At 59.0% G+C, this 57247-nt stretch carries 47 protein-coding genes and 5 pseudogenes (1 of these 52 cut by a window edge); 27 read left to right on the top strand and 25 right to left on the bottom strand.

What is annotated here, in order from left to right; translation table 11 throughout:
* The first annotated feature begins 92 nt into the window (after positions 1 to 92).
* Genes AC6CIA_RS18240 through AC6CIA_RS18250 form a run of 3 tightly spaced genes read left to right on the top strand, consistent with a single transcriptional unit; the run spans position 93 to position 3658 of the window.
* Positions 93 to 752, top strand: coding sequence for a paraquat-inducible protein A (locus AC6CIA_RS18240; RefSeq protein WP_498313954.1), 660 nt, complete (start codon positions 93 to 95; stop codon positions 750 to 752).
* Positions 739 to 1362 (top strand): paraquat-inducible protein A, encoded by a 624-nt coding sequence (locus tag AC6CIA_RS18245; protein WP_498313957.1) that lies wholly within the window; start codon positions 739 to 741, stop codon positions 1360 to 1362. Before AC6CIA_RS18240 ends, AC6CIA_RS18245 begins: the two co-directional genes overlap by 14 nt.
* Positions 1355 to 3658: a PqiB family protein gene (locus tag AC6CIA_RS18250; RefSeq protein ID WP_498313959.1), complete on the top strand. Its 2304-nt coding sequence runs from the start codon at positions 1355 to 1357 to the stop codon at positions 3656 to 3658. The genes AC6CIA_RS18245 and AC6CIA_RS18250 overlap by 8 nt, the downstream gene beginning before the upstream one ends.
* A gap of 66 nt (positions 3659 to 3724) precedes the next feature.
* Here the strand turns inward: AC6CIA_RS18250 and mksF are convergent, their stop codons facing one another.
* Genes mksF through mksB form a run of 3 tightly spaced genes read right to left on the bottom strand, consistent with a single transcriptional unit; the run spans position 3725 to position 8551 of the window.
* Entirely contained in the window at positions 3725 to 6565 is a 2841-nt protein-coding gene (gene mksF, locus AC6CIA_RS18255) for an Mks condensin complex protein MksF (protein ID WP_498313961.1), read from the bottom strand.
* Complete coding sequence (gene mksE / locus AC6CIA_RS18260) at positions 6562 to 7269, bottom strand: Mks condensin complex protein MksE (RefSeq protein WP_339533174.1); 708 nt, start codon at positions 7267 to 7269, stop codon at positions 6562 to 6564. Before mksE ends, mksF begins: the two co-directional genes overlap by 4 nt.
* Positions 7259 to 8551: an Mks condensin complex protein MksB gene (mksB, locus tag AC6CIA_RS18265; protein WP_339533173.1), complete on the bottom strand. Its 1293-nt coding sequence runs from the start codon at positions 8549 to 8551 to the stop codon at positions 7259 to 7261. Before mksB ends, mksE begins: the two co-directional genes overlap by 11 nt.
* 198 nt (positions 8552 to 8749) lie before the next feature.
* Here mksB and AC6CIA_RS18270 point away from each other — a divergent pair, with 198 nt between their 5' ends.
* Positions 8750 to 9502 carry an energy transducer TonB gene (locus AC6CIA_RS18270; RefSeq protein WP_498314268.1) on the top strand — a complete coding sequence of 251 codons (753 nt, stop codon included), beginning with the start codon at positions 8750 to 8752 and terminating at the stop codon, positions 9500 to 9502.
* Entirely contained in the window at positions 9495 to 9947 is a 453-nt protein-coding gene (gene rimI, locus AC6CIA_RS18275; RefSeq protein WP_084379245.1) for a ribosomal protein S18-alanine N-acetyltransferase, read from the top strand. Before AC6CIA_RS18270 ends, rimI begins: the two co-directional genes overlap by 8 nt.
* 79 nt (positions 9948 to 10026) lie before the next feature.
* On the opposite strand, the gene AC6CIA_RS18280 is transcribed toward rimI, so the two are convergent.
* Positions 10027 to 10431, bottom strand: coding sequence for a serine kinase/phosphatase (locus AC6CIA_RS18280; protein WP_498313964.1), 405 nt, complete (start codon positions 10429 to 10431; stop codon positions 10027 to 10029).
* A 150-nt stretch (positions 10432 to 10581) separates the two neighbouring features.
* On the opposite strand from AC6CIA_RS18280, the gene can reads away from it, so the two are divergent.
* Positions 10582 to 11226, top strand: coding sequence for a carbonate dehydratase (gene can / locus AC6CIA_RS18285; protein WP_339533171.1), 645 nt, complete (start codon positions 10582 to 10584; stop codon positions 11224 to 11226).
* On the opposite strand, the gene AC6CIA_RS18290 is transcribed toward can, so the two are convergent.
* The 4 genes from AC6CIA_RS18290 to AC6CIA_RS18305 all read right to left on the bottom strand — a co-directional run bounded on the left by AC6CIA_RS18290 (position 11223) and on the right by AC6CIA_RS18305 (position 16408).
* Positions 11223 to 11744: an SET domain-containing protein gene (locus AC6CIA_RS18290; protein ID WP_498313966.1), complete on the bottom strand. Its 522-nt coding sequence runs from the start codon at positions 11742 to 11744 to the stop codon at positions 11223 to 11225. The two genes, can and AC6CIA_RS18290, sit on opposite strands and share 4 nt — an antisense overlap.
* Positions 11745 to 11901: 157 nt before the next feature.
* The gene (locus AC6CIA_RS18295) at positions 11902 to 13071 is read right to left on the bottom strand and encodes a hypothetical protein (protein WP_498313968.1); all 1170 of its coding nucleotides are present in this window, start codon (positions 13069 to 13071) and stop codon (positions 11902 to 11904) included.
* A gap of 125 nt (positions 13072 to 13196) precedes the next feature.
* On the bottom strand, positions 13197 to 14897 hold the full coding sequence (locus AC6CIA_RS18300) for an acid phosphatase (RefSeq protein WP_498313970.1): 1701 nt from the start codon (positions 14895 to 14897) through the stop codon (positions 13197 to 13199).
* Between the two features lie 92 nt (positions 14898 to 14989).
* On the bottom strand, positions 14990 to 16408 hold the full coding sequence (locus AC6CIA_RS18305) for a short-chain fatty acid transporter (protein WP_498313971.1): 1419 nt from the start codon (positions 16406 to 16408) through the stop codon (positions 14990 to 14992).
* A 259-nt stretch (positions 16409 to 16667) separates the two neighbouring features.
* Here AC6CIA_RS18305 and AC6CIA_RS18310 point away from each other — a divergent pair, with 259 nt between their 5' ends.
* The 3 genes and pseudogenes from AC6CIA_RS18310 to AC6CIA_RS18320 form a co-directional block, all read left to right on the top strand.
* Positions 16668 to 17957, top strand: coding sequence for an MFS transporter (locus tag AC6CIA_RS18310; protein ID WP_498313973.1), 1290 nt, complete (start codon positions 16668 to 16670; stop codon positions 17955 to 17957).
* Between the two features lie 204 nt (positions 17958 to 18161).
* Positions 18162 to 18848 (top strand): annotated as a pseudogene (locus AC6CIA_RS18315) (PAS domain-containing protein); the annotation flags it as partial.
* Positions 18849 to 18959: 111 nt separating this feature from the next.
* Positions 18960 to 19388: pseudogene (locus AC6CIA_RS18320) on the top strand (methyl-accepting chemotaxis protein); the annotation flags it as partial.
* A 3-nt stretch (positions 19389 to 19391) separates the two neighbouring features.
* Here the strand turns inward: AC6CIA_RS18320 and AC6CIA_RS18325 are convergent.
* Positions 19392 to 19907 (bottom strand): GNAT family N-acetyltransferase, encoded by a 516-nt coding sequence (locus tag AC6CIA_RS18325; RefSeq protein ID WP_498313975.1) that lies wholly within the window; start codon positions 19905 to 19907, stop codon positions 19392 to 19394.
* Positions 19908 to 19980: 73 nt separating this feature from the next.
* Positions 19981 to 20865, bottom strand: coding sequence for a LysR family transcriptional regulator (locus tag AC6CIA_RS18330; protein ID WP_498313977.1), 885 nt, complete (start codon positions 20863 to 20865; stop codon positions 19981 to 19983).
* Positions 20866 to 20960: 95 nt separating this feature from the next.
* Between AC6CIA_RS18330 and AC6CIA_RS18335 the strand changes: the two genes are divergently transcribed.
* Positions 20961 to 22367, top strand: a complete 1407-nt coding sequence (locus tag AC6CIA_RS18335) for an MFS transporter (protein WP_498313978.1) — start codon at positions 20961 to 20963, stop codon at positions 22365 to 22367.
* Between the two features lie 227 nt (positions 22368 to 22594).
* Here the strand turns inward: AC6CIA_RS18335 and AC6CIA_RS18340 are convergent, their stop codons facing one another.
* On the bottom strand, positions 22595 to 23407 hold the full coding sequence (locus tag AC6CIA_RS18340) for an AraC family transcriptional regulator (RefSeq protein ID WP_498313980.1): 813 nt from the start codon (positions 23405 to 23407) through the stop codon (positions 22595 to 22597).
* Between the two features lie 141 nt (positions 23408 to 23548).
* Here AC6CIA_RS18340 and AC6CIA_RS18345 point away from each other — a divergent pair, with 141 nt between their 5' ends.
* Together AC6CIA_RS18345 and ddlA are read left to right on the top strand one after the other, a co-directional pair.
* Entirely contained in the window at positions 23549 to 24187 is a 639-nt protein-coding gene (locus tag AC6CIA_RS18345) for a LysE family translocator (RefSeq protein WP_498313982.1), read from the top strand.
* Between the two features lie 44 nt (positions 24188 to 24231).
* The gene (gene ddlA, locus AC6CIA_RS18350; protein ID WP_498313984.1) at positions 24232 to 25326 is read left to right on the top strand and encodes a D-alanine--D-alanine ligase; all 1095 of its coding nucleotides are present in this window, start codon (positions 24232 to 24234) and stop codon (positions 25324 to 25326) included.
* A 60-nt stretch (positions 25327 to 25386) separates the two neighbouring features.
* Here ddlA and ggt read toward each other — a convergent pair whose 3' ends face one another.
* The gene (gene ggt, locus AC6CIA_RS18355) at positions 25387 to 27231 is read right to left on the bottom strand and encodes a gamma-glutamyltransferase (RefSeq protein WP_498313986.1); all 1845 of its coding nucleotides are present in this window, start codon (positions 27229 to 27231) and stop codon (positions 25387 to 25389) included.
* A 34-nt stretch (positions 27232 to 27265) separates the two neighbouring features.
* Positions 27266 to 28045: a PhzF family phenazine biosynthesis protein gene (locus AC6CIA_RS18360; RefSeq protein WP_498313988.1), complete on the bottom strand. Its 780-nt coding sequence runs from the start codon at positions 28043 to 28045 to the stop codon at positions 27266 to 27268.
* Between the two features lie 309 nt (positions 28046 to 28354).
* On the opposite strand from AC6CIA_RS18360, the gene AC6CIA_RS18365 reads away from it, so the two are divergent.
* Positions 28355 to 32596: an AvrE-family type 3 secretion system effector gene (locus AC6CIA_RS18365; protein ID WP_498313990.1), complete on the top strand. Its 4242-nt coding sequence runs from the start codon at positions 28355 to 28357 to the stop codon at positions 32594 to 32596.
* 72 nt (positions 32597 to 32668) lie between these two features.
* Here AC6CIA_RS18365 and AC6CIA_RS18370 read toward each other — a convergent pair whose 3' ends face one another.
* The 3 genes from AC6CIA_RS18370 to AC6CIA_RS18380 all read right to left on the bottom strand — a co-directional run bounded on the left by AC6CIA_RS18370 (position 32669) and on the right by AC6CIA_RS18380 (position 35706).
* Positions 32669 to 33952 (bottom strand): OprD family outer membrane porin, encoded by a 1284-nt coding sequence (locus AC6CIA_RS18370; RefSeq protein WP_498313992.1) that lies wholly within the window; start codon positions 33950 to 33952, stop codon positions 32669 to 32671.
* Complete coding sequence (locus AC6CIA_RS18375) at positions 33949 to 34380, bottom strand: DoxX family protein (RefSeq protein WP_498313994.1); 432 nt, start codon at positions 34378 to 34380, stop codon at positions 33949 to 33951. The genes AC6CIA_RS18370 and AC6CIA_RS18375 overlap by 4 nt, the downstream gene beginning before the upstream one ends.
* Before the next feature lie 96 nt (positions 34381 to 34476).
* Positions 34477 to 35706, bottom strand: a complete 1230-nt coding sequence (locus tag AC6CIA_RS18380) for an MFS transporter (RefSeq protein WP_498313996.1) — start codon at positions 35704 to 35706, stop codon at positions 34477 to 34479.
* A gap of 102 nt (positions 35707 to 35808) precedes the next feature.
* Between AC6CIA_RS18380 and AC6CIA_RS18385 the strand changes: the two genes are divergently transcribed.
* Positions 35809 to 36777, top strand: coding sequence for an AraC family transcriptional regulator (locus AC6CIA_RS18385; RefSeq protein ID WP_498314270.1), 969 nt, complete (start codon positions 35809 to 35811; stop codon positions 36775 to 36777).
* Between the two features lie 79 nt (positions 36778 to 36856).
* On the opposite strand, the gene AC6CIA_RS18390 is transcribed toward AC6CIA_RS18385, so the two are convergent.
* The gene (locus tag AC6CIA_RS18390; RefSeq protein ID WP_498313998.1) at positions 36857 to 37750 is read right to left on the bottom strand and encodes a LysR family transcriptional regulator; all 894 of its coding nucleotides are present in this window, start codon (positions 37748 to 37750) and stop codon (positions 36857 to 36859) included.
* A gap of 94 nt (positions 37751 to 37844) precedes the next feature.
* On the opposite strand from AC6CIA_RS18390, the gene AC6CIA_RS18395 reads away from it, so the two are divergent.
* On the top strand, positions 37845 to 39011 hold the full coding sequence (locus AC6CIA_RS18395) for an MFS transporter (RefSeq protein WP_498314000.1): 1167 nt from the start codon (positions 37845 to 37847) through the stop codon (positions 39009 to 39011).
* Between the two features lie 117 nt (positions 39012 to 39128).
* On the opposite strand, the gene AC6CIA_RS18400 is transcribed toward AC6CIA_RS18395, so the two are convergent.
* A complete protein-coding gene (locus AC6CIA_RS18400) occupies positions 39129 to 39944 on the bottom strand; it encodes a hypothetical protein (RefSeq protein WP_498314001.1) in 816 nt (271 codons plus the stop codon).
* Positions 39945 to 41671: 1727 nt separating this feature from the next.
* On the opposite strand from AC6CIA_RS18400, the pseudogene AC6CIA_RS18405 reads away from it, so the two are divergent.
* Positions 41672 to 41983, top strand: a pseudogene (locus tag AC6CIA_RS18405) (aldehyde dehydrogenase family protein); the annotation flags it as partial.
* Here the strand turns inward: AC6CIA_RS18405 and AC6CIA_RS18410 are convergent.
* On the bottom strand, positions 41951 to 42574 hold the full coding sequence (locus AC6CIA_RS18410) for a helix-turn-helix transcriptional regulator (RefSeq protein ID WP_498314003.1): 624 nt from the start codon (positions 42572 to 42574) through the stop codon (positions 41951 to 41953). The pseudogene AC6CIA_RS18405 and the gene AC6CIA_RS18410 sit on opposite strands and share 33 nt — an antisense overlap.
* Positions 42575 to 42760: 186 nt before the next feature.
* Between AC6CIA_RS18410 and AC6CIA_RS18415 the strand changes: the two genes are divergently transcribed.
* Both AC6CIA_RS18415 and AC6CIA_RS18420 read left to right on the top strand, forming a co-directional pair.
* Entirely contained in the window at positions 42761 to 43708 is a 948-nt protein-coding gene (locus AC6CIA_RS18415; RefSeq protein ID WP_498314005.1) for an ornithine cyclodeaminase family protein, read from the top strand.
* A 30-nt stretch (positions 43709 to 43738) separates the two neighbouring features.
* Positions 43739 to 44749 (top strand): membrane dipeptidase, encoded by a 1011-nt coding sequence (locus AC6CIA_RS18420; protein ID WP_498314007.1) that lies wholly within the window; start codon positions 43739 to 43741, stop codon positions 44747 to 44749.
* A 481-nt stretch (positions 44750 to 45230) separates the two neighbouring features.
* Here the strand turns inward: AC6CIA_RS18420 and AC6CIA_RS18425 are convergent, their stop codons facing one another.
* Positions 45231 to 46238 (bottom strand): LysR substrate-binding domain-containing protein, encoded by a 1008-nt coding sequence (locus tag AC6CIA_RS18425; protein WP_498314008.1) that lies wholly within the window; start codon positions 46236 to 46238, stop codon positions 45231 to 45233.
* Here AC6CIA_RS18425 and AC6CIA_RS18430 point away from each other — a divergent pair.
* The 4 genes and pseudogenes from AC6CIA_RS18430 to gudD all read left to right on the top strand — a co-directional run.
* Positions 46238 to 46432, top strand: coding sequence for a tautomerase family protein (locus tag AC6CIA_RS18430; RefSeq protein ID WP_498314010.1), 195 nt, complete (start codon positions 46238 to 46240; stop codon positions 46430 to 46432). The genes AC6CIA_RS18425 and AC6CIA_RS18430 overlap by 1 nt on opposite strands.
* A gap of 30 nt (positions 46433 to 46462) precedes the next feature.
* Positions 46463 to 47425, top strand: a complete 963-nt coding sequence (locus AC6CIA_RS18435; protein WP_498314012.1) for a DMT family transporter — start codon at positions 46463 to 46465, stop codon at positions 47423 to 47425.
* Entirely contained in the window at positions 47422 to 48225 is an 804-nt protein-coding gene (locus AC6CIA_RS18440) for an NAD(P)H-dependent oxidoreductase (RefSeq protein WP_498314013.1), read from the top strand. The genes AC6CIA_RS18435 and AC6CIA_RS18440 overlap by 4 nt, the downstream gene beginning before the upstream one ends.
* 112 nt (positions 48226 to 48337) lie before the next feature.
* Positions 48338 to 48505: pseudogene (gene gudD / locus AC6CIA_RS18445) on the top strand (glucarate dehydratase); the annotation flags it as partial.
* Between the two features lie 374 nt (positions 48506 to 48879).
* Here gudD and AC6CIA_RS18450 read toward each other — a convergent pair.
* Positions 48880 to 49551: an FCD domain-containing protein gene (locus AC6CIA_RS18450; RefSeq protein WP_498314015.1), complete on the bottom strand. Its 672-nt coding sequence runs from the start codon at positions 49549 to 49551 to the stop codon at positions 48880 to 48882.
* 130 nt (positions 49552 to 49681) lie between these two features.
* Between AC6CIA_RS18450 and AC6CIA_RS18455 the strand changes: the two genes are divergently transcribed.
* Genes AC6CIA_RS18455 through phnA form a run of 4 tightly spaced genes read left to right on the top strand, consistent with a single transcriptional unit; the run spans position 49682 to position 53424 of the window.
* Positions 49682 to 50563 (top strand): PhnD/SsuA/transferrin family substrate-binding protein, encoded by an 882-nt coding sequence (locus AC6CIA_RS18455; protein WP_498314017.1) that lies wholly within the window; start codon positions 49682 to 49684, stop codon positions 50561 to 50563.
* A 1-nt stretch (position 50564) separates the two neighbouring features.
* Positions 50565 to 51338: a phosphonate ABC transporter ATP-binding protein gene (locus AC6CIA_RS18460; protein WP_498314019.1), complete on the top strand. Its 774-nt coding sequence runs from the start codon at positions 50565 to 50567 to the stop codon at positions 51336 to 51338.
* A complete protein-coding gene (phnE, locus tag AC6CIA_RS18465) occupies positions 51331 to 52140 on the top strand; it encodes a phosphonate ABC transporter, permease protein PhnE (protein WP_498314021.1) in 810 nt (269 codons plus the stop codon). Before AC6CIA_RS18460 ends, phnE begins: the two co-directional genes overlap by 8 nt.
* Before the next feature lie 33 nt (positions 52141 to 52173).
* On the top strand, positions 52174 to 53424 hold the full coding sequence (gene phnA / locus AC6CIA_RS18470; protein ID WP_498314023.1) for a phosphonoacetate hydrolase: 1251 nt from the start codon (positions 52174 to 52176) through the stop codon (positions 53422 to 53424).
* A 182-nt stretch (positions 53425 to 53606) separates the two neighbouring features.
* Here phnA and AC6CIA_RS18475 read toward each other — a convergent pair.
* The 4 genes and pseudogenes from AC6CIA_RS18475 to AC6CIA_RS18490 form a co-directional block, all read right to left on the bottom strand.
* Positions 53607 to 53702 (bottom strand): annotated as a pseudogene (locus tag AC6CIA_RS18475) (transposase domain-containing protein); the annotation flags it as partial.
* Entirely contained in the window at positions 53703 to 54713 is a 1011-nt protein-coding gene (locus AC6CIA_RS18480; protein WP_498314024.1) for a zinc-dependent alcohol dehydrogenase family protein, read from the bottom strand.
* Positions 54714 to 54768: 55 nt separating this feature from the next.
* Entirely contained in the window at positions 54769 to 55065 is a 297-nt protein-coding gene (locus tag AC6CIA_RS18485; RefSeq protein ID WP_498314026.1) for an ArsR/SmtB family transcription factor, read from the bottom strand.
* Positions 55066 to 55301: 236 nt separating this feature from the next.
* Entirely contained in the window at positions 55302 to 56507 is a 1206-nt protein-coding gene (locus tag AC6CIA_RS18490; protein WP_498314028.1) for an NAD(P)/FAD-dependent oxidoreductase, read from the bottom strand.
* 265 nt (positions 56508 to 56772) lie between these two features.
* Here AC6CIA_RS18490 and AC6CIA_RS18495 point away from each other — a divergent pair, with 265 nt between their 5' ends.
* Positions 56773 to 57247 carry the 5' portion of an RrF2 family transcriptional regulator gene (locus AC6CIA_RS18495; protein WP_498314030.1) on the top strand. Its footprint extends 65 nt past the window's final position, so the window shows 475 of its 540 coding nt (coding positions 1-475); the start codon lies at positions 56773 to 56775; its stop codon lies beyond the right edge, outside the window.

Genomic DNA, 57247 nt, shown 5'->3' on the forward strand with positions numbered 1-57247 from the left:
ACAACCCTGTGTCTGCCGACAAATTTGCACAGTTATTTCCGAGCCAGGACACTAGAATAGGCACCTGATCATTTTTAGAGTTCGAGCCCTATATGCCCGATCCGGTTGATACCCTAAAGGTGTCGGATTTGCCGCTGGACGATTTGCTGGCATGTCACGAATGCGACTTGCTGATGCGCAAGCCAGCGCTGGCCCATGGTGAAAAAGCCCAATGCCCACGCTGTGGCTATGAGCTGTACGCCCATCGCTACAACGTCATCGAGCGAAGCCTCGCCTTGGTGCTCGCCGCGTTGTTGTTGTACGTCCCTGCGAACTTTTTACCCATCATGCAGCTCAATCTACTCGGGCAGACCTCCGAGGACACGGTATGGAGTGGCGTCGCCGCCTTGTTCAATACCGGCATGCAAGGTGTGGCCGTGGTGGTGTTCCTTTGCAGCATGGGCATTCCGCTGGTCAAGCTGCTCTGCCAGCTCGCGGTACTGCTCAGTATTCGCTGGAATGTCGGACGTAGCTACGGCCTGTTGCTCTACCGTATTTATCATCACCTGCGGGATTGGGGAATGCTTGAGGTCTACCTGATGGGAGTGCTGGTCGCGATCGTCAAGCTGGTCGATATGGCTTCTCTCACCCTGGGCCTGGGACTGGCGTGTTTTGTCAGCCTGTTGATGGTTCAGATTCTGCTGGAGGTAGTGATGTCGCCTCACCAGATCTGGCAAGCTTTGTCTGGAGAGGATGTTCATGCGGGCGATTGATGCAGGCATTCTGATCTGTACGGAATGTCACGAACTGAACAAGCAAGATCTCAATACCGACGAACAAACGTGCACCCGGTGCGGCGCGCTGGTCCACGCTCGGCGTCCGAACAGTTTGATACGCACCTGGGCATTGCTGATCACCGCTGCGATTCTCTATATCCCGGCGAATCTGCTGCCGATCATGACGGTCAACTCTTTGGGGCAAGGCGCTCCTAGCACCATCATGGCCGGTGTGATCGAACTGGTTCAGCATGGCATGTTCCCTATTGCCGCCGTGGTGTTTATCGCCAGTATCCTGGTCCCGACCTTCAAACTGGTGGGTATCGCGTTGTTGCTTTTTTCGGTGCAGCGCCATCAGCCCCTGTCTGCCCGCCAGCGCATTATCATGTACCGCTTTATCGAGTTCATCGGTCGCTGGTCCATGCTGGATATCTTTGTGATCGCCATCCTCGTGGCGGTTGTCAACTTTGGTCGACTTGCCAGCGTCGAGGCCAATCTCGGCGCCGTGGCTTTCGCCAGCGTAGTCATTTTGACGATGTTTGCCGCAGTAACCTTTGATCCCCGACTGATTTGGGATAACACGGAGTCGGACGACGACCATGACTGATTTGCCAAAGGCTAAAACCCGCCCCGCTTCGAACTGGTCGGCCATTTGGGTGCTGCCCCTGATCGCCCTGGTGATTGGCGGCTGGCTCGGATGGCGTTCCTACAGCCAGACAGGCATCGAGATCCAGGTGCGCTTTGAAAGTGGCGAAGGCATCCAGGCCAACAAAACCGAGGTGGTCTACAAAGGCATGCCCGTGGGCAAGGTCAAAACCCTGGCCCTGGATGATGAGGGCAGTAATCGCGGGGTGATTGCGACCATCGAGATGAACAAGGACGTTGATCAGTACCTCAAGTCCAACACGCGCTTCTGGCTGGTCAAGCCCAGTGTCACCCTGGCCGGGATCACCGGGCTCGAAACCCTGGTCTCGGGTAACTACATCGCCGCCAGTCCCGGTGATGGCGAACCCACACGCAAGTTCAAGGCGCTCTCCGAAGAGCCGCCATTGTCCGACGCCAAGCCTGGTCTGCACCTGACCCTCAAGGCCGATCGACTCGGTTCGCTCGACCGTGGCAGCCCGGTATTCTACAAACAGATCCAGGTGGGCCAGGTTAAAAGCTACCTGTTATCCGCCGATCAGAACACCGTCGAGATCAAGGTCTATATCGAGCCGACCTACGCCAATCTGGTGCGCAAACACACACGTTTCTGGAACGCCAGCGGCATCAGCATCGACGCGAACCTGTCCGGCGTCAAAGTGCGCAGTGAATCCCTGGCCAGCATCGTGTCCGGTGGTATCTCCTTCGCCACGCCGGAGAATCGCAAGGATAGTCCGCCCACGGATCCAAGCCTGCCGTTCCGTCTGTATGAAGACTTCGATGCCGCCGCCGCCGGTATCCGGATCAAGGTCAAATTCAGCGACTTCGAAGGGCTGCAAGCCGGTCGTACGCCGGTGATGTACAAAGGCATCCAGGTCGGTAGCCTGAAGGCCCTGAAGGTCGATTCTGACCTGTCCAGCGCCAGTGCCGAATTGACCCTGGACCCATTGGCCGAAGATTACCTGGTCGAAGGCACGCAATTCTGGGTGGTCAAACCTTCCATCTCCCTGGCGGGTATCACCGGCCTGGAAGCCCTGGTCAAAGGCAACTACATTGCTATTCGCCCCGGCGACAAGGGCGCCACCCCCCAGCGAGAGTTCGTGGCGCGAGCCAAAGCTCCGCCGTTGGACTTGCGCTCGCCTGGCTTGCACCTTGTCTTGCTGACCGACAACCTCGGTTCCCTGGAGGTCGGAAGCCCGATCCTCTACAAGCAGGTCAAGGTCGGTTCGGTCCAGAGTTATCAGTTCTCGCGCAAGCGCAAACAACTGGTGATTGGCGTTCACATCGAGAAGGAATACGAAGGCCTGGTCAACGGTTCGACGCGTTTCTGGAATGCCAGCGGCGTGACGTTGACGGGCGGGCTCACCGGCGGCATCCAGGTGAAAAGTGAATCCCTGCAAAGCCTGATGGCCGGTGGTATTGCCTTTGAAACCCCGGAGCAGAACGTCCCGCTGAAAAGACGTATTCCACGTTTCCGCCTGTTTGCCGATCATGAAACCGCCAGTCAGAGCGGAACACTGGTGACGATCAAGCTTGATCGGGCCGATGGCCTGCGCGCCGGCTCACCGATTCGCTTCAAGGGGCTGGATGTGGGCAAGATCGAAAGCATCGATCTGAGCGCCGACATGCAATCGGTAATACTCAGCGCGCGCATCACGCAAGTGCCTGAGAAAATTGCCCGTGCCGGCAGTCAATTCTGGGTGGTCAAGCCAGAGCTGGGCCTGATGAAAACCGAGAACCTGGAAACGCTGGTGACGGGTCAATACATCGAAGTCTTGCCGCCGGTGAAAAGTACCGGTCCACAAAAGAACTTCGTGGCCCTGGCTCAACCGCCTGAGGTCGATGTGCCGGAAGCCGGCTTGAGCCTGGTGCTCAGTGCCGCTCGCCGGGGTTCGCTGAAAGTTGGCGTGCCGGTAACGTACCGAGAAGTCACCGTGGGCAAAGTCACCGGTTACGAACTGGGCAAGACAGCCGACCGTGTGCTGATCCATGTGCTGATCGAACCCAAGTACGCGCCATTGGTGCGCGGCGGCAGTCGCTTCTGGAACTCCAGCGGTTTTGGCCTCGACTTCGGCCTGTTCAAGGGGGCGACTGTGCGTACCGAATCGTTGGAAACCCTGATCCAGGGTGGTATCGCCTTTGCCACTCCGGAAGGCGAACGCATGGGTAACAGGGCCTTGCCCGAGCAGACGTTCCCGTTGTTCGACAAGTTTGAAGATGAATGGCTGATCTGGGCGCCCAAGATTCCGCTGGGTAAATAAAGACAGCGCCCAAAAAAAGGCCGCGATCCATGGGATCGCGGCCTTTTTGCGTTTCAGTGCGGTAGATCAGACCTCATCCAACTCCGGCTCATCCGCCTGCACATTGACCGTCGCTTTCACCTCATCATGGCGACGGATGTACTTCCAGTCCGCCTCATCGATGTAGATTCCGTTCGGCCCGCTGCCACCTTCCAGGTCAATCGCGACCTGGGCGGAAACCTGTGGCTTCACACTGGCCAGAATCGGCACAAAGCCCAGTTGCAGGCTGGTTTCCAGCAACGCCGCCTGGTTCTTCTCGTCGATGTCTGCCGCTTCGTCGAGATAGTAGGGCAAGCGCACACGACCCGCCTGTTCACGATCCATCAAGTGCAGCAACAAGTACATGTTGGTCAGCGCCTTGATGGTCATGGTGGTGCCGTTGGACGCGGCGCCGTCGATGTCGGTATGGATCACCGGCTGGCCGTTGACCTTGGTGATCTCGAAAGCCAGCTCGAACAGGTCCTTGAGACCCAATTGGTTATGGTTCGCCGCTACCAGGCGTGCCAGGTACTCTTTGGCCTCTTCGTTCTTGTTGTCCTGGTCGGCACTCTGGCTGAGGTCGAACACCGACAGGGTTTCGCCTTCCTCATACTGTCCGGCGCTGTGGATGATCTGATCGATGTGCTTGAGGGCTTCCTTGTTCGGCGCCAGTACAATGCGGAAACTCTGCAGGTTGGATACCTGGCGCTTGTTGATCTCACGGTTGAACAACGCCAATTGATGCTCAAGGCTGTCGTAGTCGCTGCGAATGTTGCGCAGGGTCCGTGCGATATCGGTGACCGCCGCGCGTCGCGCCTTGCCCAGGGTCAGGGCTTCGTCGGTGCGGTGGGCGTAGGCGTTTATCAACAGTTGCAGGCGGCGTTCCATATCGTCTTCGCTGTCGAACTTGGCCACACCCTTGAGGCGGACCTGAGCGTACAGCGCTTCGATCTGTCCATCAGCGCGCAACAGACCTTGCCAGCTGTCCTGATAGTCATTGAGCAGCGGCAACAGATTGTCCATGGAGTCATCGACGGGATCCATGAACGGCGTGCCGAACGGCAAGTCTGCCGGCAGCAACTGGCGACGGCGCAAGGCGTCATCCAGGGTGCGCTGCTTGGCTTCCATGTCGGCGATCTGGCGACCCACCAGTTGCAGCTTGGCCGACAGTTGCTGGACGCGCTCGGTAAAGGCATCGCTGGAACGCTTCAATTCGTCCTGCGCCGCTTCCATCTGCGCCAGTTGCTCGAGTTTTTCGCCCTCTTCGGCACTCAGGGTTTGTGTGCGACGGAAATCTTCCAGGGCCTTCTGCGCGTCCAGCACCTGTTGGTACAGGGCTTCGGTCTGGGTCTTGCTCGCCGCGCGGTCAGATACCACCGCCGCCTGGGTCTTCAGTTGCTTGAGTTCTTTTTCCAGGCGTTCTTTCTGGTCGCGCAACGCTGCGCGGTCGGCGAGCGCCTGCAATGCGGGTGGTTCGATGTGCGAGATATCGATGGACAACCCCGGCACTTCGAAACGCTCGCCCTTGAAGCCATCGAGGATCAGTTCCAGCGACTTTACCCACTGGCCGTCTTCATCCAGGGTGATGCCATGCTCACCCAGCGGCAGGCTGAACAGCGAACTGTTGAACAGACGCATCAGTCGTTCGACATCTTGCTGTGAGAACTCTTCCCGCAGCTTGGCGTAGCTGTTGTTGTCCGCATGATCGAGCTGCTGCTTGACCGACTTCAGGCGTTTTTCCAGGTCGCGCAGGCGTTCGTCCAGATCCTCCGCGCTGAACTGTCGGGACTGCGCCAGGGCGCCCGCCAATTCATCGTGGGCATCCTTGGCCGCCAGCAGTTGCTGCTCCAGGACCTTGACGTTATCCACCAGGGCAAAGCGATGCTTGAGCACCGACAGCTCGCCCAGCCAGCGCTGAACCCCGCTGATTTCCCGCTCCAGGCGCATCAGCTCTTGAGTACCGCCGCGCTGATCATTCTGCAGGGCGTCTTGCTCGTTGCGGTAATGCTCGGCCTGGATTGTCAGTTCTTCCTTGCGCGCGCCGGCGTAATCCGACCAGGTGCCCAGCAGCGAGTCCAGCAGTGGCGACAGGCGATGCAATTTGCCGCGCAGGATGTCGCGGTGTTTCACGCCATTGGCCAGCGCTTCGACCAGCGGTCCCGCCGCCACCAGCGAATTGTAGTCCTGCTCCATGCGTCGTACGTCGCGGAAGGCTTCTTCACACGCGGCGATGTAATCGACACTGCCGGAGCGCAAGCTGTGTTCGAAGGCGTCGAGGAACAGTTGCTTGAGCTTGGCCGCGGTGATTTCGCGCATGTGCAGCAAGTTGATGAACAGCGCGCGGAAAGTCTTCAGGCTCTGCTCGCTGGTAGAGCGCAGCGGAATCAGGGTCAGGTCCAGCGGAATCGAGGTGTGACCGCCGACCAGTAAGCGCCGCAGTTCATCGGGCTTGAGTTCATAGGCTTTCAGGCCTTCGCGCTCAAGGTTGGTGAACAGTTCTTTCTGACGCAGACAGGTGTCGTTCTTCTGGTAATGCGCCAGGTCCAGTTTGCCCGCGTAGGCAAAGAACTGGTGACCGAAACCGCCGCCCGGGCCACGGCCGACCACGCCAATCACATGCGGGCCGTGGGGCAGGGACACTTCCACGAGGATGTAGCTGGTGTCGGTGGCAAAGTAGAAGCGCCGGGATTGCTCCAGGGTGTACTTGCCGAAACTCATGTCCGACATGCGCGCCAGAATCGGGAACTGCAGGGCGTTGATCGAGGCCGACTTACCCAGGTTGTTCGCGCCGTATACCGACAGCGGTTCCTCCAGCGGGAACAGCCCCAGGCTGTAACCCGCGGTGTTCAATAAGGCGAAGCGGCGAATGCCGTAGCGTTCCTTGCTCATGCATCGGTCTCCTGTTCTTCGGCAATGGCGCGGGCCAGGGCGTCTTCTTCGCTTTCTTCAGCGAAGTCACTGAGGTCCAGCGGGTCATCGGTCTGCAGCAGTTTTTCATCGCTGTCTTCGTCGATGATCACCGGCGCCGGCAAGGGCAATACACTGTGGACGCTGGCGGCGAGGTCGCGGTCTTGCTGCACCGACAGGCACACGTCAAGGAAACGGTGCATTGGCGGCAGGAAGCGGTAGGTACCGTTGTCCTCGCTGGCAAACCCGAGTTGGGTCATGCGGCGCATGATTTTCTCTTCCAGTTCCTCCTGGGTCTGCACTTCGGCCTGGATGAACAGGTCGCGGTACTTGTCCAGCAACGACGGCAGTTCATCGCGGCCCAGGCTGCCCCCGTCCAGCACGGCAATCGGATCGCGACCCTGGTCGGCGAGGTGTTCGACCAGGATGAAGGTGAACAACGCCAGGCGCTGAGCGGTCTTGTTGACCTGCGCGGCGGCGACGGCGGTGTCCGGGACGAAGTAGTAGAAACCACGGGTATCGCATACCAACTCAAAGCCCAGGGCCTTGAACAGGGTGCGGTACTGGTCCTGGAAATTCGACAATTGCGCGTACAGCTCCGGGTCGCGGCGGCTGACGTGGTAGCCCTTGAACAGCTCGCGAAAGATCGGCGCCAGCTGGGACAGTTCGGATAGATCAAGTTGCATGCGAAGTACTTCCATAAGGGGTGCTCGCAGATTGCTCGGCCGCATCAGTGCTGGCCGGGAGCAGGGCGAATGAGCGCAGGCTGACCTGGTGCTCGTGAGTGTGGTAATCCCGGCGTTCCAGGCGTTCGCGCTTGAAACGCTTTTCCCGCGACAGGCGCGAGAACCAGTACAGCAACTCGTCGGTGGCGCCGTCCGGTTCCTGTTCCAGCAGCCAGGTCATCAGGTCCGGCATCGGCAGCGCGTCTTCGCAGCGTTCGAGCATTTCCTTGACCGTGCGCGGTGCGCGAGGCGCCTGGCCCTTGTGAGACTTGTGGGCCTTGGGGAAACGCGCCGGCTTGGGTTCGAAATTCGCCAGTGCATACACATAGGCTTCGACCTGGCTGGCGCTGCCGAGAAAGGTGCTTTGCGGCCGGGTGAACATCGGCATTGCCGCTTGCGGCACCGCGTCCAGGCCCTTGCGACGGATGGCCGACAAGGCCAGGGCCGCGCCACGGGTCACGGCATTGTGCCTGCGTGCTTCTTCACGCAACGGCAACAGCAGTTCGCGGGCATGGCGCAGGGTCAACTGGGCGCTGGTCTGCATTTCGAGGATGCGCGCGTGAGTGCGCAACAGCATGTCGTCGTCCACCAGGTGGCCGAGGCGCTGCTGCTCGGTGAGCATGCGCAGCAGCACGTTCTCGACCTTGCGCACACCTTGCTCGAACGCGCCGTCGGCGTTCACCAGTTGAATCATCGGTTCGACGTATTCGTCCCAGGTGGCCAGCACTTCGGCATAGCGCTGGCGCAACGGGATTTGCCGGTCGCTGGTCTTGGCCCGGTCGGCCACGGCGGCGAGGGCCTGTTCGTCGTTGGCGAGTTTTTTCAGCACGTCGCGCACACGCATGTCCAACAGCCGCAGTTGGCGGGCCAGATCATGCCCGTCGCGGATGTCGAAGGCATCCTGGATATAGCCGGCCAGGCGCTCGAGGTGGCGCAGGTAGGCTTCGATTTCCAGGCACAGGCCTAGCCGGTGCTCCTTGCGAAGATAGGCCAGGAAGTCGTGGATCTGGGCGTTGAGCTCGAAACGGTTCGGGCTCTTGGCGACAGGCACCAGGATATCCAGGCGAATCCACACGTCCAGCAGGTTGGTGATGTCCTGCGGCGTGCTGTCCAGTTGTTGGGCGGCCAGTTGCGCGCGCAATTCACCGAGGCTCAGGGTGCCTTGGTCGAAGTGTTCGCACAGTGGCTCAAGCAGGGCCCAGTGTTCGGCGAGGGCGCGCAAGACGCGCTTGGGTTCGATCATTGGAATGGCCGGCTGGTTGGCGATTAAAAGCAGCGATTGTACTGCATCGGCGCCGGGATTTATCCACAGCCGGTCAGGGTGCTGACTGTTAACGGTGGGCGATCAACCCCGAAGGGCGGTAGAATCCCCGCTCTTTAGTTATCCACAAGTGGCCGAGCTGTGCTTATCGAGTCCCGACGTCGTGCTTATTTGACCGCCATGCAAGTGGTCAACTGGCTGCCGCGCACCGAGTTGCCTTTTGCCGCGCCATCGCGGCCCGAACTGCTGCAGGCGCTGGAGCCGTTCGAGCCTTTTGAGGTGTCGGGCGAGGAAGCTGCCGCGCCTGTGGCGGTGGTCAAGCCAGCCGCTCAAGCCTTGGAGCGACCGACGGAGCGGGCCAAGGTCGAAGTACCGCGCCCTTCAACGGCTGCCAGACCCGCCCCCGTGGTCGAGGACGCTCCGGCTCCGGTGGTCAAGGCACCCGTGGTGCCGCCGCCGCGCTTTGCCTTGCAATTGCTGCGGGCCGGGCGTTGCTTGCTGTTGGTGGAGTTGCCCACCGGCGAGCGCTTCCAGACCCGTGATCCAGCCTATCTGCTGCTCAAAGACATGTTGCGCGCCGCCGGCCTGCCCGACAGCCCGCAAATCGTTGGCGAACCGGTGCGCTGGCCGCTGCTGGTGCGTGGCACCATGGATCAGGGCCCGGAGGCTGCGCGTGATTTTGTGCAAGGTTTTGTGTCGGCCCGCCTGGAGGACGAACCTTGTGCCTGCCTGTGGCTGATCGGCCTGCCCGCCGTGCGTTTCGCCGGTGAAGCCAACGCCGAAGCCTGGTACCGCCAGTTGCAGGTCGAGGGCCTCGGTGTTGTCTGGGCATTGCCGGGTCTCGAATTATTAATGGAAGAGCCACAGCGTAAGGCTGAAGTCTGGCAAGCCATGCGCCGGCTGATGGCGCTTTGGAAAAGTACCCATGAGTGACGCTGTATCCTTCCGCCCGATGACCGAGGCGGACCTCGACGCCGTACTGAAAATCGAATACGCGGCGTTCAGCCATCCCTGGACCCGGGGGATTTTTCTCGACGGACTGGGCAAGTACCAGATCTGGCTGATGTTTGAAGGCGAGCAGCAAGTGGGGCACGGCGTGGTGCAGATTATCCTCGACGAGGCGCACCTGCTGAACATTACCGTCAAGCCGGAAAGCCAGGGGCGTGGCCTGGGATTGGCGCTGTTGGAGCATTTGATGTCTCGCGCCTACGCGGCCAATGCCCGGGAGTGTTTTCTTGAAGTGCGTGACAGCAATGCCGGTGCATTTCGGCTGTATGAGCGCTACGGCTTCAATGAAATCGGCCGCCGACGGGATTACTACCCCGCCGTCGGTGGTCGCGAAGATGCGGTCGTCATGGCCTGCACCCTGGTCGACTAACCACACTTCCGCTTGTGGGCATAGCTCGCTGCACAACTTTTAGAAACTGTTGAATTCCCCCTGTGGGAGCGGCGGTGCTTCAGCGATTACCGTCTACCGGGTCGCGCTCCGCCATCTCCGCTTCATCCAACCCATTGCCACCACCAATCTCATCCTCATCGACAACGCTCAGGTCGTAGTCCGCCGGGCCGTCCTCGCCTTCCTCCCGCGCATCGCGCGCGCCATCTTCGTGGATCAGCGTTTCCGGACTCATGTCATCATCGGTCGATGCATGATCCTCGGTGGCGGCCCCGGTCAGCCCGGCTTCACGTACCCGTTCGTCGGGCATCAGGTGCTCGCGCTCACCCGCCGGAATCTCCTCGCCAATCTCGGCGGTGGGCTCCTGCTCGTCAAAGTCCAGCTCTCGCATCGAGCCCATGCGATCTTCATTGTCATCAATCGGTTCCGGCTGTGTAGCGCCGTAGGGACGTCGTGATTCAGTCATGGCCAATCCTCATACTGTGGGGCTTATAGTGTGTGGACTGGTATGACGCCCTAAGATTCAAGCTAATTCGTCTTGGCTTTCTGCCGGCAGGGCGTGACCCGGACGAACGCACCTGTGTCATACGTGAGCATCATTCCCGAGGCTTCCCTGATGAACGAACTACAAGACCTGCTAGATAACAACGAACGCTGGGCGGATGCGATCAAACAGGAAGATCCCGAATTCTTCGCCAAGCTCGCCCGCCAGCAGACTCCGGAATACCTGTGGATCGGTTGTTCCGACGCGCGGGTTCCGGCCAATGAGATCGTCGGCATGCTGCCCGGCGACCTGTTTGTACACCGCAACGTGGCCAACGTCGTGTTGCACACCGACCTCAATTGCCTGTCGGTGATCCAGTACGCGGTGGATGTACTCAAGGTCAAACATATCCTGGTGACCGGCCACTATGGCTGCGGCGGTGTACGCGCCTCGATGCAGGACCGTCAGTTCGGCCTGATCGACGGCTGGTTGCGCACGATCCGCGATCTTTACTACGAGAACCGCGAAATCCTCGCGCAACTGCCCACGGAAGAAGAACGCGTCGACCGCATGTGTGAATTGAATGTCATCCAGCAAGTGGCTAATGTCGGTCACACCAGCATTGTGCAAAATGCCTGGCATCGCGGCCAGAGCCTGTCGATTCACGGCTGCATCTACGGGATCAAGGATGGTCGCTGGAAAAGCCTGAACACCACCATCAGTGGGTTCGAGCAGTTGCCGCCGCAATACCGCCTGCGTCCACTGGGCGAAAGTTAAACGCGCTTACGCTGGCGCCGCTGCTCCATGAACCGTTGTCCTTCTTCGTTCAACGGTTCTTTATTGCCAGTGATCCAGCCTCGGCAGTTATCGGCGCCACAATGGCACTCGAACTGCTGATACAACACGCTCTCGGTGCTGGCGTAGTCCATCGTCAACAATGTGCCTGGGGGGATGGCCTGAGTCGTCCATAGCTCCAGCTCGGTGATGTCGAGAAAAACGTTCGGATCGCACGAGTGCCTCAGCAGGCCGCTGAACCAGGGATCGTAAAGATAGATGTGCGAAGACATTTGCAGCGTATGCAGGCGTCGCTCGCCCACGACCTGCCCCGACACCTTGGCAATGCTCATCCGTTTGTCGAAGGCCACCTTGGCCTTGATGCCGGTGCTCCGACCATTGCGGGTACGCACGACCTGGAAATGTCGCTCTGAAGGGTAGCCCTGCGCTGTCTGCAGCGTCTCGAAAGGATACAGACAGTCACTGGCAGTGGAGGGCGGTTCCGTGCGTTGCGTTTTCATAAGACTCCTTGTCGGGCTGCATTGACCTCCTGGTATTGATATGACTGCCAGTCTTGCAGCGAATGGGACGTCCCCAGCCTCGCGCAAGTTGGAGCCGATATCTACTGTCAAATCTGACAGTAGATATCGGCTATTGCTGGCGTAGGCTAAGGCTGACTTAGAGCACCGGTGCCGCGATGGAGAGTGCCGGGGTGGGTGTTTTCAAGTGTTTCAATTGGTCCTTGATTGACGGGGTGGCGCATTTTTCCTTTGCCTGCTCAGGGGACAACTCGCGAATCGAGGTGTAGAACAACTCGCATGTCTGCTCCTTGCGAGTCACTTGCCACGTGTTTATGCAGCCTTTGAGTTGCACATTGGGGTCGCTGCCAGGCGCCTGGCCCATTCCGGCTTGCCAGCACGCAGCACTCAAATCCTGGCCCATGATCTTCAAGCCGGCCTCGTCGGCTTTTTTCTGGTCGCCGTCGTAGGTGTCGGGGTTGGCGCCGAACCAGATATAACTGGGGTGATTGGCACCCAGTACCGCGACCGTCGCGCCTTCGGCCGGGTTGATCTGTGCCAGGCCCAGCACCGGCAGGGTTGGCCCGTACTGTTGTTTGATCCAGTTGCGCACGGGGGCCCCGAAGGCCACCATCGGCAACGCACCGTCGGGGCGCACGCTCAATTCCCGGACCATCCGCGTCTGGTACGCGGTGAAGTAGCTGTAGACACCTTCCAGGTCCTTGCCGGCCGAAGACGGCGCGGCGATCGGCGCAATATCGATGATGGTCTGGTACTCCGGCGTCTGGGTCGCCGGTATGCCGTTGGCCGTCAACAGGGTTGCCCAACGATCGGTGGTGGCTGACTCCAGGTAGTCCTGATAATGCGTGAGGGAGTAATCCGGCGGAAAATGCAGTAACTCAATGCTTTTACGGTTTTCCAGGGCCATGCCCAGCGGCAGGAACAGATACCAGTCGAACTGCCACTTGCCATCGCGATTGAGTTGACTGGCGCCCTGATAGGCCAGGTCCGCGGTGTTCAACAGTGAGGTCAAGGGTTGGCCGTATCCTTCAGGGACACCACTGAACTGGGCGCGCACCTGATTGCCAGCGGTTTTCACGCTGACTCGGGCGCGGCTGTAGCCGTCCCGCTGCAGGCTTTGGGTGAGGTAGTGCTCGACCGTCTGTTCCAGTGTCCAGGGTCGAAAACAGATCACGTTGCAATTGTTGGGATAGGCGAACACTTGGGTAACCCGTTGCGGGGTTCCCAGGTCAAGTTCGACATCGGCGTGTACGACTGCGCTCAAGGTGAGTGAGGCGAGGGTGAAGGACAGCCTGGTCAGTTTAAACATGCGTGGTTCCTTGTCAGCGAAAGCCCGTCTGCGCGGGGTGGGTGCCCACCTTCACACAGTAGCGCTTGACCAGGAAAAAGCGCGTCGGTTAATACTTTTTTTTGCCGGGCACCTGGCAAAACTGCCTAATTCGCGAAGCGCAAGGCGTTGCTCAGATCACCCATGGGGACCTGACCACGGGCGAGCATGGCGGCATCCCGTTGCTTGAGGCCGTCCAGGGGTTCCAGTTGGAACACGCGGGTAATCAGGCGCAGGATCGAGGCGGTGTCGTAGACCGTATGATCGACTGTGCCTTTACGTGCAAAAGGCGAGACCACCAACGCCGGAACACGTGTACCCGGACCCCAGCGATCACCTTTGGGCGGCGCGACGTGGTCCCACCAGCCGCCGTTTTCATCGACCGTGACGATGACCACCATGTTTTCCCACTGCGGGCTCTCCTGCAGCACTTTCAGGACGCGTGTGATATGCCGATCACCGGAGGCCACGTCGGCGTAACCGGCGTGCATATTCAGGTTGCCCTGGGGTTTGTAGAAGGTCACGGCGGGCAACTTGCCCGCTTCTGCATCGGCCAGGAAACGGTTGCTGCTCGACTCATCCCCCAGGCCGCCATCGCGCAGGCGTTTGTTGCGCTCCAGCGGATTTTGCGGGCCTTGCTGCTTGAAGTAATTGAACGGCTGGTGGTGGTACTGGAAATTCGGAATTTTCGGAATGCCGCCGGAATCCCTGAATTGCTCCAGAGTGGCTTGCCATGCACCGGCGTACCAGGCCCAGTCGATGTTGTTTTTCGACAGCTTGTCGCCGATGTGTTCGTGGGTTTGTGGCACCAGCACGTTAGGCAAGTCGGGCTTGGCGTAGTCCGGGTTGTCGGGGTCGCGAATCCAGGTCGGCCAATACGGCGGGGCCAGGGTGTTGACGGCAAAACCGTCGGGCGTCAGTGCGCTCGGCCCGAACTGCGGCGGGCCCGTCATGGCGCTGGCCGGAGAAAGCTCCAGCGGTTTGAGGCGCGGGTCGGTGGGATCGTCGCTTTGCAACACGGCGATTTGCGCCTTGGCCGCTGATTCGGCGGCGTTCGGGTAAAACGGCGCGGTGGCGCTGATCAGGTATTGATGGTTGAGGAACGAGCCGCCGAATGCGCCCTGGAAAAAGTTATCGCAGAGCACAAACTCTTTCGCCACGTCCCACAAGCGCAGCGCATAACGGCTCTGGGCATAATGGCCCATCACCAGGCCGCCGGCGTCGGCCCAGGCCACGAAACGGTCGTTCTTGCCACCGTTGATCTGCATCTGGTTCTGATAAAACACATGCCACAAGTCGCGGGTGACCAGGCTTAAAGGCAAATCCTCGCCGTTCGGCCCCTTGAGCGGGTAGGGCGCATTGGGCAGGTTTTCCTGGAATTGCACCGCGCTGGGATAGGTCACCCCATCCACGCTTTGCGGGCCGACTTGCAGGACACCGCCCCAGGTCGGCGGCAGGTGGCTCAACAGGTTGGCGTCCCGGTCGCGTTGTTGATAGTCGGCAGCCGACAGCGCCGACAAGGGCTTTTCAACGCCGGGAAAGTTCGCAAACAGATTGTTGAAACTGCGGTTCTCGGCGTAGATCACCACCACGGTTTTCACCTGATCACGCAGAGCCTTGTCCAACTCCTGAGGTGTCAGCGGCTGCTCAAGCGGTTTGCCTGGGGTTTCTCCGGTATGGCCGCAGGCACTCAAGGTCGCCCCGACACCCAGCACGGCGGCGCCTCCCAGGAAACGCCGCCGACTGGTATCGACCGGCGGTTTTTCCACGGTCGTGGAGGAAGGGCGGTCGTCGTGCTCATCACTCATCGCGGGCAGTCCTGGCTAGTTGTTACAAGATGTTTCGCCGGAACGGTAGCAATGAAATATGACGGAATGAAGATGGTTGCCGCTAACTCCCTCTAAGGCATTACCGGCGGCATATACGTCAATGTCGTCCCCAGCGCCCACAACAGGAACAGCACCAGCGGGGTGTGCACCAGCAACTGCACAAACGAAAACCCGATCAAGTCTCGCGCCTTCAGTCCCAAGACCCCCAGCAACGGCAGCATATAGAACGGATTGATCAGGTTCGGCAGCGCCTCGGCGGCGTTGTAGATCTGTACCGCCCAGCCCAGGTGGTATTGCAGGTCATTGGCCACTTGCATCACGTAGGGCGCTTCGATGATCCACTTGCCGCCGCCCGAGGGGATAAAAAAGCCCAATACGGCCGAGTACACACCCATCAGCAGTGCGTAAGTGTCATGGGAGGCGATAGAGGTGAAGAATGTCGAGATGTGGTGAGCCAAGGTCTGGCCGTCGCCGCCTTTCACGACAGTGATCAATGCCGCGATCGAGCCGTACAACGGGAATTGGATCAACACCCCGGTGGTGGTCGGTACCGCACGGGCCACCGCGTCGAGGAAGCTGCGCGGGCGCCAGTGCAGCAAGGCGCCGACCATCAGGAACAGAAAGTTATAGGTATTGAGCCCCGAGATCGCACTGATTGCAGGTTTGCTGGAAAACTCATGGAACAGCCACCCGGCCGCCAGCAACGCCAGCAGAATCGTCAGCAACGGGCTGTGTTCCAGCCATTCTCCCGGGCGGCTCGGCGGTTGTGGCTTGGGCAGGTTGAACGCCGGATCAACCCCGCAGGCCTTGGCGTCACGCGCGGAATTGGGGCCGGGCGCGGTGACATAGGCAATGATCAGTGACACCACAATCAGCGCCAGCAACAGCACGCCTGATTGCCAGAGAAAGAGGGTGTCGGTGAAGGGAATCATCCCGGTGATCGCCAGAATCGACGGTGGCAAACTGGCAGGGTTGGCCTGCAGTTGCGCGGCCGACGACGACAAGCCCAGCGCCCACACCGCGCCAAGCCCCAGATAAGCCGCCGCTCCGGCTGCTCGATAGTCCATGCGCAAATCCGTGCGGCGCGCCAGGGCACGTACCAGTAAGCCGCCAAACACCAGGGACAGGCCCCAGTTGAGTAATGACGCGACCATCGAGATCAACGCGACCCAGGCCACGGCGGAGCGACCGTTCCTGGGGATGCGTGCCAGGCGATCAATCAACTTCACGGCGGGTGGCGAGCTGGCGACCACATAGCCGCCAATTACCACGAAGGCCATTTGCATGGTGAACGGGATCAGGCTCCAGAAACCATCGCCGAAGGCCTTCGCGGCCTCGGTCGGGGCCGCGCCCATGCCGAGTGCCGCCACCGCGACGATGATCACGGCGAGGGCGGCAAACACCCAGGAGTCAGGAAACCAGCGTTCGGCGAAGTTGGAGCAACGCAGGGCAAATCGGGCATAGCGGCTTTCTTCGATAGGATCGGCCACGTTTGATTACCTCTTGTATTTATTATGGGGGCGGGATGACGGCAGCGAACACGCAAACCGGCGTCGCCAATCCCGTTGCCGGGTGAGCGCCAGTGACGTGTCTTTACAAGGTTTCGAGCATCATCGCTCAGGGTTTGCGCGTTGGGAATGTTGTTATTTTCATCGATCAATGAGTAAAACCAATATATCGCCCGTGATTGCCATGACCGTGCGCAGCTCATAACCTGCACGCCATTTTGTTTGTCTGCCGAGCCTCTTCATGACTGCCACCGCTTATCCACAGGCGCAGCGTTTTTCCCGCTCCGACTACAGAACCCTGGGCCTGGCCGCCTTGGGCGGCGCCCTGGAAATCTACGACTTTATTATTTTCGTGTTTTTTGCGCTGACGCTCAGCCAACTGTTTTTCCCGCCGGAAATGCCCGAATGGCTGCGCCTGCTGCAAAGCTTCGGGATCTTTGTCACTGGCTATCTCGCGCGTCCCTTGGGCGGAATTCTGATGGCGCACTTCGCCGATCACTTGGGACGCAAACGGGTGTTCAGCCTGAGCATTCTGATGATGGCGTTGCCGTGCCTGCTGATTGGCATCATGCCGACCTATGCGCAAATCGGCTATTTCGCACCGCTGATCCTATTGCTGTTGCGCGTCCTGCAGGGCGCCGCGGTCGGTGGTGAAGTGCCCAGTGCCTGGGTATTTGTCGCCGAACACGCGCCGGATAATCATCGGGGTTATGCCCTGGGTTTCCTGCAGGCCGGGCTGACCTTCGGCTATCTGCTCGGGGCGCTGACGGCGACGTTGCTGGCGCAGGTCTATACCCCGGAGCAGATCCTCGATTACGCCTGGCGTTTCCCGTTCCTGCTGGGCGGTGTGTTTGGCGTGATCGGTGTGTGGCTGCGGCGTTGGCTCAGTGAAACCCCGGTGTTCCTTGAAATGCAGGCCCGCCGCCAGGCGGCTGCCGAACTGCCGCTGCGCACGGTCTTGCGCGATCACCGCCACGCGTTGTTGCCGGCGATGGTCCTCACCTGTGTCCTTACCTCGGCGGTGGTGGTGCTGGTCGTCATCACCCCGACCATGATGCAAAAAGTCTTCGGCATGAGTCCCGGCGATACCTTTGCCTTGAGCGCGTTGGGCATTGTCTTCCTGAATATCGGCTGCGTGCTGGCGGGCTTGCTGGTGGACCGCATCGGTGCCTGGCGCGCGGTGCTGGTCTACAGCCTGTTGCTGCCGGTGGGGATTGCCGTCTTGTATGCCAGCCTGATCGGTGGCGGAGTGTGGCTGGGCGCTGCCTACGCAGTGGCGGGCTTGAGTTGCGGGGTGGTGGGCGCGGTGCCCTCGGTGATGGTCAGGCTGTTTCCGGCGCAGATCCGTGTCTCGGGGATTTCCTTCACCTACAACATCGCCTATGCCGTGTGGGCGAGCACCACGCCATTGATGTTGATTGCGTTGATGCCCACCAGTCCGTGGATTTGCGTGGTCTATTGCGTGGTGATGGGCGCGGTGGGCGTGGTGTGTGTAGCGCTGTTCAGCCAGCGCCATGCTGCAACCCGCTGACGCCAGTTACATGTGCTAAATATATAGTTGAGTCAGGCGATCAACCGCTCTTCAGAAAGTGGCCTTCGCGCCGATGGCTAAGATATCTATGTCCCATTGCCCTTCGGTGCTCTCATGTTCAATACCCGCTTAAAACAGGAGCTGACCGCTCTTCGCGAAGAACTGTCCAGTTTGCACCAGATCAAGGAGAGCCTGGATCGTGAGATGCTTGCCCTGAAACTTGACTCCCAAGGGCGTGTCGAGTCGGTCAACCAGAACTTCCTCGATGAAATGGTCTACAAGGCCAGCGACTTGCTCGGCCGTGTGATTCATGAGGTTGTACCGCCACATGTGAAAAACGATGAGTTTCAGCAGCGTTTTAACCGCGCATTAAGCCGTGGCGAGCATTTCTCGGGCACTGTGCGCCTGCTGCGGGGCAACGGTAAGGAAGCCTGGCTGCGCTCGATCGTGCAACCGGTGCTCGGTGCGGACGGACGCATCAAGTGTTTTTCGATGTACTCCAGCGACCTGACCCGTACCATCGAGACCTCCCGCGACCACCAGAACCTGCTCACCGCTCTGCTGCGTTCCACGGCGGTTATCGAGTTCGACCTCAGCGGCAACGTGCTGACCGCCAATGAACGTTTCCTCAATGGCATGGGTTACAGCCTGGCGCAGATTCAGGGCAAGCATCACCGCGTGTTTTGCGACCCGCAGGAATACAACAGTACCGAATACCAGGATTTCTGGAAGCGCTTGAACACGGGTGAGTTTGTCGCCGGGCGCTTCAAGCGTATTGACGCCCATGGCCAAGAGGTCTGGTTGGAAGCCTCCTATAACCCGGTGTTGGATGCCGACAACCGACTGTATAAAGTGGTCAAGTTCGCCACGCTGATCACCGATCAAGTCAACCGCGAGCGAGCCGTCGCCGAAGCCGCGAATATTGCCTACAGCACCTCTTTGCACACCGACAGCAGCGCCCAGCGCGGCACGGCAGTCGTCACTCAGGCGGTGACTGTGATGCGTGACCTGGCCAAGCACATGCAGCAGGCCGGCGAGGGCATCGAAGCGCTCAATGCCCAGTCCCAGGTCATTGGCAGCATCGTCAAGACCATCAGCGGGATTGCCGAGCAGACCAACTTGCTGGCGCTCAACGCGGCCATCGAAGCCGCCCGCGCGGGTGAGCAGGGACGCGGCTTCGCGGTGGTGGCCGATGAAGTGCGGCAATTGGCGTCCCGCACCAGCAAAGCGACCGAGGAAATTGTCGGCGTGGTGCGTCAGAACCAGGACATGGCTCGTGACGCCGTAGCGTTGATGACCGACGGCCGCTCCCAGGCCGAGCAAGGTTTGTCCCTGGCGGCAGAGGCGGGCACGGTGATCGTCGAAATTCAGGATGGTGCGCAAAAAGTGGTCAGTGCCGTCGGACAGTTTGCCAACCAGCTGTCCACGTAAGCCTCACGGGGCGTGGATCTCGAAGTGCAACAGGTCGAACCATTGGTCGTGAAACAGAAAGCTCTTGTGTGAGTGGCCATACTGGGTAAAACCACTGCGCTGCAGCACGCGCAATGAGCCCGGGTTCTCCGGACGTACGGTGGCTTCGACCCGCTTCAGGGCGTGCTCGCCGAAGGCTTTCTGCAAACCCAGCGCGACGGCGTGTCGAGCCACGCCACGGCCAGTGTATTCGGCGCCCATGCGATAACCCAGGGACGCCGAATGATAGTAGCGGCGGCGCACCTGGCTGAAGTTGATCCGTCCCACCAGCACACCGTTTTCGCGTATCAGGTACTGATAGGCACGGTCGTCATTGGCTTCCTGTATTGCGCTCTCGATGGCTCGGGTCACCCCGTCGACGCTGTAGTAAGTATCCAGCCGGGCATTGATCCAGCGCTCGAAAAACGCCCGGTTGGTCAGCTCGAACGCCAGTAATTCGTTTATGTCATCCCACTGTGGGGGCGTCAGTGTCAGGTTCATCCTTGGCTAGCCTCGCGGTTGGTGTGGCCCACGGTGTTTATTCTCACACCCGGCGGGTGGATTCAAGCGGGGGCTACCATCGCGCACGGCCCAACGCTTGTGCAAACGCCATCAACTTTGGGGAGTATTGTCGCGACGGTGGGTAGACGAGGGAAAGCGCCCGGCTGCGTCCGGCACAGTCCTCCAGCAGCGGCACCAGGCGGCCGGTGGTCAACTCATCGCGCACCGCAAATTCCATCACTTGGGCGATGCCGAAGCCGCCGATCGCGCCGTCCACCAGCGCGTCGCCAATATCAAAGATCAACTGACCCTCGACACTGACGTCACGCACCTTTGCGTCGAGCATGAACTGCCAGTCGACCAGCCTTGCGCTGTGCAGGTTACGCACGGTCAGGCAGCTGTGAGCCTTCAGGTCTTCGACGGTCCGCGGCGTACCAAACCGGGCCAGATATGCCGGTGACGCCACCGTGACCCAGCGCAACGGTGGCAAGGCCCTGGCAATCAGGCGCTGGTCCTGAATCTCGCCAGTGCGCAGCACGGCGTCGAAGCCTTCGTCGACGATATCCACCAGGCGGTCGGTCATCACCGCTTCGATGCACAGATCGGGGTAGCGCAGGGTCAATTCACCGATTACCGGCATCACCACTTTGCGTCCGAACAACGAGGGGGTGCTGATTTTCAGCACCCCGGAGGGCGTGCACCGGCGGTCAAGCATCAGCTTTTCGGTTTCGGCCAATTCGGCCAGTAACGGCGCACTGCGTTCATACAACATCTGGCCGTCCGGCGTCAGGCTGACGCTGCGGGTGTTGCGTTGCAGCAGGCGTACGCCCAATTGCTGCTCCAGCCGTGAGATGGCGCGGGACAACCCCGATTGCGTCAAGCCAAGGTCGCCGGCCGCACGGGTGAAGCTGCGCGTTTGCGCGACACGAACCAACAAACGAACGGCGTTCAGATCCATGATTAAAGTCATTACTGAAAGAGTGTTATGGCTATTTATCATCTGTCGAGCATGAAAGACACTGGCGGCTCATGATTTTCGGACAGGATGCTGTGATGCCCACCACTCCTTTGAATCGCCCCGCCAGTCGGATGCTTGTGCTGCTGGCCTGCGCACAACTGATCATCGCCCTGGACGCGACCATCGTGTTTGTCGCCTTGCCGCAGATTGGCAGTCATCTTGGATTTAATGCCCAGCAGTTGCAGTGGGTGGTCAGCGCCTACACGGTGGCCTTTGGTGGTTTCCTGCTGCTGGGCGGCAGGGCGACGGACTTGTTGGGCAAGCGACGACTGTACCGACTTGGCCAGTCGTTATATGCGCTGTCGTCACTGGCGGCGGTGCTGGGGGGCAGTGCGTTGCTGTTGGTGCTGGCCCGTGCGGTGCAGGGCGTGGGCGGGGCGTTGTTGTTCCCGGCCACATTGGCCTTGATCAACACCCACTACGCCGAAGGACCGGAGCGCAACCGGGCATTTGCAGTGTGGAGCGCGGCATCGGCGGCCGGGTTGGCGCTGGGGGCTTTGTTGGGCGGAGTATTGACGCAATGGTGGGGCTGGGAAGCGGTGTTTTTGGTGAATGTGCCCTTGGCAGGCGGCTGTGCGTGGGCGGCGCGCTACTGGATCCCCGCCGACGGCGAGCGCCCAGGTGGCCGCAGTTTTGATCTGAGCGGTGCATTGACCGTTACTGTAGGCGGCACATTGCTGGTGTTCTCGCTGGTGCAAGGGCCCGAGTGGGGCTGGACGGCGCCGTTGACCCTGGGCTGCATGATGGTGGCGCTGGTCTTGCTGGGCGTATTCGCCTGGATCGAACACCGCGGCCGCGATCCACTGATGCCGCTGCGCTTGCTGGCGTATCGCGAGCTGCGCATGGCCATGCTACTGACGGCCGTATTCATGAGCAGCTTTGGTGTGCAGTACTATTTCCTGGCGTTGTACTACCAGCATGTCTATGGCTACAGCGTGTTGCAGGCGGGGTTGGCGTTTTTACCGGCGACGCTGGTGTGCACGCTGGGGATCTGGCTGGCGGAGCGTGCGCTGGTCAACATCGGCTTGCGCAACACCTTGGTCTGCGGCCAATTAGCGGGCGCGCTGGGGATTGCCTTGGTGTGTCTGGCGTTGCCGAACGGAACAGGATTCTGGTGGTTGCTGCCGGGGATCTTCATTTTGAGTATCGGGCAGGGCATGACCTGGACGGCGATGTGGGTCGCCGCTGGTCTGGGCGTCAAGCCGGGAGAGCAGGGCGTGGCGGCGGGCATGGCATCCACCACCCAGCAGATTGGTGGCGCGCTGGGGTTGGCGTTGTTGGTGTCGTTGTCCAACACCATGGAGGGTGCGGGGGCTGCTCAGGCGCAGGGGATTGAGTGGGCGTTGTGGGGGAGTGCGGTGATTGCGCTGATGGGCGCGGTGCTGGCGTTGCGGCTTAGATCATCGGCGGTGAGGTCGGATGGGATGTTGGAGAGCACCTAGCCCCCGAATCAATGCCGGACTCCGGCCAGCGTGGTGAACGGGGCGCTTAAGTCAAAATCAAAAGCAGCGCGAGGCGGCCTGGAAACCGACCTGTTATGCGCGCGCATTCCCTTCCCTGTAGGAGCGAGCTTGCTCGCGAAGGTCGTGAACGATGACGCGGAAAGCCTGATACCCCGAGGTGTCCTCGGGGTTTTCGCGAGCAAGCTCGCTCCTACACGGGGCTAAGCTCAGGTGCGTCCCAGCATCCTCACCCAGCGCGAAGGCGGCAACCCATAGGTACTGCGAAATTGCCGAGTCATATGACTCTGGTCGGTAAACCCTGCCGTCAACGCCGCATCCACCAGCGAATGCCCCTGACCGAGCAAGGTGCGCACCAGATCGAGGCGGCGCATGGTCAGATAACGGTAAGGGCTGGTGCCGAACAACAAGCGAAAATCCCGCGACAAGGCCCAGCGATCACGCCCGCAGTGCTCGGCCATTTCGTCCAGGGTGATGGTGCGGGTCAAGGCGCCGTGGATAAACTCCCGGGCGCGCTCGGCCGCCTGGTAATCAAAGGTCTTGCGGCTGGTGCTCACGCCCGAGGCATTATTCAGTGCGTGGGCCAGGTCGAACAGCGCATCCTGCTCCAGCAATGGATCAAGCCGGCAGTCGAGACGCTGCACCAGCACTTGGCAGGCGCGGTACAGCCATGGGTCGTTGGACAGTCCGTTGTGGATAAAGGGCAGCGGCTTGCCGCCGAGAATCTGTTGGATCAGCGCCGGTTCCACATAAATCATCCGGTACTTGAAGCCTTCCTCACTGCCGGCCCAGCCGTCGTGGACTTCATCGGGGTGCAACACCATGGTCGTGCCCGGCAGGCTGTGGGTTTTGCTGCCGCGATAGTGAAAACTCTGCACGCCAAGCAGCGTGTGGCCGATGGCGTAGGTGTCATGGCGATGCGGGTCGTAACCGAACCCGGAAAAATACGCTTCGATGCGCTCCAGGCCACTGGCAGGTGGCGCGCGATGCAGCCAGTCGATACTCGCGGTGGGTTTGCCCATGGGATATTTTTCGAGAAGTGTCAGATGGAGTGACGTTAACCGAGTATGCGCCGGCTGTCTGCCGGTAGCTTGTACGATTGTGCAGCGCCTGAGCGCTGGCCTATGCTTGCTTTTCCAACACTGCCTGGGCGGACGTACAACATGGACTTTTTCAATCCGGCCTATGCCACGCCGCTGGTGTCGCTGGCTTTGCTGTGGACCGTCGCCGTGGTGACCCCGGGGCCGAATTTTTTCAACACGGCGCGGCTGGCCGCCAGTTGCTCGCGCCGCCATGGCGTGATGACCTCCGCAGGCGTGTCCACCGGGACCATGATATGGGGCCTGGCGGGCGGGTTGGGGATCAAGTCGTTGTTCACGGCCGCGCCCATGCTGTACCTGGCGTTCAAGATCATCGGTGGCTGCTACCTGATTTACCTGGGGCTGAAGCTGTTCAAGCGCGCGGCACCGGACATGGGCCAGAACCTGCTGCCCGACGAGCCTCGGCGTTCGTTGTTCTCCGCGTGGCGCCTGGGGTTGCTGGGCAATCTGTCGAATCCAAAGGCGGCGCTGTTTGTCGCCACCATCTTCGCGTCCACCATGCCACCGTCGCCTTCGCCGATGTTGTTGACGCTGGCTGTGATCACCATGGCGAGCCTGTCATTCAGTTGGTACAGCAGCGTGGCACTGGTGTTTTCCAGCGCGCGCATGACCACTCTCTACAGCCGTTCGCGCAAGTGGCTGGACCGCTTTGCCGGCGGTTGTTACGTGCTTTTTGGTGCACATCTGGTGGCTAACCGCTGACGGCTCGTGGTAATAAACCTTACTTTTAAATGTGAGGCCGATGCATGAGCAAGTTGCGGGTAGGTATTATTTTTGGTGGGCGCTCGGCAGAGCACGAAGTGTCCTTGCAGTCGGCCCGCAACATCGTTGATGCCCTGGACCGTACGCGTTTCGAGCCGATCCTGATCGGCATCGACAAGGCTGGCCACTGGCATCTCAATGACACCTCGAACTTCCTGATCAACCAGGAAGACCCGGCCTTGATCGCCCTCAACCAATCCAACCGCGAACTGGCGGTGGTGCCGGGCAAGTCCAGCCAGCAACTGGTCGAAACCTCCGGCCAGGGCTTGCTGGAACACGTCGATGTGATCTTCCCCATCGTCCACGGTACGCTCGGCGAAGACGGTTGCCTGCAAGGTTTGCTGCGCATGGCGGACTTGCCGTTTGTAGGCTCCGACGTGCTGGGTTCGGCGGTCTGCATGGACAAGGACATCAGCAAGCGCCTGCTGCGTGATGCCGGCATTGCGGTGACGCCTTTTATTACCCTCAACCGTGGCAACGCGGCGCGCACCTCGTTTGCGCAAGCGCAGCAGAAGCTCGGCCTGCCGATGTTCGTCAAACCGGCGAACCAGGGTTCCTCGGTGGGGGTGAGCAAGGTCGGTAACGAAGCCGAATACCACGCCGCCGTCGAACTGGCCCTGGGTTTTGATGAAAAGGTGCTGGTGGAATCTGCCGTCAAAGGTCGGGAAATCGAATGTGCGGTACTCGGCAACGAGCGCCCCATCGCCAGCGGTTGTGGCGAGATTGTGGTGCGTGACGGTTTCTATTCCTACGACAGCAAGTACATCGACGAACAGGCCGCGCGCGTGGTGGTCCCCGCCGATATCAGCGTGCAATCCAGCGAGCGCATTCGCGCGCTGGCCGTCGAGGCGTTCGAGACCCTGGGCTGCTCGGGTTTGGCCCGGGTCGACGTGTTTCTCACCGAGGCGGGCGAAGTGCTGGTCAACGAAATCAATTCGCTGCCTGGCTTCACCCGTATCAGCATGTACCCCAAGCTGTGGCAGGCGGCGGGGATGAGCTACAGCGAACTGGTCAGCCGCTTGATCGAGCTGGCGCTGGAGCGGCATGCGGGGCGCAAGGGCTTGAAGATCAGTCGGTAAATCGGCGTGGGGGACTTGGCTCGCCGCACACAATCCCCCACCTCTAATAACCGTTCTACCTCAATCCCCCAGCGCCTCCCCCTCACGCCGAGGGTCCGCGCCGCCACTCCATGCAGCCTTGCCCTGGGCATCACGCACACGTACGACGGCTTGGGTGCCGCTGGTCATGTCGATCTCGCTGAGCGCGTGACCCTTGTCCTTGAGTGCCTGTTTCAACGCCGGGCTGAACAGTCCTTGCTCCAGCTCGGTAGCGCCGTTGCGACTGCCGAAGTTGGGCAGGCCGATGGCGGTTTGCGGGTCGAGGTTCCAGTCGAGCATGGCCACCAGGGACTTGCTGACGTATTCGATGATCTGTGAACCACCGGGCGAACCGACAGCCGCCAGCAACTCGCCTGTCTGTCGATCAAATACCAACGTTGGCGCCATGGACGAACGCGGGCGTTTGCCGGGTTCGATACGGTTCGCCACGGGTTGACCGTGTTCCTCGGGGATAAAGGAAAAGTCCGTCATCTGATTGTTGAGCAGAAAGCCTTGGACCATGATGTGCGAGCCGAACGCCGCCTCGATGGTGGTCGTCATCGACACCGCGCCACCCTGGTCATCCACCGCCACTACCTGAGAAGTGGAAATGCGCAAGGGCGAGCGGTCGGGTGCATACGCCACTTGAATCCCCGCCGGTTGACCAGGCTTGGCGACCCCCATGCTGCGTTCGCTGATCAACGCGGCGCGCGCCCTCAGGTAAGCCGGCGCGACGAGGCCGGCGACCGGCACCGGGACAAAGTCCGAGTCAGCGATGTACTGCGCCCGGTCGGCGTAGGCCAGGCGATCGGCTTCGGCAATCATATGCACGGCTTCAGGCGCGGGTTCGAGGCCGGCGGGCGTCGTGGTCTTCAGCGGTTTGAGCGGCGCCAGCGACCAGCGTGGATCGCGCGCTTCCAGGGCCTGCAAGGTGCCGAGGATCTGCGCGATGGCGACGCCCCCCGACGACGGTGGTGGCATGCCGCAGATTTGCCAGCGCTTGTAGTCGGTACACAGCGCGGCGCGTTCCTTGGCGCGGTAACCTTTGAGGTCGCTCAGGGACAGGCTTCCGGCGTTGCGGTGGCCTTGGACCTTACGCGCAATCTCCTCGGCAATCGGGCCCTGGTACAGCGCCTGCGGACCTTCCTCGGCGATGCGTTTGAGGACGCGGGCCAAGGCTGGATTTTTCAGTAGCGTACCGATGGCTTTGGGGGTGCCGTCGGCGTTGAGAAAGTAGCTTGCCATATCCGGCGACTGACTGATGTAACGGTCGGCGGCGAGCAGGTTATGCAGACGCGAAGAAATCGGAAAACCCTGCTCGGACAAACGGATCGCAGGCTCGAACAACTGCGCCCAAGACAGCCGACCGTTCTGTTCGTGGGCCATTTTCAACGCACGCAGCACGCCGGGCGTGGCCACCGAGCGGCCACCGATCTGCGCCTGGGGAAACGCCATCGGTGTGCCGTCGGGGTTCAGGAACAGATCGGCGGTGGCGCCGGCCGGCGCGGTTTCGCGTCCGTCATAGGCGCGCACCTGCTGGCCATCCCACACCATGATAAAGGCACCGCCGCCGATCCCGGACGACTGTGGCTCCACCAGCGTCAACACCGCTTGCATGGCAATGGCGGCATCAATCGCCGAGCCGCCCTGGCGCAAGATTTCCCGCCCGGCTTCGGCCGCCAGCGGGTTGGCGGCGGCGGCCATATGGCGCTCGGCGTGGCGCACGCGCATGTCGGTGCGATAACCCGAACCCAGCTCCGGAGCCGGTGGCAGTTCGGGGGCCTTGGCGCTGTGACAGGCACTCAGGGTCAGGGCGGCGACAAGCACCGAAAGGGGTGCAAGGCGCTGGAAGCGGTGGAAGCAAGGCACGCGGCGAACTCCGTTCATGTTGAGAATGATCTGTTGCTCCTGGGATGACGCGCTACAGGTAAATCGTGCCTTGCAGATACAGCGTGGCCTTGCCGGAGATAAACACGCGGTCGCCTTTGACTTCGCAGGTCAACTGGCCGCGCCGCGTGCCGCCTTGTTCGGCGCTTAGCCGGTGCTTGCCCAGGCGCTCGGCCCAGAACGGCGCCAATGAGGTGTGGGCGGAACCGGTCACCGGATCTTCATTGATCCCGACATTGGGGCCGAACCAACGGGAGATGAAATCAAAGCGCAGACTTTTGGCGGTCACCGCAATACCGCGCTTGGGCAGGCCGGCGAGGCGAGAAAAGTCCGGGGTCAGGGCCGCGACCAACGCTTCATCGTCCACCTGCACAATGTAGTCGTCGGTGGCGAACACCTCGGCACTCTCGATGCCCAGCGCTTCGAGCATGCCGGCTGGCGCTGCACACGGTTGGGGTGTCTTGGCCGGAAAATCCATCACCAGCTCATCGCCGTTACGGCTTACTCGAAGCTCTCCGCTGCGCGTGGCAAAACGCAGCATGTCGGGCGCCGCCGCCATTGCATGGATCAGCACCCAGGCGGTGGCCAATGTCGCATGGCCGCACAGGTCGACCTCCACTTGCGGGGTAAACCAGCGCAATTCGTACACGTCGCCGCGTGGCACGAAAAACGCGGTTTCGGACAGATTGTTTTCCGCGGCGATGGCCTGGAGTTGTTGATCGGGCAGCCACTCGGTGAGTGGACAGACAGCGGCCGGGTTGCCGCCGAAAGGCTGGTCGCTAAAGGCATCGACTTGGTAAATGTCCAGTTTCACCGTGAGGGCTCCGTCTCGAGGGATGAGGTCGGACACTAACAGTGCGTGGCGGGAGCGTCAAAAGCCGGTTTTGCCTGGCGCGCCGAGGTTGATGCGTTATCGGTGCCCGGCAGTGGAACCGAGAGCCGCAGAAGATCACTACGGTGTATCCACAGGCGTATTCTGGAGTTTGCTATGCATCTGAGATTTGAAGGTTGGGTGGGAACGCTGCGCAATACAATCGACAAGTCGGCGGCAAAGCCTGCACATGCATCTGCTCGAGAAACACTCGGCGAGTGCCTGCCTCGAGATCGAGGTGTTGCCAAACCGTTGTCGAAACAGTCCACGGCAGCAGCGACGATTGAACTGACGCGTTTTCAATCGTTGCGTCCGACCTCGATGTTGTTTGGCGCCACCCTGGAGCACGGGCGCGTGCAGGCGGACGCGACCCTGGCGGGCCAAGACATCGCGCGTCATCTCAACCAGGCCAGCCCGCATTACGTCGCGGATGACCTCGGTGGCGATGCCCACACGCTGCGTCTTATCTATGATCGGCAGCGCGTGCTTTATCTCCACTCCACGCCGGCTGTGGCGGCGGTTATCAACAGCAGCCGCACCGCCGACAGTGGGCCAGCTCCCGACAACCCCGGCCGCGCGCACCTCGGGCCTGTCAGCCAGGTGCAGACCACGCTGGAGGGCAAGCAGTATCGCCTGGAGCAAGGTCGCCTGTTTCGGTTCGAACCGCAGACCGAGCGCTGGCTGGCGGACGCGGACACACGCCTGCTCAACCGCATAGGACTGACCGCGCAGGGCCAGTTGCTGAAGGTGCCGCCGGGCGTGGCAGATAGCAGCGTTGAAGGCAACCACGTGCTGTGTCTGAGCCATGTCGAAGGCGCTTCGGTGTTGTCGCTGCAGGGCGTTGGCGAGCTGTCCCTGAGTCCGTTGGATGAGTCCGGCCGGCCTTTGCAACTCACGCGCATCGGGCTGGCCGGCGATACGCTGTATGGCTGCACGGTGCAGGGCGAACTGTTTCGAGGCAACCGCGAGCAGGCTCGCGACGGGCAACTGCCGATGACCTGGCAACCCCTCGAGTCACTCGAGCGGGCGTTGAGCGGCGAGGTCAGCGTCGAAGGGTTTTTCCATGCGGATGGCGGCCAGCTCAACGCGCTGATACGTGACGCACGCGAGCAACTGCACAGTTGCCCATTGATCGAGCCGCATGCCCTGAGGCCCGAGTGGAACCTCAGTGATGCGCTGGTCAAGGGCATTGAGCAAGGTTTGCCTCAGCCGAGCCTCCAGGCGCTGGCGTCGGCGATTGATCTCGGGCCACGCGCAAAGGTCATGTGTGACGAAGGCCACCTGTTGTGCTGGGACGCCCGGTCGCAACGGTGGGAGGACAGCTCTCAAAGCGTTGAACGGATGGCGCGAGGGCTTGATGGGCGTGCCTATGTCTTGCAGGCAGGCCAGTTGAAGGCAGTGACGAGCCAACAGGTTTGCGCGCCGAACTATGAAGGCGCCAGCTACATGCTGTCAGGGCTTGCGGTGCCGCGTACGCAGGCCACGCTTGACGAGGTCATGGCGCAAGGGCCGTCGCGCATCACCGGGTTCGCCATCGAAGACGGGCGCAGCTTCGTCACGCTCGATGAACATGGGCGGCTTCAGGCCCATCTCGACGGCCGGGTCGAGCCGTTGACGTTTACCCAGGCAGTCGCCGTGCAAGCGCTGGCGCTGGACGCTGAGGCAAACCTCTACGCGCACAGCACGGGCGGTGAGTTGTTCAGGGTGGCGCGTGCAGACTGGCAGGGCGCGGGTCATGCGGCATTGAGCTGGACCCCGATCATCTTGCCCCAGGCACAACGACTGGATTCGCTGCGGATGGGCGCGGACCAGCACCTGATCGGCGGCTGGGCCAAGGCTTTTCATCGCTTGGAGGTCGCTGCCGACGGGGCGTTGACGTGGGGCGCGGTGCAGTCCTCGACGCCTGCGCCGGGTGTGTCGCTGGCGGAAAAAATGGCCGGCATTCAATGGCGCGGTGTGGTGCTGGACGGGGCGGTAGCGGTCGGCAGCAATGTGCTCGGGCAAACCAGTGAGGGCATTCCGCTCAAACGCAATTATCTGCAGGGCTTGAAAGCGCACTTTCATCCCGTCGAAAGCCTCAGGCAGGCCGGCCGAGAAATTCAGCATCACTTTAATGGCCGCCAGGGCCTGGAGCCGCTCTATGCCGACGACAAACGCCTGCACGCCCAGCTCAAGCCGCTTGCTCATGCCAGGCCTGTCGCGGGCGGCCTGGGTAAGCGGCTGGCGGCGTTGTGCGAGGCCGGCCCGCGACAAGCGCTGGCCAGGGACATCGGCGCCGCACTGGAGCGTGTGGAAAACAACAGTGAAACCTGCGCCCGTCGCCTCGGCGAGGTGCATGGCGTGTGGTTTGATCCGCGGCCGCAGTTGAGCCGGGCGACGGTCCAGCCCGACTCGACTGTGCATCAGTTGTACGAAGCGTTCAAAAGGCTGTCGCCGTCGGCGGGCAAAACCACTGCGATGCTGCTGGCCAACTTTGAAGGACAGGCCTTGAACCTTCCGGCCAGAGATCCCGAACGCAAGCGCGACAGCCAGCATCCTTCGGCCTTGCTCGTGGGCGACCTGATCCATCATGCCGCGACCTTGAAACAGCTCGGCGAGCTGGTGCTCGAACTGGAGCAGGCCAGCGGCCACAGCCCGTCAGCGATGGCGCGCGTGGAGCAATCGCTGGGCACGCTGATGCAGCAGTATGCGCAAAGCCCGGTGCATAAGCTGTCGAGCCAGAACATCGTCAGCTACGGCCAGGCCGAGTCGATCTACAACAACTTCAAACTGCTGGCGAAAGACCTTGGTACCCCGGGCTCCGCGCTCCATTGGCACCTTTCGGGCGTGCTCGGGTTAGCCGCCGATGCCAGCCTCAAGGAGGCGATGACACGTGAGGTTCGGCAGCTTGAAAGCGGCCAGAAACTGGCGCCGAGCCGCACCCACGGCAAATCCTTCGGCATGATGCTGACGGGGATAAAAACGGTTTCGCCCGTGGCGTTTTTTGTCGGGGTGTCCAAGGCCCACGCGAATGGCATCAGCATCAGCCGTACCGAGAGCGGCGCGCGGGTTGAAATCAGCATGGACGACACGCGGCGGCTGGCGACCTCGATTGTTTCGGGCACGACCCTGGGCCGTGGCGAAGGCGCGCTGGGGACGGGCCTGAGGGTGGGGGCGGAGCTGACGGCGGCGGTGGCAAGGACGCACGGCGCGTCCATCAGTTTCGATGTGAAGGAAGCCGATTTTGCGAAAATGATGGCGATCCTCACGGCAGAGCAGGGCAATGTTTACGATTTGCTCGACCTGGGCGCGGCGCATGTCACCGGCGAAAGTGCGAAAACCCATGTCGACCTGCACCTGGACCTGGTGGCGCAACAACGCCTGCTCTACAACCCGCAGGAGGATATCCGCGAGCTTGATTCGGTGGTGCGGGCCGGCGTCGGCCTGGTCGGCAACCTCAATTTGGCGCATGCGGACCTCGGCCATTCCGTCAGCCGCAGCAGTACCTCGACCACCCACGGGCGCTCGGCCAATGTGCAACTGCTCAGGCAGGGCGGGGTGGGCGCCAACGTGGTGCCGTTGAATGCCGCCGCGCTAGGGCATCTGCAGGAGGGCGGTTCCAGCATCGCGGCGTTTGCGCTGCCGGAGCTGTCGGTCATGGTCAGGCTGGATCGCTCACAGTCACGCAGCTTCAGCTTCTGCTTCAAGCAACCGGAAGCGCTGGAGCCGTTGCAGATCGACGAGGTTGTGCAGCGGTTGTCGCGTTATTCCCCCGCGTACCGGGCGGATTTGGCCGCCGTTGAACTGACCGGGCAGGCGCCGGGTGAGCAACTGGCCACGCTGCAGCAGTTTTTTGCCACGCATTCGCCCGTGCCGACCCGGTTGCAGGCGTATCAGGCGATTGCCCAGTTATTGGATAACCTGACTCACCAGCACTATTTGCAGCAGCATCAGTTGCGCCAGTTGGCGGCGGTCGAAACCAGCGTGACCCGGATTGGCTTGAACGATGACGAGCGCCATGCCTGGTTGGATGACGTCGCACCCGCCAACAAGGCGGCCATTGTGCAGTGGCTCAACGACGCGCCGCAGTTTGCCCAGGTGCTCGGGCACTTGAAGAGCGGCGAGGGCACTTCGGTGAGTGTCAGCCTGGAACTCAAGCCGCAGGTGCTGCGCAGTATCGAGCGTGAGTGTTTCAGCGCCGGGCGCAAGACGCCGCTGATCGAACAGGCCCTGAACAACCGCGATAACTTGCGCATCAAAAGCCTGAGTCTCGCTTACAGCGCGAGTCGCTCTCATGCCATGGCGTTCCCGCCGATGAGCAATCTGGGTTTCTCAAGCACCGCCGGACTCAGCTACTCGCAAAAGCGCCTGAGTGCCGAGCTTGAATACGGGGCCGATGCCGACCAACCCCTGAAGATGAAACTCGACGACCGTCTGGGCGCGCTGCCGAGCCACGACCTGACCCTGGACCTGGCGGATGCGCGGGTGAGGACACCGCGCGCGCCAGTCGCCTGAGTGTATTGCGCGCATGCGAAACGGCTTACCTTGGGGTGAGCCGTTTTTGGCAGTTGGGGCGGTGAGGACTGCTCAAGGGGCAAATCCACCTTGCAGATCCAGCGGGTATTCGACGATCAGGTAGAGACGGTCAATGTCCGGCCCACCCTGTGCAGCGTTAGCGCGGTGAGTGACATGCGCCATGCTCAGCGACAGGCCACGTGCCGCGCCGGACTGGACCACGTAAGCCACATCCAGGTCGCGTTCCCAGTGTTTTCCGCCCCGGCCCTGCTGAGGACGATAGCCGCTGCCGTCGAATGGATTGTAGGCGCCGCCCTGTGGCGCATGGGTTCCATCGATATCGCTGCCGCGGACATAGCGCGCTGAAATCGACAGGCCGGCAAGCCCGATGTCTTTACCGCTCCATTGGTAGCGAGCCTGCCAGGAACGTTCGTTCGCGCCGTTGAAGTCGGCAAATTTGACGGAGTTTGCCAGGTAGATCGAGTCACCGCCGACAAAGTCGAACGGTGTATCACCTTCGACCCTCTGGTAACCCAGGCTCAGCGTATGCGCGGCGAGTGAGAGACGCGGCATGAGGCTGTAGGCGAGGGTATCGATCTTGCCCGCCCGGGCTTCCCCGGCATCGACAGTGCGGTACAGGTTGGCGTCCAGCGACCACGGGCCTCGGTGAAGATTGAGGTTGGCATAGGTTTGCTGCCAGACATCCTCAAGCGAGGACGCATAGAACGCGCCGCCCCAGACTCGATCCGCCGGCGCCCAGGTTGCGCCAGCCAGGCTGATGCCGCCAAAACGCGTGGTGGCGCCATAACCGGCAAAGTCGCCACGTCCGGAGCTTGAGTCCTGATTTTTGAACGCGGTAAACCGCCCGGCCTGCAGCGTGAGGCCCTCTACTGTTCGATCATCGAGAAACCAGCCAGTCGCGTATTCCGGCTGAAGACGTTTGTCAGCGGTAGCGAACACCGGGGTTGCCACGCGCATCTCGCCATAGGCAAGCGTGCTAGCGCCATGCACGATTCGCAGCGCACCACCGGCCGATGAATACGCCGAGCGGCTGCGGCCATCGCTGTCAACCGGTAGAAGGCCGGTTCCGGCATGCCCGCGTCCGCCATCCAGCTTGACCCCGAGGAACCCATGCAGATCAACGCCCAAGCCAAAGGTGCCAGGCGTGAGGTCACTACGGTAGCGCCCGATGAAACCTTGCGCCCATTCGCGCGTGAGGTTTTTTCCGCTCCGGTTCTCAGAACGAAAATCGTTATGGATCAGGTAATTGCGCGACAACAAAAGCGCATCCGCCGCCATCGCAGGGGCGCAGGCGGTAAGCAGCATCCCGACGGCAACGCCGTGACCTGCCTTCATTCCCGTCCCTCCAGGGCGCTGGAGGGTGCGGCGCGGCGCAGCCGATCAACACGCAAAGGTCCCGGGCCGGCAATTGCCAGGCCGCCGAAGATAATTATCATCAGCCAGGCAAACTGGCCATCGGCCAGAGACCATTCCGGATGCACCAAGCCCACCGACACCAGCAGCACCGCAAGTACCGGCAGGCAGGCGAGACGCGCATAAAGACCGAGAATTATCAGCAACGGACACAAGACCTCGGCGAACACCGCGAAGCTCAAGGTCAGCGCGGCGCCAAGATGAAGCGGATCCTCGATCAAGCCCAGCTCGGCATGCCAGTTCAGCACTTTCGGCAACCCATGCACGACCAACAACAGCACGGCCGCGCTGACACGCATATACAAAAGCGCCCAGGCAATGGAGGGACGCAGGGGAAGGTAGGGCTTCATAGTCGACTCGCACAGTGAACAAGAGCCCCACTATCGGCCCAGCCCCCTCCGATTGATTGCATGGGTGTGCTAAGAGATTAGGTCGAGGCGCATTGCCTATACTTGCCGCGCATGGGCAGAAGGGACCCGGACACGCAACGCAATCAGCAACGCGGCCAGCAGCATCAGCACGGCCGCCGCTATGAATACGCCGGCGCTGCCACCCAGGCTGAACATCGCACCGCCAGCGGCTGCGCCTGTTGCGATGGCCGACTGCACAGACGCCACCACCATGCCCCCGGCGCTTTCCGCCTGGTCAGGGACCGCGTTGGCGACCCAGTTCGACCACGCCACCGGCACACCCCCAAAGGCCAGGCCCCAGATCGCCAGCAGTATCGCCTGCCCCGGCACCGAGGCCGGCAACAGCACCAATGCCAGTGCTGCAACGCCCACCAGCGCGGGCATCAACACCAGGGTGGCCAGCGGGCGGCGCTCAAGCAGCCACCCGCCCAACAGCGTGCCGACGAAGTTCGCCGCGCCGAACCCCAGCAGCATCAATGCCAGCCCTTGCGGGCCGATGCCGGTAGTCCCTTCGAGGAAGGGCCGAATATAGGTGAACATCGCGAAGTGGCCGCTGTGCACCAGCACACAACCGAACATACCCATGGCGATGCCCGGACGCAGCAACACCTCGAGTACGGTGCGCAGGCGTGCCGGCCTGCGCGGCGCAAGGCGCGGCAGCGTGAACGACTGGAAAACCAGGGTCACCACACCTACCGCCGCCGCCGCAAAGAACGCGCTGCGCCAACCATATAGCCCGCCCAGGTAGCTGCCCAGCGGGACCGCAACCACCGTCCCGACGGCAATGCCGCTGAAAATGATCGAGAGCGCTCGGGGCAACAACGCACCTGGCACCAAGCGCATCGCTACCGCTGCCGCCATGCTCCAGAACCCGCCAAGGGCAATACCCAACAAGATACGCATCACCAATAGCACCGCGAAACTGGAGGAAACGGCGACCAGAAGATTGGAGGCGATCATCAACGTGGAAAAACCCAGCAGCACCCAACGGCGGTCAATCCCGCGGGTCAGGCCTGGCACCAACAGGCCAGCGAACAGTGCCACCACTGCTGTCACCGTTACCGCCTGGCCAGCCAGCGCTTCGGACACACCCAGGTCGGTAGCCATCGGCGTCAACAGGCTGGCCGGAAGGTACTCGGCGGTCAGCAATCCGAACACGCCCATTGCCAACGAAAATACTGCCATCCACGCGGGGGGTGCGGGTTCTACATCCTGCTCGGCGTCGGGACGGTTGTCGGATAAGGTATTACAAACATACTCAGTCATTGCACGGATCTCCCAAGCTTAATCGCGACCGGCAGTCTAGGCGCGCGGGTCTGGATGATCTATGATTAAAAATCTTAATTTTTTGACTGAAACACCTGGATGATGCCTACAGATCAGTTTGCTCTTTCCTCGGATCTCATCAACGAGCTGTTGCGCGGCATGCGCCTGCGTGGCGTCGAGTACCGGCGTATCCAAGCCGGTCCAGCCTTCGGCCTGGGCTTCGCTGCCAAACCTGGGCATGCCTGGTTCCACTTCCTGGCGGTCGGCAATGCGGTGCTGCGGATGGACGACGGGACAACGTACGCGCTGTCTGCCGGAAACGCCGTATTCATCGCCCATGGCGCGGCCCATCAACTGCTTTCCCATACGGACGTGTCTGTTCAGGACATCGACCGTTTAGATGGCGCGCCCCTCGGTGACAGCGTCTGCGCGGTGGATACCGGAACCGACGCCAGCCCCACGCCGGCCACCCTTTTGTTCAGTGGCTGCATGGAGTTTGAACTGGGCAGTATCCATGGCCTTGGCGGGCTGATGCCGGGCCTGATGCTGATTGATGCCGGCGGCCAGCGTTACCCCGGACTGGTGCCTATCCTTGCCACCATGGAGCGCGAGGTCAGCGCCGCACGTGTCGGCTTCGCCGGCATCCTTGCGCGTTTGGCCGACGTGGTGGCCGCCATGGTCGTTCGCGGTTGGGTGGAGTGCGCCTGCGGCAATGCCTCAGGCCTGGTCGCCGCATTGCGCGATCCGCGCTTGGCAAGTGCGCTTCTCGCGCTCCATCAACAACCGGGGCGCGACTGGACCGTTGCGCAGTTGGCGGAGCAATGCAATACCTCGCGCTCGGTCTTCGCGGACCGTTTCCAGGAGACTATTGGCATGGCCCCGCTGCGCTACGTCACTGAATTGCGGATGCGGCTTGCGAGCCAGTGGCTGACGCTCGAGAGGCTGCCGATCGAAGAGGTGGCGCAGCGCTTGGGCTATACATCCCAGGCGGCTTTCAGTCGCGCATTCAAGCGCATTACGGGCAGCACGCCTGGATTAAGTCGCCGGTCGCGGCAGCCCGCTGTTCCCTGAAACAGAGCGCAAGCAGTCTCTTGACGGAGTCTACGAAACCAGCGGCGATTCACCCGGTTTGATCAGGTGACGCCATCGCTTACATCCGGTGATGTTCCAGCAAGAAGTCCACGAACAACCGCACCCGCGCCGGCATTGTCGAGCCACCCACGAATACCGCATGAATCGGTTCCTGGTCGCCGGGGTTCCAGGCTTCCAGCAGCGGTATCAGGTCGCCGCGCTGCAGATCCTCGCTCACGCTGAACTCGCCGATACGCGCAATGCCGGCACCTACTCGCGCGAGTTGTGCCAGCGCTTCACCACTGCTGCATTCGATGTTGCCGCTGACCTTAAGGGAAAACTCTTTGCCGTCGCGGATGAACGGCCAATTGGGCTCTGCGCGCCGGAAGTTGAAGCGTAGGCAGTTGTGGCGCAGCAGGTCTTCCGGTTCCTGGGGGATGCCGTGGCGCTGCAGATACTCGGGCGATGCCACCACCACCTGGCCGGTATTGCCGAGCCTGCGCGCGGTCAGCGGGCTATCGGGCAGATGGCCAAAACGTACCGCCACGTCGGCCTGGCCGCCAAGAATGTCGACCACTTCGTCGCCGAGGGTGAGGTCGACGACGATGTTCGGGTAGCGAGCGCTGAAGGCTGCCACCAAGGGAACGATGGCCAGCCGCCCATGGCCAAGGGCGGCGCTTACCCGCAATCGGCCCCTGGGTACGCCCTGGTCGGCGATGGCTTCTTCGACCTCGGCCATGTCGGCCAGGATACGTCGGGCGCCGCGTAGAAAGGCCTCGCCCTCGGCGGTGAAGGTGATCGCCCGGGTGGTGCGCAACAGCAGCCGGGTACCAAGACGTTGTTCGGTACGCGCGATGATCCGACTGACCGCCGAGGGTGTCAGCCCCAATGCACGCGCTGCCGCCGACAGGCTGCCTTCCTGCGCCACGGTGGCGAACACGTCCATTTCACCTGATCTGCCGTTGAAGTCCATTTGTGCCTATTACGCAAAGGTGATTGCCAGAAATGCTATCTACCGCCTGAAAAAGCTGGATCGTAGCATTGGCGGCATAGATAAGGAGCCTTCCATGCGTATCAATCCACCACTTGTCGCACTCGCCATGGGTGCCTTTGGCATCGGCGTTACCGAGTTCGCCCCCATGGGCATGTTGCCGGGCATCGCCGCGGATCTCGGCGTTTCCATCCCCGCCGCAGGTCTGTTGGTCAGTGCTTACGCCTTGGGCGTACTGCTCGGCGCGCCACTGATGACCCTGACCACCGGCAGGATTCCCCGGCGCTACCTGCTGATCGGACTGATGGCGATTTTCACCCTGGGTAATCTGATGTCAGCGCTGGCTACCGATTACTACAGCCTCATGGTCGCCAGGGTGGTGACCTCACTGAACCACGGTGCGTTCTTTGGCGTTGGCTCAATCGTCGCCGCCAGCGTGGTTGCCCCGCAGAAACGTGCCGGGGCTGTTGCGGCAATGTTCATGGGCCTGACCTTGGCAACCATCGGCGGCGTGCCGCTGGCCGCCTGGTTTGGCGAACTGTTTGGCTGGCGTAGCGCTTTCTGGGGGATTACCGGTCTCGGGGTGGTGGCCATGGGTGCATTGTGGTTCGCGCTTCCCAACCTGCCGGCGCCACCAAGCGTCGGTGTACTGGCCGAAATTCGGGTACTGGGCCGTGGCCCGGTACTGGGGGCCTTGGCCCTGACCGTAGTCGGCTCGGGTGCAATGTTTACCGTCTTCACCTACATCGCGCCGATCCTCAGCAGTGAGACCCATGCGTCCACCGCTTATATCACCGCCATGCTGGTGCTGTTCGGCGTGGGGTTGACGCTGGGCAACATGTGGGGTGGCAAGGCCGCCGACCGCTCGATAGATCGCACCCTGATCGTTTCGCTGAGCGTGCTGATTCTCGTCCTGCTGGCGTTCACCGTACTGATGCGTTGGCCGTTGCCAGCCGCCGTTGCCATCCTGATATGGGGTATCGCCAGCTTCGCCTTGGTGCCGCCGCTACAGATGCGCGTCATGGAAGCGGCTAAAGACGCACCCAACCTGGCCTCGGCGGTGAACATCGGTGCCTTCAACTTCGGCAACGCGATTGGGGCGGCGCTGGGCGGAGCGGTGATCAATGCCGGGCTGGGTTATCCGGCGATTTCCCTGGCCGGAGCGGCAATGGCGGGTCTGGGGCTGCTGATGGTGTTGGCCTTTGCCTGGCGTTCCAGAACGATTTCAACTGCGCTGGTGTGACGATGATGCGACGGGGGGTGTTAGTTGCCTCGATCCGTTCAATCTTCCAACCGTTCTCGAACCCTGCTGACGTTCCTAATTAATCCGTGCACTGACACATTGGTTGCTTTGGACTGGTCAGACCGTCGAAAGAGCAATCGCTTTTTCTAAGACGGCCTGTAACATCTGTTCCGGTGATTGTTCCTTGTTGAAGAAGCTCGGTGACAATTTATCAGAGTCGTTTTCAGTCGATTGCCTGAGAAGGGCGAGCGGCCCCGATTGTCCTAACTGCTCTTGGTAAAGACTTTTTATACTGTCCCTAAAGCCATCAGGGTATGCCGCTTTCTCGACCCCTGGAAGATCATCGAAATAGTCCATGATGCCTTTGAAGATTTCACTGTTGTCACCGCCGTTCGTTATATTGGCGTACAACTTGGAAAAATATGTTTCATCCTGCTTACTAAGCTCCCCATAAGCGGCATATCGCTCTGCATCCGTATAGGTTCCTGAATCATCATAAACAATATTGCTTAGCCCGTTTCGGGCCAGACCTTCAAATGGGTTTGGAAGTTTTTCGGGGGGGAGTTTAGAAAGCCCAATTGCGTAATCTAGTGACTGCTGACCTAACGCCAAACGGGCAGGGTCGTCTGTTTTGGGAAGTAGATCCTCATTATTAAAATTTCCGCCAGCAATCCGCTGCCCGAAATTGTACATATCGCTCTGACCTTTTGCATATTGTCCTTTTAAATCCCTGTTGGACATAGATACTTGTTTATCATCAGCGTTACTTAATGCGTACAGTGCCCGTGCAGAATCGGAGATTGTGACGGTCTCCGTCGTCTTGAGGGCGGCATCCCCTGAAGGTAAATTTACAGGGTTGGACGCAGGAAGCTTCTCTTGTGTAGAAACCTTTGCCTGTGTACTTGCTTGATACGATTTAATCGAAATATCCATGGTGATACTCCATACGCTGAAGATAGCTCGAGAGCTATCTTCAGCTAGGGTTCCTATACAAATGTCGGATTATTTGATTTCAAATTCGACAGTGTAGTTATAGGGAGGCGCCGATTGAATTGCTGTGATATTGGCATTGAAAGTACCGTTATCGGAACCAGTGCTAGTGCCCATTTTAGTCCAGCTAGGGGCTTTAGTCGTTGGATTGACTTGGTGGCTTGCTGCAAAACGACACTTCTTATTACCTGAAGTATAGACGAACTGCATTCCTGAAACCGTATCCGCGACCCTGGTCAGGGCAAATGTTGTCGTTGCAGACGGCAGAATCGTACTTGGGGTGGGGCTACACTCCCTGAAAAGTACTCGAAAGTGTACGCGGCTGGACCGGTCGTAGAGTTCTTCACCTTCACGGTGACGATTGTGCCTGCTTGGGCAGATGCAATCATAGAGGCGAATAGAGTTGCTGCCCCGAACAGTTTAGCGAATCTCATAAATATCCCTTTAATTTTGATGATCACTATAACTCTTGTCCTTCCGCGTTCCGGTAAGCACCTTAACTACAAGTGCCTTCTTGATGCACAAGGATAGTAGCTTTAGGTCATACATCCATGACGCGAAAGTATTTTCCCTCGTCTTGTATAGAAAAGACAGCAAGACTCAACCTTTATAGCGGCAGGTAACCAGAATTCTTTAAGCCAAGGGTTGCTGTTTTTGACACATCGAATGGATAAGAATTTCACAACCTGCAGGAACTAACACATATCCAGGCTGCAACCCTTCAATTTCAATAGCTTGCGCAGTGGTTCTGGTTGCCGCTACCGGCTATCACCATAGTCATAGTACATAGGTTGAGTTACTAATTTTCGCCACTGCCTGTGGCGGCACCCCTATGCTCTGCTCGTTTCGGTAGAAAGAGACCGAAAAGGGAGACCGAAAAGGGGACGGATTTATTTATAAGACCGAAAAGGGGACGGATTTATTTATAGGGCATCCGCTCCTGGCCAAAAGGGTCAACCGCGAACGTCCGTTTTTTGGCCGATAGCAGTCGTTTGTGAGCGGCAGCTATCAGCCAAAAGCAGGCGTTCAAAAGCATCTACAAAATCAAGGCCGATTCACGGCACTCATCGCGGTTGTTCCCGGAACTGCGCCTTTACTTCTTCGTAGATGTCCATCGTCCTTTCTTACCTGAGCGCAATTTGCCAGCGAGCCATGACAGCGTTATCGCCGGAATTGAGAGAAAGGCCGCATAGATGATACCGACACCTAGCAACGGGGATGTACCGGAAATCGCCAAAACCACTGGGATCTGAGAGAGCATTACGACGCCGCCTGCGGACCACTGGGCGCTTCTTAGCACTGCTCCTAGGATCACTGACAAAGCTAGCGCGGCGGGATAGATGATGGTCCAGTAACTAGCCAGGTCCCAAGGCTCCTCAGCCCCTGTGATTGCTGAAACAACAGTCCAAAAAAAAAGGGACACAACGCAGGTAGCAATGAATGCCATGAACAATTCCTAGACCGTCGGAGCAAATCGGCTTTGGTCGTTATCGTAATTGTGGTTGAGGGTCCAGTCTTTTGATTGTGTTCTTAACCACCCAGTGGGAAAAATGACAAATTCCCGCGATTGCAGCCATCAACATGATGAGGGGTATCCAACCTTCGGCAATGGCTGTTTGATCTACTGATTGTCCGGCGACCAAAGCCAACAAACAATAGCCATCATTGTGGTTTACGATCAAGTGGCGCCGACCGCCCCCAACGCACTGTCCCACATCACCCGCGAAGCGTTGGGAGTTATTGCGGCGGTGGTGTTTTGGAACTTCCCGCTGGATATGGTCGCCTGGAAACTAGCACCTGCTTTGGCGGCTGGCAATAGTGTGGTGCTCAAGCCCGCTGAGCAATCGCCGTTGTCGGCCCTACGCCTGGCTCAGCTTGCCCTGGAGGCTTGCCTTCCAGAAGGCGTGCTGAATGTGATGCCTGGTGTGAGCGAGCGCGTCGAACTCTTACTAATCACCCGTGGCTGCTCTAGAGCGCCTTAAATATTTGTATACGGTAGCCCGCGATAGAGATAACAGCTCGCAGATATAATTGGTTGCATTGCGGAGCGCGAAGACTCCGCCTTTATCCATTTCACCAATCAGTGCCACCATTTCTGCTGAAGTTAGCGACGCCAAAGTCACCCTACGGGCTCTCAAAAATTTATCCATAATAGAGTGCGCTGACTCTTGAAAATCTGTGGCAAACAAGGCCGGAGGTTTCTCAACTGTAGTTTCAAGACCTAGAAATGATGCAGCGATTTCTGCCATTCCGCTCATGACAGTGATGTCAAAATTTACGCATAAGAGCCCGATCTGGATTCCGTCAGGATCTCGGAGCACCGCTGTAACCGACCTTAGCTGCCGGCGATCAAAATTCACCTTTCTATAAGGGCCCGAAACATCTCCATCGAATGATGCCCCATCGTTGATATCAGTCAATGAACTGTCGCCGACCCGCCGCTGAGAGAACACATTGAAGATATGTGCAATCTTGCCGGAAGCCAGGTCATGAATAATCACCTCGGCGTGCGGATCCAGGAGCTTCGCAATCGCTTGGGCGATGCTGATGTAATTATCTAGATGTTTATTCACGGTAAAATTCTGCCTCAAAAAATACAAAATGTAAACCAGAGACGAAATGTATTTTTGTGTTATGGTTATGCCCGCTTTCACTGAATCGCCCGATTGTAGCGCCATATCCCCGCTAAGGGCGGCGAGTAACCGCTAGTCAGCCGGGTAAGCGCAACGCCCGTCTTTCAATGGTCGATGGAGCAATTGATGAATATCTACACCCAAGCGCAAATCATGAGTTCCTTGTGCCCGGGAGACGCTGCGGCGCTGATTGCAGAAGGATTCATTGCCCATGCTAACGGACGGGTGCAGCTGCCTCCGATTCAGAGCCTTCAGTTTCCGGCTAGCAACGGTGACTGCTGCGTGAAGTCGGCTTGGATGCTGGGAGACGAGGTTTTTTCAGTCAGGGTCTCGGCAGGTTTCTACGACAATCCCGCGAAGGGTTTTTCCAGTAATGATGGGTTGACGCTGGTTTTCTCGGCCTTGACGGGGCAACCCGTCGCTTTGCTTCGGGATGGCGGCTGGCTGACCTCAATGCGTACAGCGCTAGCGGGGCAAATCGTGGCGAGGGCTATGGCGCCTTCACATGTGAGAGGCATTGGTGTGGTCGGTACTGGCGACCAAGCACGCATGCAACTGGAACAACTGATGCCCGTCACTGCATGTCGACGCTTGACGGTTTACGGTCGTAACCGGCAAGGCTTGGAACAATACTGTGAATTTGCCGAGGCTTTAGGTTTTGATGTTACTGCCACCCAAGATGCAAAGGACGTTGCGACCAACTCCAACCTAATCGTCACTGCTACACCCTCTCGCGAAGCAATCATAGCGAATCAATGGGTCAACCCTGGGACACACATCACTGCTATTGGCGCAGACAGCCTTGGCAAGCAGGAGCTGGATGTGCACCTGGTTGCACGTGCAGATGTCATTGTCGTGGACTCAATAGAGCAATGCTGCCAATTCGGTGAAATTTCAGGGGCCCTCAAATCCGGCCTAATCGACAAGGGCAGGCTTGTAGCACTCGGCAGCGTATTGAGCGGTCACGCCATGGGACGACAGGACGACACGCAGATTACCGTTGCAGACCTCACAGGCTTAGGCGTACAGGATGCTCAGATTGCGAAATGCGCCATGGCATCATTAGCGCACTAGTGGATAGCGAAGCTATTAGACGGGGTTTAAATGATGAAGTATGACCAATTAGGCGTCAGTAAAACCCCGGTGATTCAATGGGAGGCCCATGCGTGCTTGCCATTGATTCCCGGACAGGATATGTCCTGCCTGAACAGGTACCGAGAAGCCGGCTTCCATCATGTGTCGATCAACGTTGGCATGGACATGACCCCGTTTGAAACCGTGATGCGAACGATTGCGGGTTTTAGAAGCTGGCTGGCTCACCACCCTGAAGACTTTGTCCTAGTGGCCACCGCTGACGATATCTACCATGCGCATAAGTATCGAAAGCTCGCGGTCTCCTTTGACCTCGAAGGTACAAATATGCTGCTACAGGATCCCGCGATGGTGGAACTATTCGCAAGCTTAGGGGTTCGTCAAATGTTGCTTGCCTACAACCGCGACAACAGTTGTGCTGGCGGCTGCCATGGCGCAGGTACCGGATTGACCGCCCTAGGACGCAAGATCGTACGTGGTATTAATACAGCGGGAATCATTATTGACTGTTCGCACGCCAGCAAAAGCTCAAGTCTTGAGATCATGGAAATTTCACAGCACCCCGCAATTTTCTCTCACACCAACGTTAAAGCAATTTTTGACCACCCGCGAACAATCGACGACGAACAAATATTCGCGTGTGCCGCTCAAGGTGGAGTGATCGGACTTACAGGTTTAGGCATATTCCTGGGTGACCCATCCGCTTCTGTAGAGACTTACATTCGACAAATCGACTATCTAGCAGAGCGCATCGGGACAAGCCATATTGGCATAGGCCTGGATACCGAGTTGTACCCTGAGCATAAAGATTTGCCAGAAGGTGAAGAAGAGGACGACTGGTGGCCGATTGAACACTATGGCCAGATGAACGGACATGCTCAGTTGCAGCCAGAGACACTTGGTGAGGTCGCACAACAATTAACGCGCTTGGGTTATTCAGATGCGGATATCCAAGCGATCTATGGCAATAATTTCATGCGTATCGCAAAGGCAACTTGGCCAAGATCGAAAGCTGTAACTTGAATCGCACCACGTTAATTGAGCACGCGTCCCATACCGACTAAGCCGCCCCATTCTGTCGCTCAAAAAACATTTACACGCTGATCAAAGCCTCAACCTCTGCCTTGCATGAACGCATCCACGCGGTCATGAAAGCGCAGGCCGATAATGCCTGCAGATTGCGTAGTGCTTAGCTAGCCCCTGCGGATAATCGTAGTGCGTCGATAGTGGCTTCAGCTCCCACAACAAAGCACCTGAAGGCAGTGGTACCGTATCGGCAAGCACCAAGTACGATCCCATGCTTGTATCGCAGACATCCGACGATGTTGCCGTTCTATTTTTGGCGCTCCAGCTCTTGGGCTATCTTCGGATGAATTACCTTCAGGCTGGCTCGGAGGCCTTTCAACTGTCTGTGGCGGAACGCAATGAGTTCGTAAGCGTCTGGCAAAATCACCTTCTCGATCGCTGCCGTTCACGTTAAATGGAGAGCATCGCCCTCAAGTTATCAATTTTGTTGAACTCGCTGCGCTACGTCGCAAAGCCACCGGCGCAACAGTTGGGCTGCCTTACCCAACACCACATCTTTGGCCTGCACCAAATAATAGCCCTTGCCAGTCTTTAGTACAGCGTCAAAGACAGGTACGAGAAGGCCTAGTTGAACGTCTTCTTCAACCAGCCAAGGGCTGGTGAGCACCAAACCTTGATCGCGCCGCGCCGCGTCGATTGCCAGCTCAGACTGATCGAACTTGAGGCTGCTGGAGAAGCTATCGGGGGACATACCGACCGATGATAGCCATTGAGACCAGTGGGCATGAGACGTCGTATAGAGCAAGGTTGCTCCCAGCAAACAATCAAGGCTATGCAATTGGAGCCGTTCGCGATAAGCCGGGCTGCAATAGACCCTTACCTCGTCTGGCAAGAGCAGTTCTACGTCCACCTCACTGCCATGTCCATCGAAATGCCGCACCGCCAGGTCGCAGGTAGCATCATTGAAATCCACGGTATCGGTGGATGCGCTCAGGTGCAGTTGCACCTCTGGATGACGCTCCGTGAACAATGGCATCCGCTTTGCGAACCAGGAGTTAGCGAACGCCGGCGGCAGGCTTAAACGTACCTGCCTGTCCCTAAGACCTCGGACGGCGAGATTGGCGATCTCTAGCTGGCGAAGCGCCGGCTTAACTTGCTCCCAATAGCTCAGAGCTTCAACCGTTGGTTGGAGCCTGCGCACATTACGCACAAACAGCGGCGTTGCTAGCCAACCTTCCAGTTTGCGAATTTGTTGCCCTACTGCTCCCGGCGTCACGAACAACTGGCTTGCCGCAAGACTGACGCTTCCCGTTCGCATGACCGCGTCGAAGCAAACTATGGCCCGAAGGGGCGTATCAGCTCTCATAACGTAGTTTTTCTCTTCTATAGGCTGAAAACACATGATTTGTAGCGGATTGCTTACTTTCGCACAATCGAAGTTCGCCGCAGTGCAGCCACAGATCTCAACGTCCAAAGGAAGAGTCAATGCCGATTGTCCGAATAACCTGGTTTGACGCTAGATCACCCGAGGTGAAAAAGCAGGTCGCCGCAGACATCACCCAGGCCCTGGTCAGACCTACCGGAATCGATCCAGATGGGTCTACGTCCTGTTCGAGGGTGTTCCCGCTGCGGTTTGGGGCAGCGGGTGGTCCGCTATTTGGTCAGCCGGGTGACAAATAAATGGTTGCCCAAATCAAAAGGTATCGATAAATGAGGAAGTCAGTAGACGGAGCCGCCACGGCGGTGATGGTTCTGCTATGCCTCATATGGGGTGCCCAGCAAGTGGCGATTAAAGCGGTTGCGGGCGACATAGCACCTATCATGCAGGTTGCCGTTCGCTCCGGAGTCGCTGCATGCCTGATCTGGCTAATAGGAAAATGGATCATGCGGGAGGTATGGTTACCAAGCGTTTGGTACCGCTCCGGGTTACTCGTGGCCGTTTTGTTTGCCGCTGAATTTCTACTTGTTGCGCAAGGACTACGCTGGACAAGTGCTTCGCATATGGCGGTTTTTCTTTATACAGCTCCGTTATTCGCTGCCATCGGCCTGCATCTGCGCCTGCCGGAGGAGCGTCTTAGTGCGATTCAATGGCTGGGCATGTTTTTAGCGTTCGCGGGTATTGCCATCACCTTTCTCATGCCGCGTGATGGGGTAGCTAGTCAGCTAGCCATCACAGACAGTCTGCTGGGCGATCTGCTGGGGTTGTGCGCAGGTGCTGCATGGGGATTCACGACCGTAGCGGTGCGTACCAGCCGCCTCAGTGAGGCACCAGCAACCCAGACCCTGTTCTACCAGCTCGCAGGCGCGTTTCTCCTCTTGTTGCCCTTAAGCCTGCTGCTAGGCCAGAACGCAGTGACCTTTTCAACCAATGCTGTGGCCAGCTTGATTTTTCAAACAGTGATTGTGTCAGTAGCAAGCTACTTAATCTGGTTCTGGATGCTTCGTCGTTACCTCGCAGCTCGCCTTGGCGTGCTGGCTTTCATGAGTCCGCTCTTTGGCGTACTCATGGGGTATCTATGGCTTGGAGAACAGACGAGTTTCGGATTTCTCCTGGGTGCAAGCCTCACTATTGTTGGCCTGCTGGTAGTGAATTTCAGCAAGGCGGGCGGACAGGCTCAGGAGGAAAGGAGTTATCTAAGACCCAAAAATCGCAAGGAGAAGGTGCAGTTATGAACACCCTCATAGTGTTGGCGCATCCAGAACCACGCTCATTCAACAGCGCCTTGAAAGACGTAGCTGTCAAAACGCTGAGCGAGCTTGGTCATCAGGTTCAATTAAGCGATCTCTACGCGATGAATTGGAAGGCTGAGCTTGGCATCGAGGACTTTCCGGGCAAGCGAGCCGATCCTGACTACCTCGATCTATCCCGAGAGCAAGAACATGCATTTGCAAATGACTGCCACGCCAACGATGTTAAGACTGAGCAATTGAAGGTCATGCGGGCTGATCTGGTGATTTTTCAATTTCCTGTCTGGTGGTTTTCGATGCCAGCCATTCTAAAAGGCTGGGTAGACCGGGTCTTGAGTCGCGGGTTCGCATACTCCTCAGGGCACAAGTACGAATCGGGCCTACTCAAGGGAAAGAGGGCCATGCTGTGTATAACCACAGGCACCGCCAGCAGTCTGTATACACCTGCTGGCATTGATGGCGACTTGCATCATGTACTCTGGCCTATACATAACGGCATCCTGGCCTATACCGGTTTCACAGTTCTTCCCCCGTTTGCCGCATGGATGCCGGCGCAGGTCAGCGATGATGAACGCCAGCAATACTTGAGCTCATATGCCGACTACTTACGAGGCTTGGACGTGGTGCAGCCGCTCTTTTTTCACCCCCGTGAAGACTATGACGATAACCAGCAACTGAAGCCTGGCATTGCTGCCCGCTCTGGTGTGCAGTGGAACTCACGTGCTGGCCAGAGTTTTGAACAGGCTGCTTCGCATTTTGCAGAGCATTCAAAGTACAAAGTCTAACTCTGGCAGGAGACAAACTAGGGCACTCATCATGCTGGCCGGCACCGGAAAAATAACCCTGGCAGTCGGGATATTGATACCCATTGAGCCGCTGACCATTAATGGAGACCTGGTTCCGAAGCGTCCCGGCTTGGGCGTCGAGCTGGATTGGAATGCGTCAGCTCAGGCAAACGAGGTGTACAAGGGCATGGGACTTGGCGCGCGAAACGATGTAGTGGCAATGCAATATCTGGTTTCGGGCAGGGAGTTTGATAACAAACGGCCTTGCGCGGTTCGCTGATACTGAATCACGGATATTTAATAAGCTGCCGAACTGCCAGCCGGGTAGCTATTAATTTCGCAGCGATTTCAAGCGGCGAATGACCGCCGTGCCTAGAACCTGACCGCTGCAATGCCCGGCGTGGGGTTGCGGTCGGCTTGGGTGCAGGTCACTGGGAGGCTAGTAGCCAGAAGCAGCCGCTCGCTACTGACCTCTACTGTCGTTAACTGCCGCTCACGAAGGGCTGTAATCGGTCAGGTGGACGGCTCTCGCCGCCCCCACAGTGACGCGCAACACGAGTAAGTTTGTATGGCATAACGGCCACGCAAAGCGCAGCCAACAAGTCGAGTTACAGCGATTGACTCTTGCATCATTTGATCAATTGGCTGGGCAATTCAACGCGCTACAGAAGCGTGCAGCCGTTCCAGGCTGTCAATCGAGTGCTGGCGCAGGCGCGCACCGGCCAACACTGAGTCTGAATCCACTATCGCCTTGAAGATTGCCTGATGCTCGCCTAACGAGATATGTATGGATTGCGGGGTGTGTCGCAACGAATAGCTTCTGAACAGTTTGAGTTGCACTACCAAACGACGGTAAGTGTCGTATAGCGCTTCATTGGTCGTGAACCGGGCGAGCAGATCGTGAAACTCGAAGTTCAGGATAATGTAGGCCGATATATCCTCTCGTTGGACAGCGTCAGCCATGCTATCGAGCACTTTGCTGATGTTAGTAGAAGCATGCGGCGTTAGATTTTGAGTGACCAATTCGCCAATCAGACTTTCGAGCGAAATTCGTACCTGATAGATCTGGACGGCCTGGCTCAAGTCAAGCTGGCGCACACGAACCCCGCAATTCTTCTCGAACATCACCAGGCCTCGCTCTTCCAGCATGCGAAATGCCTCGCGCACCGGCCCCCTGGAAATCCCCAAGTCATTGGCAATTGCCGCTTCGCGTAACGGATCGCCAGGCGCTAGTTCGCCGGTGGCGATACGCTGCTCAAGGCGCTCATGCACCACCGTCGTAAGCGACTGGGTACGCAGCAGGGCTATGGCTTCGAGAGAACTCATCAAAAACGTCCTGCTTAGAGAGAGGTGGCAGAGTCTACCAAACCTCTATTTGATTTGCATATTGTCAACAATATGCAATAAATGACGACTAGGATGCCCTATCCCTGCAAACTGTTAAGGACGTCCGACCATGTTTCGAAAACTTCTGCACACCGGCGCAATGGCGCTTGCTCTTACGAGCACTTCTCTGGTCGCCCAGGCAGAGTCCGTCAAGCTCGCCGTCACTGACCTTGTCGGGCTTGAAGAACTACAGCGCGAATTTGGTCCGTTTAAAGCCGAGTTGGAGCGTGCGAGTGGGCTGAGCATTGATTTTTTGCCTGTTACCAATCGCACTGCCGCCCTAGAGGCTCTTCGCTTTAAAAAAGTAGATTTTGTTCTGGCGGGTCCGGCGGAGTATGTGGTGATGCACAAGCGTGCGAATGCCATCGTGGTAGCGGGCTTATATCGACCTAACTACTACTCAATGATCGTGGTGAAAGCCGATAGCCCGCTGTTTTCTCTGCAAGAACTGAAGGGGCAGCGTTTGGGCATGGGGCCGGTCGGTTCGACCTCGCGTCAACTCGGCCCCATGCAGTTACTCGCCGATGCCAACCTCGACCCGCTCAAAGACGTCAGTGTTACTAACACCAATTTGCGCTTGGCATGGGAGGGACTTAAACGTGGCGACTTGAGCGCCATGGGCATGGGGCGCTCGGACTACGAAACCTTTATTGCGCAGGAGCCGCAAGACCAACGTAATGCCTTTCGGGTACTGGCACGCGGCGGTGATTTGCCGAGCGATCTGCTGATGGCTGGTGAGCATGTCCCCGCCGAAACGATTGCGGGTCTACGCAAGGCGATCGTGGATAACTCGGCAGCGCTGATCAACAGCATCAGCCAAGGTCCGGAGCAAGTGAAACGTTATCAGGGCATGCGCTTTCTCTCCGCTATCGCCGACAAGGACTACAACGTGGTGCGCTCGATGTATCGCACTGTGGGGTATCCGGAATTTTCTGACTTCATAGGTGAGTGACATGAATGCCTCGGCACATCCGAACATTTTGAACTCCGCATTGCGGGTACGTGGCCTGAGCAAGCAGTTTGAAGGCGCTCCCACACCCGTGTGGTCCAACGTTTCCTTCGATGTTCCCCGAGGTCAGCGGGTCGCCATCGTGGGCGGAAACGGCGCTGGCAAAAGCACCCTGTTACGTTGCTGCATGCGGCTCGTAGAACCAGACAGCGGCAGCGTCGAATTCGCTGGGCAGAGCGTCACTGGCCTGAGCCTGAGGCCGCTAGCCAAAGCCCGCGCGCAGGTGGGCTTTGTGTTTCAAAAACACAATCTGGTCAGCCGCCTTTCGGTGTTGACAAATGTGCTGCACGGCGCAATGGCCTACTCGCGGACGCCGCGTTTGTGGTTCCACTCCATCGCCACTCGCGAACACCGCGACTACGCCATGCATTGTCTGGAGCAAGTTCATCTCGGGCACTTGAGTGGCCGCTATGCCGGGGAACTGTCGGGCGGGCAGTCACAACGAGTGGCCATTGCTCGCGTATTGATGCAAAAGCCGAAAATGATCTTTGCCGACGAGCCTGTCGCCAGCCTCGACCCACAAGCGGGAGAGGACGTCATGCAGGTGTTCTCGGAGTTAGTGCGCAGCCAGAACCTGACCTTGGTATTCGTCACCCATCACTTGGAGCACGCCTTGCACTACGCCGACCGCGTACTAGGACTGCGCGACAGCAAGCTGCATCTGGACGCAGTGAGCCAGCAGTTAAGCGTTCAGCAATTGCGAGGCATGTATGAGTGAGAAACCCACGGCCAGCCTGCCATCCCGTTTCGAGCGACCCTCACTGTTTTCAGCTTTGCTGTTCGCGGGTTTTATCGCCTTGTTCTGTTGGTCAGTCTCGGCCGCGGGCCTGTCGTTGCCACAACTGCTCAGCGGTTTACCGAACATGGCGAAGATTGCCGGAGAAATGGTGCCACCCGCCACCGACCGCATCAGTCCAATGCTGGTGGCAGTGCTGGTCACCTTCCAGATGGCGTTGGTCGGTACTGTACTTGGCGTGCTGATCAGCCTGCCCCTGGCGGTGCTGATGGCGCGCAATTACACCCCGCATCCGTTGGTGCGCTCCTTCGTTCGCAGCGTGGTGAGCTTTATCCGAACCGTTCCGGATTTGGCGTGGGCACTGTTTTTCGTTGCTTCCGTGGGCCTGGGCACCTTTGCCGGCACGCTGACCCTGGTAATGGACACTGTGGGCTTTTGCGCGCGCTTTTTTGCCGAGGCCATTGAGGAGGTGGATGACGGGGCGCCCGAAGCATTGACCGCCATCGGCGCGCCGCGCGCCTCGATAGTGGTCTGCGCTGCGCTGCCGATGGCAATGCCGAGCCTGATCAATACCAGCCTGTTCGCCCTTGAAAAATCCGTGCGGGCCTCCGTCGTACTGGGCCTGGTAGGCGCCGGCGGCATTGGTGCGGAACTCGCTACAGCCATGGAAATGTTCCGCTTCGACCAAGCCGCCACCATCATTCTGCTGGTGTTCCTGCTGGTTCTGACGGTGGAAAAACTCTCGTCCCACGCGCGCGTAGCGCTACTCAAAAAACGACGCTAAACGCCTCATTCGAATTATTCAAAAGGAGTCATCATGAACAGCACTATCTCCATCAATGGGAAATCCTACCGTCAACCTGAACGCCCCGTCGTAGTGGTGTGCATTGATGGAGGAGACCCGGAGTATCTTCACCAGTTTCTGGCAGAGGGGACGGTACCCAATATCCAGCGGTTTGTTGAAGAGGGTTACTCCACGGTAGCCATGGGTTCGATGCCTTCGTTCACTTGCCCAAACAACATGTCGATCATTACTGGAACGCCTACGGCCAAGCACGGCATATCCGGCAATTACTACCTGGATACCAACACCTGGCAACCGGTCGTCATGACGGGCCCTGAACTGCTGCGCGGCGAAACGATTCTGGCCGGATTTGCCGACTCAGGTGCCAAGGTGGTGAGCATTACTGCCAAGGACAAACTGCGCCGCCAACTGGGCAAAGGTCTGGATGTCAGCCAGGGTCATGTGTCGTTCTCATCGGAGTTCGCCGACCGTTGTACGCTTGCGGAAAACGGCATTGAAAACGTATTGGAGTATGTCGGCATGCCCAAGCCTGACATGTACTCAATGGAGCTTTCGCTATTCGTATTGGAAGCGGGGATCAAGTTGCTGCAGGACCGCCGCCCGAACCTGATGTATCTCTCACTGACAGACTTCGTTCAACACAAGTGGGCACCCGATCAGGACCAGGCTCGGCAGTTCTACCAAGCATTGGACGAGGCCTTCGGCCGGCTGGTAAACGAAGACATTGTGTTGGGACTGATTGCCGATCACGGCATGAGTGACAAAAGCGACGAAGGCGGTGAACCGAATGTAATCTGGCTACAAGATATTCTCGATGCAGAATTTGGAGCAGGCGAAACCACAGTGATCTGTCCCATCACCGATGCATTTGTTGCCCACCACGGTGCACTTGGCGGGTTTGTGCGGGTTTGGACACGAGGCAATGTCAGCGTTCAAGCGGTCATTGATCGAGTAGCGGCGATCGACGGGGTTGATCTCTCCTTGGATAAGAAAACCGCATGCCGACTGTTCGAACTGCCGGAAGATCGCGAGGCAGATGTGGTAGTGGTGTCGAGAAAAGATGTCTGCATCGGCAGCTCTGCCAAGCTGCATGACCTCGAGGGCTTGAAAGGCAACCGCCTACGAACTCACGGCGGCGTCTCAGAAACGCGGGTTCCATTCATTCTGAATCGACCATTGAATGCAGAATACCGTCAGCAAGTCGCTTGCAGCGAAATCAAGAGCTACCAAATCTTCGACTTTGCTATTAATGGCACGCAGTAATCCCTGCGGATTGCGCGGTGTGTCAATTAGCTTGATGACACACCTTACTCCCGCTTTAAAACGCCTGAGCCGCACGTGAACGTCCGCTTTTGGCCGAGAAACGATGTGGCTGAGAGTCCGCTTCTGGCCGATTTCTGCCTGTGGTGGCCGGCTGAGAACGACCCATTGCTGCCGGTTGCGACAGGCAGCAATGGGCCAATCTCTCTCGTCCGCTGCGTCGGCAGCCGTGTCAGCACATCTTTGAGATAGGCATACGCATCATGCCCATTCACGCGTGCTTAGATATCCAGGCAAATTTTGCCGAAATGCTGGTTGGTTTCCTGATACTTGAACGCTTCGACAATCTCGTCCAAAGGGAAATGACGATCAATAATCGGGCGCATGCCATTAGCATTGATGGCTCGGATCATGTCCTGCTGCTGGCTACGGCTACCCACCAATACACCCTGCAGACGCACTTGCTTGATCAGTGCCGGTACAAAATTCATTGCACCGCTTACGCCACTCAATATCCCGATGACGGAGATGTGACCAGCAACCCGAATTGCACTCATCGATTGCTCAAGCGTCGCTGGGCCGCCGACTTCGATGATGTGGTCAACACCACGGCCGCCCGTTAGCGCGCGTGCAGTTTCGCCCCAGTTGAGGTCTTTGCGGTAATTGATCACATGATCAGCGCCTAGCGCTTTCAGGCGTTCAAGTTTTTCGTCGCTTGAAGAGGTCGCGATGACGGTAGCACCGGCCATCTTAGCGAACTGCAGGGCGAAAATTGAAACGCCACCCGTGCCTTGGACGAGCACGGTGTCGCCCGGCTTGAGTGAGTCATCGGCCATCAGGGCGCGCCATGCAGTAAGACCGGCGGTGGTAAGCGTCGACGCTTCAGCATGGCTGTAGCCAGTAGGCGAGAGGGTGAACGACGTGGCGTTGGCCGTCACTTGCTCACGAGCGTAGCCGTCAATGCCATCACCTGGCACGCTGACAAAGCCTTCAACCAGTGGCACACCGTTGATCCATTCCGGGAAGAAGGTGCTGACGACCGAGTCACCCACCTTGAATTCAGTGACATCTGGGCCGACAGCAATGACTTCACCTGCACCATCGGCCATGGGGATGCGTTTTTCGCTAGGGCCCCACATACCGCTGACCACCGCGAAGTCGTGGTAGTTGAGCGAGTTGGCGTGAAGGCGTACGGTGATTTCGCCACGCGCTGCGGCTCGGACTTCGCTGCTGCCAACCACAACCTTTTCATAGCCGCCACCGGGTTGAACGAAGATAGTTTTACTGCTCATAGGGGTTTCCTTATGTTTTCTAATTACGCGAAATAACGAAATGAAAGTTTAAAAATTACAATTCGATGCTCAGCCTAGCCGCAAAGTCATCAATCGCCTGCTCATTGCGCCGGTAGTAAGTCCACTTTCCGATGCGGGTGGTCAGCACGAAGCCTGCACGTTGCAAGATAGCCAAATGTGCAGACGCGGTAGAAGGTGAAAGCCCGGCCTTGTGCTGCAAATGGGTGACGCACACGCCTATCGCAGGATCGCCATGATCCTGAGGGGGGAAATTACTGAGTGGGTCTTTGAGCCACTCCATCATTTGCATGCGAGTGTCATTGCCCAGGGCTTTGAGCTGTTCGAGTATCATGGTCGGCAATACTACGCTTTTTCACGAAATGTTCAATAAGTAATCTATTGCCCTGCGCAACCGTTGCTTATTGCCGAAGCGGCCGGCCCCAAGGGGCCAGCAAAGAGTTCATACTCAAGCCTCCACCGGTTGGTGTGGTATTCGAATCGACAGCTGGGTGCGAGGGCTAGCTTAAAGCCACCATCCATTGCGGCTTCTGGGCTGCTAGCCTCCGTTCATTGTTGGCGCCCTGATGCTCATGCCACGACTGGAATCAGCGGATCCGCTGCGGCCAGCGCGATGGCTTTGTCGGCGATGGGCGGATAGATCCATTGTGTATTGATCTGAGTCTTGAGCTGCTTGCCTTCCTCGCGAACGAACTTGACCTGGCGGTCCCAGCCTTCGGTGAATACGGCGCCCCAAGAGCCAAGGTCCAGGCAGGTCACATACTTGGCCTGGCTGTACGGGATGGGCGCTACATCGAGTAGCTGGGCCGCGGCGTTATTGCCTGCCGAGCGGCCCAAGGCGATGGCGTGCTGGCAGGTCATCAGAGCGTGATTTCCCCATTCGTCACATGCGGCAAATGCCGTATCTCCGGTGGCAAATACGGCCGATTGCCCGAGCACTCGCAAGTTCCCATCGACATGAAGGCGGCCCAGGCCGTCGCGTTCGGCAGCCACCTGGGTAGTCAACTCACTGGCTCTTACGCCCGCTGTCCAGACGACCGTGTTGGCTTCGATCCGTTGTCCGTCGGCCAAGGTCACGCCCAGCGAGTCAACCGCTACCACCGAGGCGCCAAGGCACCAATGCACGCCCAGTTCCGCCGTGGCTTCGGCGATCACCGGTGCCATCGCGACACCCATCGAAGCACCGATCGCTTGAGCACGATCAACAATGATCACTCGCGGCTGGCTGTGCTCGCCTAGTACGCTTTTCAACCGCGCGGGCATTTCGCACGCCGTTTCGATGCCGGTGAATCCGCCCCCGGCGATCACCACCGTCTTACGCGCCAGGGAAGCCGGCAGCGTGGCCAAGTGTTCGAGATGGCTTTCCAAGCGTCGGGCTTCATCGATCGAGTCGACATTGAACGCATGGTCTGCCAGGCCGTCGATCGCTGGTAAAGCGACTCTGCTGCCAGCCGCCAAGACCAGCGCGGTGTAAGGCAACTCACCGGCTGTACCCGACGCATCCAGGTAGCTGACGGTTTGACCCTGGGTGTCGATGCGCTGCGCCACGCCTCTGATGAATTCCACCCCCGTGGCCTGAAACAGTTCTGTCAAAGGGGCGCGCATCTTGTCCGGGCGCGGTTCGTAGAAACGTGGCCTTACCTGCAACTCGGCTATTGGCGCGAGCACTTGCACGACGATGTCTTCCCGGCCGTGCTGGCTTAGCAGGCGCATGGCGCTCAAGGCGCTCCAGAGGCCGCCGAAGCCGGCGCCGATAATCAGAATGGTCTTTTTCATTTGCAATTTCTCAAGGTTGGAGAGGTGATGGATGAGTTATGAAGCACGCCTCACAACTACGACTATAATGGTCGTAGTTTATGGCTGGCAAGCGTGCGAACCGAGAAAAACTCTGAATACCCAGTTGATTCTTAAGTAAATCTATGTAAATCAGATAGATAAGAACCTATGAATAGTCCCTTGGAATGTAGGGGGGTAGCGATTTTCTTGCACGTTCTGGCATGCCCTGATAGCTTCTTAGGGGAATAAAACAGTCGGAGTTGGCATGGCTTTCTACAGCGCGGGGGTGGAGTACGGCATTCACTGCCTGCTATTTTTGGTCGATGGCCTGGGTGATAGCCGCGAGGCCAGCGTGCGAGACCTGGCTGATCTGCAAGGAGTGCCGCAGGATTACCTCGCGAAGATATTTACCAAGCTCGCCAAGGCCGGACTGGTGACCGCCACCGAGGGTGTCCGGGGCGGTTTCAAATTGGCCAAGCACTCGCAGGACATTTCGATGCTGGACATCGTGCTGGCCATTGATGGCCGCAAATCCATGTTCGAATGTAGAGAAATACGTGGTCGCTGTGCGTTATTCGAAGGCGATGCACCGCCATGGGCGAGGGAAGGAACCTGCGCTGTCCATGGTGCGATGATTGCCGCACAGAAACGGATGGAGGAGGTGTTGAGCCAACAAACCATTCTCGATCTTGCGCTCAAGTTTGGGCGTAAAGCGCCTGCCGAGTTTTCCAGCGATGTGA

The sequence above is a fragment of the Pseudomonas sp. GQ91 genome (assembly GCF_059758795.1).

Coding starts and splice junctions, on each gene's coding strand:
- AC6CIA_RS18240 (WP_498313954.1), top strand. CDS start 93: ATGCCCGATCCGGTTGATACCCTAAAGGTGTCGGATTTGCCGCTGGAC.
- AC6CIA_RS18245 (WP_498313957.1), top strand. CDS start 739: ATGCGGGCGATTGATGCAGGCATTCTGATCTGTACGGAATGTCACGAA.
- AC6CIA_RS18250 (WP_498313959.1), top strand. CDS start 1,355: ATGACTGATTTGCCAAAGGCTAAAACCCGCCCCGCTTCGAACTGGTCG.
- mksF (WP_498313961.1), bottom strand. CDS start 6,565: ATGAGCAAGGAACGCTACGGCATTCGCCGCTTCGCCTTATTGAACACC.
- mksE (WP_339533174.1), bottom strand. CDS start 7,269: ATGCAACTTGATCTATCCGAACTGTCCCAGCTGGCGCCGATCTTTCGC.
- mksB (WP_339533173.1), bottom strand. CDS start 8,551: ATGATCGAACCCAAGCGCGTCTTGCGCGCCCTCGCCGAACACTGGGCC.
- AC6CIA_RS18270 (WP_498314268.1), top strand. CDS start 8,750: ATGCAAGTGGTCAACTGGCTGCCGCGCACCGAGTTGCCTTTTGCCGCG.
- rimI (WP_084379245.1), top strand. CDS start 9,495: ATGAGTGACGCTGTATCCTTCCGCCCGATGACCGAGGCGGACCTCGAC.
- AC6CIA_RS18280 (WP_498313964.1), bottom strand. CDS start 10,431: ATGACTGAATCACGACGTCCCTACGGCGCTACACAGCCGGAACCGATT.
- can (WP_339533171.1), top strand. CDS start 10,582: ATGAACGAACTACAAGACCTGCTAGATAACAACGAACGCTGGGCGGAT.
- AC6CIA_RS18290 (WP_498313966.1), bottom strand. CDS start 11,744: ATGAAAACGCAACGCACGGAACCGCCCTCCACTGCCAGTGACTGTCTG.
- AC6CIA_RS18295 (WP_498313968.1), bottom strand. CDS start 13,071: ATGTTTAAACTGACCAGGCTGTCCTTCACCCTCGCCTCACTCACCTTG.
- AC6CIA_RS18300 (WP_498313970.1), bottom strand. CDS start 14,897: ATGAGTGATGAGCACGACGACCGCCCTTCCTCCACGACCGTGGAAAAA.
- AC6CIA_RS18310 (WP_498313973.1), top strand. CDS start 16,668: ATGACTGCCACCGCTTATCCACAGGCGCAGCGTTTTTCCCGCTCCGAC.
- AC6CIA_RS18325 (WP_498313975.1), bottom strand. CDS start 19,907: ATGAACCTGACACTGACGCCCCCACAGTGGGATGACATAAACGAATTA.
- AC6CIA_RS18330 (WP_498313977.1), bottom strand. CDS start 20,865: ATGGATCTGAACGCCGTTCGTTTGTTGGTTCGTGTCGCGCAAACGCGC.
- AC6CIA_RS18335 (WP_498313978.1), top strand. CDS start 20,961: ATGCCCACCACTCCTTTGAATCGCCCCGCCAGTCGGATGCTTGTGCTG.
- AC6CIA_RS18340 (WP_498313980.1), bottom strand. CDS start 23,407: ATGGGCAAACCCACCGCGAGTATCGACTGGCTGCATCGCGCGCCACCT.
- AC6CIA_RS18345 (WP_498313982.1), top strand. CDS start 23,549: ATGGACTTTTTCAATCCGGCCTATGCCACGCCGCTGGTGTCGCTGGCT.
- ddlA (WP_498313984.1), top strand. CDS start 24,232: ATGAGCAAGTTGCGGGTAGGTATTATTTTTGGTGGGCGCTCGGCAGAG.
- ggt (WP_498313986.1), bottom strand. CDS start 27,231: ATGAACGGAGTTCGCCGCGTGCCTTGCTTCCACCGCTTCCAGCGCCTT.
- AC6CIA_RS18370 (WP_498313992.1), bottom strand. CDS start 33,952: ATGAAGGCAGGTCACGGCGTTGCCGTCGGGATGCTGCTTACCGCCTGC.
- AC6CIA_RS18375 (WP_498313994.1), bottom strand. CDS start 34,380: ATGAAGCCCTACCTTCCCCTGCGTCCCTCCATTGCCTGGGCGCTTTTG.
- AC6CIA_RS18380 (WP_498313996.1), bottom strand. CDS start 35,706: ATGACTGAGTATGTTTGTAATACCTTATCCGACAACCGTCCCGACGCC.
- AC6CIA_RS18385 (WP_498314270.1), top strand. CDS start 35,809: ATGCCTACAGATCAGTTTGCTCTTTCCTCGGATCTCATCAACGAGCTG.
- AC6CIA_RS18390 (WP_498313998.1), bottom strand. CDS start 37,750: ATGGACTTCAACGGCAGATCAGGTGAAATGGACGTGTTCGCCACCGTG.
- AC6CIA_RS18395 (WP_498314000.1), top strand. CDS start 37,845: ATGCGTATCAATCCACCACTTGTCGCACTCGCCATGGGTGCCTTTGGC.
- AC6CIA_RS18400 (WP_498314001.1), bottom strand. CDS start 39,944: ATGGATATTTCGATTAAATCGTATCAAGCAAGTACACAGGCAAAGGTT.
- AC6CIA_RS18415 (WP_498314005.1), top strand. CDS start 42,761: ATGAATATCTACACCCAAGCGCAAATCATGAGTTCCTTGTGCCCGGGA.
- AC6CIA_RS18420 (WP_498314007.1), top strand. CDS start 43,739: ATGATGAAGTATGACCAATTAGGCGTCAGTAAAACCCCGGTGATTCAA.
- AC6CIA_RS18430 (WP_498314010.1), top strand. CDS start 46,238: ATGCCGATTGTCCGAATAACCTGGTTTGACGCTAGATCACCCGAGGTG.
- AC6CIA_RS18435 (WP_498314012.1), top strand. CDS start 46,463: ATGAGGAAGTCAGTAGACGGAGCCGCCACGGCGGTGATGGTTCTGCTA.
- AC6CIA_RS18440 (WP_498314013.1), top strand. CDS start 47,422: ATGAACACCCTCATAGTGTTGGCGCATCCAGAACCACGCTCATTCAAC.
- AC6CIA_RS18450 (WP_498314015.1), bottom strand. CDS start 49,551: ATGAGTTCTCTCGAAGCCATAGCCCTGCTGCGTACCCAGTCGCTTACG.
- AC6CIA_RS18455 (WP_498314017.1), top strand. CDS start 49,682: ATGTTTCGAAAACTTCTGCACACCGGCGCAATGGCGCTTGCTCTTACG.
- AC6CIA_RS18460 (WP_498314019.1), top strand. CDS start 50,565: ATGAATGCCTCGGCACATCCGAACATTTTGAACTCCGCATTGCGGGTA.
- phnE (WP_498314021.1), top strand. CDS start 51,331: ATGAGTGAGAAACCCACGGCCAGCCTGCCATCCCGTTTCGAGCGACCC.
- phnA (WP_498314023.1), top strand. CDS start 52,174: ATGAACAGCACTATCTCCATCAATGGGAAATCCTACCGTCAACCTGAA.
- AC6CIA_RS18480 (WP_498314024.1), bottom strand. CDS start 54,713: ATGAGCAGTAAAACTATCTTCGTTCAACCCGGTGGCGGCTATGAAAAG.
- AC6CIA_RS18485 (WP_498314026.1), bottom strand. CDS start 55,065: ATGATACTCGAACAGCTCAAAGCCCTGGGCAATGACACTCGCATGCAA.
- AC6CIA_RS18490 (WP_498314028.1), bottom strand. CDS start 56,507: ATGAAAAAGACCATTCTGATTATCGGCGCCGGCTTCGGCGGCCTCTGG.